Below are 56,495 nucleotides of genomic sequence, written 5' to 3'. Positions count from 1 at the left end.
GGTGGCGGCCTCAGCCTCGCTCACTTGTCTCCTCCTGGAAGAACCGGGCTGTCGCCCGACGAATCCTGCTATAGATGTACATGGCTACCAGCCAACACCTTTCTGCGCCCAGCATCAAGCCAGCGGGCGGATTTCGGACGCGGTGCCGACGCGCACGCCCGGGATCCCCGGCCGGACCGCCCCGCACACGCCCTCGGCATAATCGGCCCGGCCGCCCCGCTCCCGCTACGCATCGGGCCCGCGGCGGCGATAGAGTGAAGCGACTATGGCCCGCGTGCTTACGCCGGGCATGCATCTCTGCGCGGGCCCACGAGCCGTGCGCAGGCACTAAGCGACACAGACATAATCTGTGGAAGTGGAGAGACATCACGTGGCTGCAGAACAAGGTACGGCGGACATCCTGAGCGGTCTGACCGTTGGCAAGCCTGACGGGGATCCCGAGGAGACTGCCGAGTGGATCGAATCCCTCGACGAGCTGATCCGTGTCCAGGGCACCGAACGCGCGCAGTTCATCATGCGTTCGCTCCTCCAGCGGGCAGGCGCGCAGTCGGTGGGCGTGCCGATGGTCACGACGACCGACTACGTCAACACCATCCCCGCGGACCAGGAGGCGGAGTTCCCGGGGGACGAGGAGATCGAGCGCAAGTACCGCGCCTGGATGCGCTGGAACGCGGCCGTGATGGTGCACCGGGCGCAGCGTCCCGAGATCGGCGTCGGCGGTCACATCTCCACCTACGCGGGAGCGGCGACCCTCTACGAGGTCGGCTTCAACCACTTCTTCAGGGGCAAGGACCACCCGGGCGGCGGCGACCAGGTGTTCTTCCAGGGCCACGCCTCCCCCGGCATGTACGCCCGCGCCTACCTCGAGGGCCGCCTCACCGAGGAGGACCTCGACGGGTTCCGCCAGGAGAAGTCCAAGGAGGGGCACGCGCTCTCCTCCTACCCGCACCCGCGCCTGATGCCGCACTTCTGGGAATTCCCGACCGTGTCGATGGGCATCGGTCCCATGAACGCCATCTACCAGGCGCAGTCCAACCGGTACCTCCACAACCGCGGGTTGAAGGACACCTCCGACCAGCAGGTCTGGGCGTTCCTCGGCGACGGCGAGATGGACGAGCCGGAGTCGCGCGGCCTGCTGCAGCTCGCCGCGAACGAGAACCTCGACAACCTCAACTTCGTCATCAACTGCAATCTGCAGCGCCTCGACGGGCCGGTGCGAGGCAACGGCAAGATCATGCAGGAACTCGAGGCCTTCTTCCGCGGTGCCGGCTGGAACGTCATCAAGGTGGTCTGGGGGCGCGAGTGGGACTCGCTGCTCGCCAAGGACCACGGTGGTGCGCTCGTCGACATCATGAACCAGACGCCCGACGGCGACTACCAGACCTACAAGGCCGAGTCCGGCGGGTTTGTCCGTGACCACTTCTTCGGCAAGTCGCCCGAGACGAAGGCCATGGTCGAGGACCTCACCGACACGGAGATCTGGAACCTCAAGCGCGGCGGACACGACTACCGCAAGGTCTTCGCGGCGTACAAGGCGGCCACCGAGTTCAAGGGCAAGCCGACGGTCATCCTGGCGAAGACGGTCAAGGGCTACGGCCTCGGCCCGCACTTCGAGGGCCGCAACGCGACCCACCAGATGAAGAAGCTCACCAACGGCGACCTCAAGGCCTTCCGCGACCACCTGCGGATCCCCGTCACCGACGAGCAGATCGACGACGACCTCTACAACGCGCCGTACTACCACCCGGGCGCCGATGCCCCGGAGATCAAGTACATGCTCGAGCGCCGCCGTGAGCTCGGCGGCCACGTCCCCGAGCGCCGGACCAAGCACGCCGAGATCGTCCTGCCCGGCGACAAGGCGTACGAGACCGCCAAGAAGGGCTCCGGGAAGCAGATGGCCGCCACCACCATGGCGTTCGTGCGCATCCTCAAGGACCTCATGCGCGACAAGGAGTTCGGCAAGCGCATCACGCCGATCATCCCCGACGAGGCCCGCACCTTCGGCATGGACTCGTTCTTCCCGACGGCGAAGATCTACAACCCCAAGGGCCAGAACTACCTGTCCGTGGACCGCGACCTCGTCCTCGCCTACAAGGAGTCCGAGCAGGGCCAGATCCTCCACGCGGGCATCAACGAGGCCGGGTCGATGGCCGCGTTCACGGCAGCCGGCACGTCCTACGCCACCCAGGGCGAGCCGCTGATCCCGATCTACGTGTTCTACTCCATGTTCGGTTTCCAGCGCACCGGGGATTCGATCTGGGCGGCGGCGGACCAGATGGCGCGGGGCTTCATCATCGGAGCCACGGCCGGCCGCACCACCCTCACCGGTGAGGGCCTGCAGCACGCCGACGGCCACTCGCCGATCCTCGCCTCGACGAACCCCGCCGTCATCACGTACGACCCGGCGTTCGGCTACGAGATCGGGCACATCGTCCGCGACGGGCTCGAGCGCATGTACGGGGACATCGGCGACAAGCCGGAGTCCTTCCGCAACGTCATGTACTACATCACGGTGTACAACGAGCCCTTCCAGCAGCCGGCGGAGCCGGAGGAACTGGACGTCGAGGGCCTGCTGAAGGGCATCTACCTCCTGAAGCCCGCGAAGGTCGACGGACCGAGGACCCAGCTCCTCGCCTCCGGCGTGGCCGTCCCCTGGGCGCTCGAGGCGCAGCAGATCCTCGCGGACGAGTGGGGCGTCTCGGCCGACGTCTGGTCCGTGACCTCCTGGAACGAGCTCCGCCGCGACGGCCTCGACGCGGAGGAGGAGGCCTTCCTCAACCCCGGCGCCGACGCCCGCAAGCCGTTCGTCACGCAGCAGCTCGAGGGTGCCACCGGTCCCATCGTCGCCGTGTCCGACTTCATGAAGGCGGTCCCCGACCAGATCCGGCAGTTCCTCCCCAACGAGTTCGCAACCCTTGGAGCCGACGGCTTCGGCTTCTCCGACACGCGCGCAGCGGCACGCCGGTTCTTCAAGATCGACAGCCACTCCGTCGTCGTCCGGGCCCTCGAGATGCTCGCCCGCCGCGGCGAGATCGACGCGAACGCGCCGAAGGAAGCGATCGAGAGGTATCGCCTGCTCGACGTCAAGGCCGGGACCACCGGCAACGCAGGTGGCGACGCCTAGTCCGATGGCCCGAAGAGGGCGGCGGGGGGACAGTGCACAGGCTGCTCCCCCGCCGCCCTTTTTTGTAGCCTTCTCACAAATGGAGGGTGGTAGGCCGGAGACCGTATGCTCGGAGGATGCCGCAGTCCGACCACGTCCCCGCCAGCACCCCGACCGCGGGAGAGGCGACGAACGCGGGGTCCGCTCCGCCCGATCCGGCGACCGTCGAGAAGCTGCGCGCCACCATCGGGTCGCTGTCCACTGCGACGCTCCGGCAGCTCGACGCAGACCTGCCGTGGTACCGCGGGCTGCGGCCGGACGAGCGCGCCGCGCTGGGAATGGTGGCGCAGAAGGGCATCGCGTCCTTCGTCAACTGGTACCAGAAGCCGGTCTCGCCGGCCTGGGTCCTCAGCGACGTCTTCGGCACGGCGCCCACGGAGCTCACCCGCTCCATCAGCCTCCAGAAGGCCCTGCAACTCATCAGGGTGGTGGTGCAGGTCGTCGAGGACCAGGTGCCGTTCCTCGCCCCGGCCGCCGATCAGGGACCCCTGCGTGAAGCCGTGCTCCGCTACTCACGCGAGGTGGCGTTCGCCGCGGCCGACGTCTATGCCCGGGCTGCCGAGACGCGCGGGTCCTGGGACACCCGGCTCGAAGCACTTGTGGTGGATGCCATCCTGCGCGGTGAGAGCTCGGATGCGCTCCGTTCGCGGATCGCGGCTGTCGGCTGGAAGTCGCAGGCCCGCATCACCGTGATGGTCGGCAGTGCCCCGCAGGAGCCCAACGCCGGCTTCCTCAACGAGCTCCGCCGCGTCACCGGACGCCTCGCCGAGGACGTCCTGGTGGGCATCCAGGGTGAACGGCTCATCCTCGTGCTCGGGGGCGTCCATGACGCCGCCAAGGCCTACCCGAGGATCAGTGAGCTCTTCGGGGACGGCGCCGTCGTCCTCGGCCCGGAGGCTGAATCCCTCGTTGCCGCGAGCAGCTCGGCCCATGCGGCCTTCGCAGGTCTGACGGCGGCCCGCGCCTGGCCCGGGGCACCCCGTCCCGTCTCCTCCGAGGACCTGTGGCCCGAACGCGTGATGTCCGGTGACGACACCGCGCGCCGCGCCCTCATCAGGACGATCTACCGCCCGCTCCTCGCGGCCTCCAACGGGCTCGAGCAGACGCTGTCCGCCTACCTCAGCCTCGGCCACTCGCTCGAGGCCACGGCGCGGTCCCTGTTCGTGCACGCGAACACCGTGCGGTACCGCCTCCGCCGCGTCTGCGACGTGACGGGCTGGGACCCGCTGGTCCCCCGCGAGGCCTACGTGCTGCAGACGGCGCTCGTCGTCGGTCGCCTCGCGCCGTCGCCGACCGCCATGCGCCCGGGTGGAACGGCGCCCGGAACGGGGCGTACGGTACGCGCCGCGCCCCCCGACCACGGCGCGACGGCGTCGGCTGCGCGCGCCGTCTCCTTGTAGACTTCCCACAAAGACCCTCAGGGAGCTTGGTTCAGCCGAACACCCGAGAAAGCCCCACCGATTTGGAAAGCTGGAACAGTGCTTGCAATCGCCTGCCCCGGACAGGGCTCACAGACACCGGGCTTCCTGAGCCCCTGGCTCGAGCTCCCCGGAGTCCGGGACCACCTCGAACAGCTCAGTGACCGCGCGGGCACCGATCTCGTCCGTCACGGCACGGTGTCGGACGAGGAGACGATCAAGGACACCGCCGTCGCCCAGCCCCTGATCGTCGCGGCCGGCCTCGTCACGGCGCGTCTGCTCCTCCAGGATCACCCGCTCACCGCGGCCACCGTCGTCGCGGGGCACTCCGTGGGCGAGCTGACCGCCTCGGCCGTCGCGGGGGCCCTCAGCGAAGAGGATGCGGTGGCCTTCGTCCGCGTCCGGGCCAATGCCATGGCCGAAGCCGCCGCCGCCCTGCCGACGGGCATGAGCGCCGTCCTGGGTGGGGACCCCGACGAGGTCGCCGCCGTGCTCGCGGAGCTCGGGCTCACCGCCGCGAACGCGAACGGGGGCGGCCAGGTCGTCGCCGCCGGCACCCTCGAGCAGCTGGCCGCCCTCGCCGAGGCTCCCCCGGCCAAGGCCCGTGTCATCCCCCTGAAGGTCGCGGGGGCTTTCCACACCGCACACATGGCGCCGGCCGTGACGGCCCTCGAAGCGCTGCGCCCCAGCCTCACCCCCAGCGACCCGCTGGCCACCCTCGTGTCCAACTATGACGGCCGCCCGGTCGCCGCCGGTGAGGGCAACCTGGACAGCCTCATCGCGCAGGTCTCCCGGCCGGTGCGCTGGGACCTCTGCATGGAATCCATGCAGGCGATGGGCGTCACCGGGATGGTCGAACTGTCGCCCGCCGGTACGCTGACGGGTCTGGCCAAGCGCGGAATGCGCGGTACGGCGGCTCTCGCAGTAAAATCGCCCGAGGACCTCGACGCCGCCCGCAGCTTCATCGCGGAGCACTCGCGAACCTCGGATCTCGATCCCTCCCTCACCTCCGAAGGACCTCAGTGAGCATCACCGCCCTCAAGCAAGCCCCCCTCCGCGAACACACCCGCATCCTCGGCGTCGGAGCCTACCGACCCGAGGTCATCGTCACCAACGAGGACGTGTGCCAGTGGATCGACTCCTCGGACGAGTGGATCCGGCAGCGGACCGGCATCGTCACCCGTCATCGTGCGCCCCGCGAGGTCAGCGTCATCGACATGGCGGAGGCCGCCGCCCGCGAGGCGCTCGAGGCCGCGGGGATCGAGGCATCGCAGATCGGCGCCGTCCTCGTCTCGACCGTCACCCACCCGTACGCCACGCCGTCCGCGGCCGCACAGCTGACCGACCGGCTGGGCGCCACGCCCGCACCTGCCTACGACATCTCCGCCGCCTGCGCCGGCTACTGCTACGGCATCGCCCAGGGTGATGCCCTCGTCCACGCCGGGACCGCGGAGTACGTCCTCGTGGTGGGCGTCGAGAAGCTCTCCGACTTCATCGACAACGCCGACCGCACCATCTCGTTCCTGCTCGGCGACGGCGCCGGCGCCGTGGTGATCGGCCCGGGCGACGCCGCGGGCATCGGCCCGTCCGTGTGGGGATCCGACGGCAGCAAGCACGAGGCCATCCGGATGACCCGGTCCCTCATCGACGTGCGCGACTACGCCCTCGGGGCCGTCGCCACCGACGCGGAGCGCGACGCCGACGCAGACGGCCTCTGGCCCACCATGCGCCAGGACGGGCCCACGGTGTTCCGCTGGGCCGTCTGGGAGATGGCCAAGGTCGCGCAGAGCGCCCTGGACGCGGCCGGCGTGACCGCGGACGACCTGGCGGCGTTCCTGCCCCACCAGGCCAACATCCGTATCATCGATGAGATGGTGAAGCAGCTGAAGCTCCCCGAGCACGTCTACGTCGCACGGGACATCGTGGACGCCGGCAACACCTCGGCAGCCTCGATCCCCCTCGCCATGCACCGCACCCTCAAGGAACAGCCGTCGCTCAGCGGGAAGCTCGCCCTGCAGATCGGCTTCGGCGCGGGCCTCGTGTTCGGTGCGCAGGTCGTCGTCCTTCCCTAGTTTTCAAGCCCAGACCGCGAGAGCGCGGTTTGACCATCCCCGCCGGCGCACCGGCAGAAACAGAAAAGGAGCCACCATGGCTAGCAACGAAGAGATCCTGACCGGCCTGGCGGAGATCGTCAACGAGGAGACGGGTCTCGCCCCGGAGTCGGTCGAGATGGACAAGTCCTTCACGGACGACCTCGACATCGACTCCATCTCGATGATGACCATCGTCGTCAACGCCGAGGAGAAGTTCGGCGTGCGCATCCCGGACGAGGAAGTCAAGAACCTGAAGACCGTAGGCGACGCCGTCACCTTCATCTCGGGTGCGCAGGCCTAGTTCCTGCAGTTCCGAGCGCTGCGGCCGCTCCCGGCGTCCCCGCCGTGAGCGGCCGTACTCGTAATCCCCCCGCCCCGGTCGTGCCGGTGCACCTCCCAGCTTCGAAAGAGTGACCATGCCACGCAAAGTCGTCATCACCGGACTCGGTGCCACAACCCCGATCGGCGGGGACGTCCCGACCATGTGGGCCAACTCCCTCGAGGGAGTCTCGGGCGCACGGACCATCGAAGCCGACTGGGTGCAGCGGTACGAACTGCCCGTCACCTTCGCCGCCCAGATCTCGACCCCCGCCTCCGAGGTCCTCACCCGGGTCGAGGCCAAGCGGATGGACCCGTCCACGCAGTTCGCCGTGATTGCCTCCCGCGAGGCATGGCGCGACTCCGGGATCGAGAACATCGACAAGGACCGCCTGGCTGTCGCCTTCGCCACGGGTATCGGCGGCGTGTGGACGCTGCTCGACGCCTGGGACACGCTGCGCGACAAGGGCCCACGGCGCGTCCTGCCGATGACCGTGCCCATGCTGATGCCCAACGGTCCTGCCGCAGCCGTCAGCCTCGACCTCGGCGCCCGCGCCGGTGCGCACACGCCGGTGTCCGCCTGTGCCTCCGGCACCGAGGCGCTGCACCTGGGTCTCGACCTGATCCGGTCCGGCAAGGCCGACGTCGTGATGTGCGGCGGCGCCGAGGCCGCCATCCACCCGATGCCGATCGCGGCCTTCGCCGCCATGCAGGCGCTGTCCCGCCGCAACGACGAGCCCGAGCTGGCGTCGCGGCCCTATGACACGGACCGCAACGGCTTCGTCATGGGCGAGGGCGCCGGCGCCCTCGTCATCGAGGCCGAGGAACACGCCCTGGCCCGCGGTGCCCGCATCTACGCCGAGCTCGCCGGCACGTCCGTCACCGCGGACGCCTACCACATCACCGCCCCGGACCCGGAGGGCCTCGGAGCGACCCGCGCCCTCAAGGCCGCCCTGTTCGACGCCCGGGCCCAGGCGGAGGACGTGGTGCACGTCAACGCCCACGCTACGTCGACGCCGGTCGGGGACAAGCCCGAGTACACCGCGCTGAAGGCGGCTCTGGGCAGCCACCTGGACGCGGTGGCGGTCTCGGCGACGAAGTCGCAGACCGGTCACCTCCTCGGGGCCTCCGGCGCCGTGGAGGCCGTCATGACGGTCCTCGCCATCCACGACCGCAAGGCTCCGGTGACGATCAACCTCGACAACCAGGATCCCGAGATCCCCCTCGACGTCGTCACCGCCCCGCGCGACCTGCCCGCGGGCGACATCGTCGCCCTGAGCAACTCGTTCGGGTTCGGCGGACACAACGCCGTCATCGTGCTCCGGAACGTCTGAGCGTCGGCCCGGACCGGAAAGGCGCCATCCGTCCGGATGGCGCCTTTCCCGTTCGTCGTGTGATTGCGTTCTCAGCCCACCTGATGCAGCCAGCGCACCGGGGCTCCTTCGGCGGCGTGCCGGAACGGTTCCAGCTCCTCGTCCCACGACTCCCCCAGTGCCAGGGACAGTTCGTGATAGACGGCGGCGGGATCGCCGGCGCCGGCCTCGTAGGCGTAGCGGATGCGGTCCTCCGTCACCATGATGTTGCCGTGGACGTCCGTCGTGGCGTGGAAGATCCCGAGTTCGGGTGTGTGCGACCACCGGCCGCCGTCGGCCCCGGCGCTCTGCTCCTCGGTGACCTCGTAGCGCAGGTGGGCCCATCCGCGGAGTGCGGAGGCGAGTTGCGCGCCGGCCCCCTGGTGGCCGACCCAGGAGAGTTCGGCGCGCAGCATTCCGGGCGCGGCAGGCTGCGCGGTCCACTCCATGTCGATGCGCTTGTCCAGCACCGAGCCGATCGCCCATTCGACATGAGGGCACAACGCAGTAGGGGCTGAGTGCACGTACAAGACACCGCGCGCCATCACAACAGACATTCCATCCTCCATAGCTGTAGGTACGTCTTCCCCAACGACCTGCAACGGATGATGACCGTGCGATGAACCTGGCAGTACTGTCCGAGACCCTCCCGCGATATCACGCGGGATCCGCCTGACTCCTGCTCATTCTGCACGAGAGGGGTGAATTTCGCCACTTCCGGGCGTCCCGTGCCCACCCCTTGGACAGCATGCTGCGGAAAGGCCATCCATCGGGAGGCCGGCCGCTCAGGCCCGGGGGTGTGCCTGCTCGTAGCTGCGGCGGAGCCGGTCGACGGAGACGTGCGTGTACAGCTGCGTGGTGGCCAGGCTGGAGTGCCCGAGGATCTCCTGGACGGCGCGAAGATCGGCACCGCCGTCGAGCAGATGGGTCGCGGCGCTGTGGCGCAGGGCGTGCGGCCCGCGGGCGGCAGTGTCACCGAGGGCGTCGAGGGCACGCCTGACCTGGGCCCGCACGGCACGCTGGTCGATGCGCCCTCCGCGACGACCGAGGAAGAGGGCGGGACCGCTCTTCCCGGTCACCCACTGCGGCCGGCCGCGCCGCAGCCAGTCGTCCACGGCGTGTGCGGCCGGGACGCCGTAGGGGACGGTGCGTTCCTTCGCTCCCTTGCCGAGCACCACGAGGGTGCGCCGCTCGGTGTCGAGGTCGTCGATGTCGAGACCCACCAGCTCGCCGACGCGGACGCCCGTCCCGTACAGCAGTTCGAGCATGGCCCGCAGCTGCACCTCGGCCGGGTCTCCCTGCCCGGTCCGTTCGGCCGCGCTGGTGAACATCGCGGTGGCCTGCGGCTGGCTGAGGACGGCCGGCAGGGTGCTGGTCCGTTTGGGGGCGCGGAGGCGGAGGGCCGGATTGGCGGGGACGAGTTCCTCGCGGACCGCCCAGTCCATGAAGGAGCGGACGGACGCGGACCGCCGGGCGATCGTCGCCCGGGACAGCCCTGCGGCGTCGAGCGCTCCGAGCCACGCGCGGAAGTGCCGCAGCTCGAGCGCGGTGAGCGCGGTGATGCCCGACTCCCCCGCGTGCAGCAGGAAGAGCTCGATGTCCTTCAGGTATGCACGCACCGTGTGCTCCGAGCGGTTGCGCTCCCGCGTCAGGTAGTCCCCGAATCCTTCGAGGCCGGAGCGGAACTCGCCCGCCAGGCCCGCACTGCTCTCTGCCATGAATCCTCCGCTCCCCAGTATCCATGGCCTTCCTCGTTCCGGGTGGCCCGCGCCCCGGCGGGGCGTCGGCGTGCGCGGTCACCGGCACCTCACCGGACACAGCCTCGATCGGCCCGATGGGAGGCCTCCAGCTCGAGCAGCGCGGTCTTGGCCCCGGTGCCCGCGGCGTATCCGGTCACGGCGCCGGTGCTGCCGATCACCCGGTGGCCGGGCACGATGATCGACACGGGATTGCTGCGCACCGCCGCCCCGATCGCGCGGCCCATCCGGGGATTGCCGAGCCGGGCGGCGATGTCCCGGTAGCTGCGGGTCTGCCCGTAGGGGATGGTGCCCAGCGCGGCCCACACCCGCTGCTGGAAGGCCGTACCGCGGAACTCGATCGGGATGTCGAAGGTATGCCTCGACCCGGCGAAGTACTCACCGAGCTCCCGGCCCGCCCGACCGAGCAGGTCGACGGTGATCGCCGGAGGGACGGTGGCCGCGGCCACCGGGACCACCGGGCCCGCCGGCGCGCCGGGTTCGCGGGGGTGACCTTGCGCGATGAGGGTCCCGAGCTGTGTGCGGTCCGGGGCCGGGGAATGCCCCTCGTGATAGAGGCCGACGATCACGCCGGTACCGGCGACGATGGTCAGGGGGCCGACCGGGGATGGGATGGTGCGATGCCACCGGTCGGTCGCGTGCTGGGTCGTATCCATGAATCTCCTCCTGGGGAGCGTGTCCGGCCGGCGAGGGCGGGGAAGGCCGCCGTGGCGTGTGCCGGTGGTGTGGGACGGCGGGTCAGGGCCTCCTGCGGCACCACCCGCCGTCCGACCGGACGGCGAGTCCCGCGAGCTCGAGGCGCGCGAGTCCGCCGAGCACCTCCCGCGTCGACAGCCCCGCGACGACGGACAGCTTGTCGACCGTCGTCGGAGCACGGGCCGGGAGGCCGTCCAGCAGCAGCAGGTCCGGGACGGTCAGGCCGTCGTGGTCCAGGACAGGAGCGGCGTCGGCCCGCGCCCGGTCGCCGAGCGGCTCGGCGCCGAGGGGCCCGGCGAGTTCGACGACGTCGGCGGCGTCCGTGACGCACACCGCCGTACCGTCCCGCAGCAGCCGGTGGCACCCCGCGGAGTTCGCCGAATGCACGGAGCCCGGCACCGCGCCGACCGGCCGGCCCAGCCCGGCCGCATGATGCGCTGTGTTCAGAGCTCCCGAGCGCCAGCGCGCCTCGACCACCACGGTGACCGCGCTCAGCGCAGCGATCAACCGGTTGCGCTGGAGGAACCGCCAGCGCGTCGGGGAACTCCCCGGCGGGACCTCCGAGATGAGCACCCCCTCGTCCGCGATCACGCGGAGCAGTTCCTCGTTCCCGGCCGGGTAGTACCGGTCGATACCGCAGGCGAGCACGGCGATCGTCGCGGCGCGGTCCCCGCCCCCGATCGTGGCGAGCGCGGCCCGGTGCGCCTGCGCGTCGATGCCGTAGGCGCCGCCCGAGACGATCGTGCAGCCGCGCGTGGCGAGGCCCGCGGCCATGTCGGCGGTGACGGAGGATCCGTAGGCGGTGCTGTCCCGCGATCCGACGAGCGCGGCGAGACCCGAAGCCGGCGGGATCCCGCGCCGGCCGCGCACCCAGAGGCACAGGGGCGCTGTCTGCTGCAGGTCGTCGAGCGCCGCGGGCCAGTCCGCCGACTCCGGGATGACGAGGCGGCCGCCGAACCGGTGCAGGGTCGCCAGATCCCTCTCGGGCGCGAGGTCGCGCAGGCGCGGCCCCCATCGCTCCAGCCCGTCCTCGAGGGGACGGCGTCCGCCGTCCGGGATGTCCAGCGCTTCGGCCAGGCCACGGTGGACGCCGGTGCCCACTCCGATCTCCCGGCGGGCGATGCGCAGGGCGTCCCGGGGGCCGACGACCGACACGAGGCCCAGACCGACGGCGTCGGAGGGTTCGAACAGGCGGGACAACGCGGCTCGGGCGAGACGGAGGTCCTGCTGCTCCCGGCTCATGCGGCGCGCTCCTGGAGGCGGAAGCCGAGGGCCGTGACGACGTCGTCCGTGTCCGGGCGGGAGCGCCCCGCGAGGTCCGCGATGGTCCACGCGACCCGCAGGACCCTGTCCCAGCCCCGCGCACTCACGAGGTTCCTGTCCAGCGCCCGGTCGAGCGGGGCCGTCACGGGCCGCGGAAGCGCCAGCTCCCCGCGGAGAATGCGCCCCTGGACCTCCGCGTTCGTGGCGTAGTCCCAGGGGCGGAGCCGTTCCCGTTGGGCCGCGCGCGCCGCTGCGACCCGCCCGGCGACGGCAGCCGAGGTCTCGGGTGTCCGGACCTCCATGTAATCGGCAAGGCTCAGGCGCTGGACGGCCAGCTGGAGGTCCACGCGGTCCAGCAGCGGCCCGGACAGGCGGTTGAAATAGCGCCGGCGCTGCTGGGCGGTGCACAGGCAGTCGATCCCCTTGCCGTTCGCAAGACCGCAGGGGCAGGGATTCAGAGCCAGGACGAGCTGGAACCGCGCGGGGTACGACGCGGTCCCGGACGCCCGGTGCAGGACGAGCATGCCGCTCTCGAGCGGCTCGCGCAGCGCCTCGAGGACGCGGCGCTCGTATTCCGGCGCCTCGTCGAGGAACAGGATGCCCCGATGGGCGCGGGACGCGGCCCCCGGTCTCGGGATGCCGCTGCCGCCTCCGATAATGGAGGCGGGCGTCGCCGTGTGGTGCGGGCTCTCGAAGGGCGGCTTCCGGACCAGCTCGGTGCACAGCCGCTCCCCGGAGAGACTGTGGATCGCCGTCACCTCCATCGCCTGGTCGTCCTCGAGATCGGGGAGGATGCCCGGCAGCCGTTCCGCGAGCATCGTCTTGCCGGCGCCGGGCGGTCCGACCATGAGAAGGTGGTGGGCGCCCGCGGCGGCGATCTCCAGTGCGAACCGCGCCTCGTGCTGGCCCGCGATGTCGGCGAGATCCTGGGCGGGTCCGGACGGGACGCCCGGCAGGACGGGGTCGCTGCGGACGGCGGGCTCCGGCAGCGCGACCTGCGCGGCGTCCGCCCCGAAGGCCAGCGCCACCTCGGCGAGCGTGCGGTAGGAGCCGACGTCCGCGGCCGGGACCAGGGCGGCCTCGGGCGCGTTCTCCTCGGCGACGATGATGCGATGGTGCCCGGCCTCGACCGCGGCCATCACGGCGGGCAGCACGCCGCGGACCGGGCGTAGTTGTCCGTCCAGTCCGAGCTCGGCGATGAAGACCGTGGATCCCACCCCGCGGACGTCGCCCGCCGCGGCCAGGGCCGACATGACGATCGCGAGGTCGAAGGAGGAGCCGCGCTTCGGCAGGGACGCGGGGATGAGGTTGACCGTGATCTTCCGCCGGCTGAGCGGCACGCCGGCGTTGCGGGCCGCGGCCCGGATGCGGTCCTTGGCCTCGTTGAGCGACGCGTCGGGCAGGCCGAGCAGCACGAACGCGGGCAGGGTCTGCCCGATGTCGGCCTCCACCTCGACGACGTGCCCGTTCATGCCGACCAGGGAGACCGCGTAGGTCCGTCCGAGGGCCATCAGATCACGGCCCGCACGTGTTCGATGCGCGGGGTTCCCGTGCCGTCGTCGAGCACGCCGACGGCGTCGATGCGGAAACCGCTGAAGCGCAGCTCGTGCGCACGGGCCCACCGTGAGGCGAGCAGGTAGAGCCGCTCCAGCTTGTCGGCCGTGATGGCCTCGAGGGGCTGCCCGAAATTGTCCGAACTCCGGGTCTTGACCTCCACGACCACGAGGGTGGATCCGTCCACCGCCACGAGGTCGATCTCCCCCGCGGGACACCGCCAGTTCCGATCCACGATCCTCAGCCCGGCCCGCTCCAGGAAGACGGCGGCGATCGCTTCCCCGCGACGCCCCAATTGATCCTTCGCCAACATGGCTACCACCTCCGCGTCCAGCCTCGACCCGGCAGCAGGGCCCGGCGATGCGGCAGGAGGCTATGTGGACAACCGGGCGACTCCGCGGACCGTCCCCACCTACGCCTGTGGCACTGGTGGACGAGCCGGCGTCGGCCTAGCGTGGAAGTGCAACGGCAGCCGGCCGGCCGCCGTGCCGTCGACGGATGGAGGACACCGTGTCAGAGCAGAGGAACGTCGCGGGACGCGAAGGGGAACTGCGGGAGCAGCGGGCGCCGTCCGGGGCCGACGCCTGGGCAGGGACAGGGCCATCGGCGGACGGCGGGACGGGCGGGTCGGAGGCCGACCGGCAGGAGCAGGACACGCCCCTCGATGCAGCCGGCGTGGAGGCCGCAGGCATCGCCGGCGAGGGGACGGGCGGATCCGAGGCCGACCGCCTGGAGCAGGCGGCCGACGTGCCGCTCGACGCCGAGGACGCCTTCCCGCACGGGGCCGGGGACGACGGCGGGAACTCCTTCCCCGAGGAGGACGGCGACGGCCCGGCGTGACGCGTGACGCAGGCAGACCGCGCCGGGGCCGTCAGTTGCCCAGCGTGCCGTCCTTCGGCAGGGCGATGTCGTCCGACTTGGCGAGCTCCTCGACGTTGACGTCCTTGAACGTGATCACCCGGACGTTCTTCACGAAGCGGGCCGAGCGGTAGACGTCCCATACCCACGCATCCTGCAGCGTCAGGTCGAAGTAGACCTCGCCGTCGGCCGAGCGCGCCTGGAGGTCCACGTGGTTCGCCAGGTAGAACCGGCGCTCCGTCTCCACGACGTAGCTGAACAGCCCCACGACGTCCCGGTACTCGCGGTAGAGCTGGAGCTCCATGTCCGTTTCGTAGTTCTCAAGATCCTCGGCACTCATTCGACCATCATCCTCCACTTTCCCTCCGGGCGACGTCGGGCCGCGCCGAGCTTCCCAGACGCCAGGTCCTCCGGTGGTACCCGCTCGGGCCGGCCTCGTCGATGGCCGCGCGGTGGCCCTCCGTCGCATAGCCCTTGTTCACGTCCCACCCGAAGGCGGGGTGGTCGGCCGCGAGGGACACCATCAGGGCATCGCGCTCCACCTTGGCCAGCACGCTCGCGGCGGCGACGCTCAGGCACTTAAGGTCGGCCTTGATCCGCGTGTGCACGGGGGCCGTGCAGCCGAGGACGTCCGCCCGTCCGGCAGCGGCGTCATGGCCGTCGTCCTCCCCGAAGAGCACACCCTGGGACCGTGCGGAGAGCCAGTCGTGGTTGCCGTCGAGCAGCACGACGTCGGGGGTGACGGTCTCGAGGATCGAGGCCCACGCCCTGCTCCCGGCGGCGCGCAGCGCGGCCATCAGACCCAGCGCGTCGACCTCCGCCGCCGAGGCGTGGCCGACGGCCGACGCGACGGCCCAGCGCCGGATGCGGGGCACCAGGGCCTCGCGCTCGGCGGCGGGGAGCAGCTTGCTGTCCCGCACGCCCCGCAGCGGGGACGGCGCGCCGAGGTCGACGACGACGATGCCGACCGACACCGGTCCGGCCAGGGCGCCCCTGCCGACCTCGTCGCATCCTGCCACGTAGCGGTGGCCGGCGGAGGCGAAGGACTTCTCGATGCTCAGCGTGGGAGCCGTGGAGCGTTTCGCGCGCAGGGCCGTCATGGTCCTGTAGTGGCGGGGGTGGGCAGGGGTGCAGTGGGCAGGGGTGCAGTGGGGGCCGGCGTGGGCTGCGCGCCGGGCTCGGGGTCGGGCACGCCATCGAACACTTCCGTGGGGGTGGCGAGGAAATCGAGGCGGTTCAGCGGCCAGGCGATGACCGCGGCCTTGCCCTCGACGTCGTCGATCGCCACGAAGCCGGCACCCGGTTTGGCCTGGTTGGCCCGCGAGTCGGCGGACGCGTTGCGGTGGTCGCCCATGACCCAGAGTTTGCCCTCGGGCACGACGACGTCGAACGGCACGTCGGAGGGGTTCGCCCCCGGGTAGAGGTAGGGCTCGTCGAGCGGCTCGCCGTTGACGGTCAGGCGGGCCTCGGCACCACAGCAGACCACGCGGTCGCCCGGGAGCCCGATGACGCGCTTCACCAGGTGCTGCTGGGACTCGTCGGGGGCGAGCCCGATGAAGACGAGGGCCTCCCTGAACCAGCTGACCTGCGTCGCGGCCTGGGCGGGGAGCCAGCCCTCCGTGTCGCGGAAGACCACGATGTCCCCGCGCTGCAGGTCGAAGGGCTGCGGCACCAGCTGGTTGACGAAGATGCGGTCGTCGATCTCCAGGGTCTCCTCCATGGAGCCGGAGGGGATGAAGAACGCGCGGAAGAGGAAGGTCTTGATGAGGAACGAGAGCACCAGCGCGATCACGATGATCGTGCCGATCTCCTTCAGCCACGCGCCGAAGCCGCGATCGCGGTCCTTGCCGTCGCGCTGCCGCTTCCTGGGGGCGTCGGGCACGGCGCCGTCCGCGAGAGGCGCTCCGGGATCCGACGCCGATGGTGCGGGGACCTCGGCCCGCGAAGAGGACTTCCTGCGGAAGCTCCGTGCCATGTGAACAGTTTCCTCTGTCTTCGTGATGTCCGGCTGCCGACGGCGCCGGTGTCCGGGTTTCGACAAGCGAGCCGCGCACCGGGTGGACGTCAGTCGGACCTTCGGTCGATCGGGCCCGACCGGTCCAGTGGCCAGACTAGCTGAAAGGCCCGCCCGATGATCCGATCCTCGGCGACGAACCCGCCGCCGGGTGCACCGAGCAGCGACCGCGAGTCCGACGACGCCGACCGGTGGTCGCCGAGGAGCCACAGCCGCCCCTCCGGGACGACGACGTCGAACCGCGTGGTGCTCGCGGCGTCGCCCGGGTGGAGGTACGGCTCGTCGAGGGCGTCCCCGTCCACCGTGAGCGATCCGTCGGCGGTGCAGCACACCACGCGGTCCCCGCCGACCCCGATCACGCGTTTGACGTAGGTGGTGTCGTTGCCCGCCAGCCCGAGCCACTGTCCCGCGGCGGCCAGGACCCGTTCGGGGAGGCTCCGCGGATCCGTGATCGGGTCGAAGGACCCCCGGCCGTCGAACACCACGACGTCGCCGCGCCGGATGTCCGGATCGGCGAGCTTGGTCACGAGCACGCGGTCGCCCTCGGTGAGCAGGGGCTCCATGGACGCCGACGGGATGAAGTAGACGTCCACGAGGAATCCCCGCACGAGCCCGGTGACCAGGACGGCGAGGAGGACGGCGGAGAACACGAAACGCCAGCCCACAGAGCGGGGCCGGCGTTCCGGGTGCCCTCCGGCCGGAGACCGGGAAGCGGGCGTGTGATGCACCTTCAGGAGTTACTTGACCGTCTTGGGGTCGCGCTTCTCCTTGATCTTGGCTGCCTTGCCGCGCAGTTCGCGCATGTAGTACAGCTTCGCGCGGCGCACGTCGCCCTTGGAGACGACCTCGATCTTGTCGAGGACCGGGCTGTGCACGGGGAACGTACGCTCCACGCCGACACCGAAGCTCACCTTGCGGACCGTGAAGGTCTCGCGGATGCCGTCGCCCTGGCGGCCGACGACGAAGCCCTTGAAGATCTGAACACGGGTGTTCTTGCCTTCGATGATGTTGACGTGGACGTTGACGGTGTCGCCCGCACGGAAGTCGGGGACGTTGTCGCGGAAGGATCCGGCGTCGACTGAGTCGAGAATATGCATGCTCATGCTCCTGGTGGACGCCACAGGTCACCCACGTTGGTCACGGCGGCCGAGGACCGGGCGCGTGGCCCGGGCAATGACGCCGAAGAAGGTTTTCCGGCCGATCCGACGATTCGGTAGCCGGTGTGTGGAACTGTTGGCCGGACGCCCCCTGTGGCAGGGTCCGGCCCAGTGGACACAGGGCACGATTATTCCACAGGGCGGACGCCAACCACTAATGCTGCGGTCGTATCAGCCTGCCGTCGACGACGTCGAAACCGGCCGCGCGCAGCGCAGCGAGGTCCGCCTTCCCGAGGCCGCCGACGTCCACCCGCTCGAGGAGGTCGGGGCGGCGATCAGCGGTGCGCCGGAACTGCTCGAGCCGCCGCCACTGCGCGATCCTCGCGTGGTTGCCGCTCAGCAGCACCTCCGGTACGTCGCGGCCGCGCCACGACGACGGTTTGGTGTACACCGGGTATTCGAGCAGGCCGGCCGCGTGGGATTCCTCCACCAGGGATTCCGGATTGCCGACGACGCCGGGGATGAGCCGCGCGACCGCCTCGACCATCGCGAGCACCGCCACTTCCCCACCGTTCAGCACGTAGTCGCCGAGCGACACCGGCCGGACGTCGAACTCCTCGCGCGCCCAGTCGACGGCGCGTTCGTCGATGCCCTCGTACCGGCCGCACGCGAACACCAGGTGGTCCACCGCGGCGAGCTCGTACGCCATCGCCTGGTCGAACACGGCGCCGGCCGGGGACGGCACGATCAGGGTGGGTCGTGCATCCGCGGGCGCGTCCGCGCGGACCGCCCCCAGCGCCTGGGCCCAGGGTTCGGGTTTCATGACCATGCCGGCGCCGCCGCCGTAGGGCGTGTCGTCCACGGTCCGGTGCCGGTCGGTCGTGAAGGAGCGCAGGTCGTGGATGCGGACGTCCAGGACGCCGTCCTGGCGCGCCTTGCCGATGAGGGACAGGTCGAGCGCGGCGAGGTACTCCGGGAAGATGGAGACGACGTCGATGCGCACTAGTCGCGCGTCCCGTCCGGCCCTGGACCGGCGGGCGACCCCGCGGGAGCATCGGTTGCGGTACCGGTTGGGGTCTCGGCGTAGCGCGCGACTTCGTCGCCGTCGTCGGGCGCCTGGTTGGAGCCGGGCGTGTTGAGGTCGAAGAGGCCGGCCGGCGGCACGATGGTGACGAAGCCCGCCTCCGGGTCCACCTCGGGCACGATCGAGGTGACGAACGGCACGAGCGCCTCGTGCCCGTCGGCGAGTTCGACGACGAGGAGATCCTGGACGGCCATCGTCCGCAGGGCGGTCACCCTGCCCACGGACGCCCCGTCCACGCGGGCGTCGAGGCCGACGAGCTCGTGCTCGTACCAGGCGTCGTCGTCGTCCTCCTGCGTGCCGGTCGTGTCGAGGAAGAGCTGGGCGCCCCGCAGGGTCTCGGCCTGGTTCCGGTCCGCCACCTGCTCGAAGCCGACGATCAGGATGTCCTTGTTCCACCGCGCCTTCACGACGGTGAGGTCGGCAACAGCCGCGCCCTCGACCCGGAAGGTCGCGCCCGGCTCGAAGCGGTCCTCCGGGGCGTCGGTGAAGAGCTGGACCGTCACCTCTCCACGGATGCCGTGGGGCTTCCCGATCCTGGCTACGAGTACGTCCATGGTGGTGCTCCTGCTGATGTGTGGCTGATACGTGGGTACTGGGGGGATAGACGGGAACGGCCCCACCACCAGGTCCTGGTGGTGGGGCCGTTCGGCACGCTGTCCGGCGTGAAGCTCCGGGCGGGTCAGTCCCGGCGGCGGTCGGTGTCGACGACGTCGACCCGCACCGGCTCGCCGTCCGCGAGGGCCGACACCACGGTGCGCAGCGCGCGCGCGGTGCGCCCCTGGCGGCCGATCACGCGGCCGAGGTCCTCCTGGTGGACCCGGACCTCGAGCGTCTCGCCGCGGCGGTTGTTCTTCGCGAAGACCCTGACGTCGTCAGGGTTGTCGACGATGCCGCGGACGAGGTGCTCCAGAGCTTCGGCCAGCAAGTTACTCTGCCTCGGTGGCTTCCGCGGCGGCGTCGTCGGCCTTCTTGGCCTTCGGCGTGATGGCCTCGGGGACGATCACCGAGCCCTTCTCGGGAGCGACGAACGCCTCCTTGGGGGCCTTGGTCCTCAGGGTGCCTTCCTGGCCCTTGAGTCCCTTGAACTTCTGCCAGTCACCGGTGATCTTCAGCAGGACGGAGACCTGCTCGGTGGGCTGCGCGCCGACACCGAGCCAGTACTGCGCACGGTCGGAGTCGATCTCGATGAACGAGGGCTCCTCGGTGGGGTTGTACTTGCCGATCTCTTCGAGGGCACGGCCATCACGCTTGGAGCGTGAATCCATGACGACGACGCGGTAGAACGGTGCGCGGATCTTGCCCATGCGCTTGAGGCGAATCTTTACGGCCACTTGTGTGGTCACTCCTTGTAAATGAAAAGGGGCGAACCCGTCGTCCTGCTCCCGTGGGGCGGGCCATTCATGAGGGTTCTGAGGACACAATGCACGTGCAGAGAGAGGGGCTGCACGGATCGAGTACGGAACCATTGTGCCAGACGGCCGTACTTTAGGCGATTCCGCCCGACGCGTCGTCGGCGGCCACCCTGAGCCGGTTCCGCCAGGGGTCCTCGAAGCGCAGTTCTGCCCCGGTGTGGTGGCGTGCGACGCCTGCGTGGGCCAGCCGGTCCGCCAGCGCCCCGACCTCGTCCGCCGACGGCACCCGGAGGAGGACCTCGCCGAGGCCGAGGGTGTCCTTCCGCGGCCCGGCACCCCTGCTGTTCCACACGTTCATGGCCATGTGGTGGTGGTAACCGCCGGCTGAGACGAAGAGGGCCTGGTCGTGCCACCCGGCGGTGCGCTCGAACCCGAGGACGTCCACGTAGAAGCCGTGGGCCGTGCCGACGTCGCCGACCTGCAGGTGGACGTGGCCCACCCCCACCGCCTTCGACTCCGCCTGCTCCACCGCGTCCTCGGTGAGGTGCCGGTCGAGGTAGTCCCGGGGAGGCAGGGGGAGGTTGTCCATCACCACGGAGCGGGTGCCGCGTCCGTCGCCCGTCCAGGTCCAGCTGTCCCGGGGCCGGTCGACGTACAGTTCGATGCCGTTCCCCTCCGGGTCGGTGAAGTAGAACGCCTCGCTGACGAGGTGGTCGGCGCTGCCCACGTACGTACCGAGGCCGTGCCTTGCGGCGGAGGCGACGGCGGCGGCAAGGTCCGCCCGGTCCTCGAACAGGAGGGCGGTGTGGAAGAGGCCGGCGGCGCCCCGCGGCGGGAGGCGCAGGTGAGGGGCCGCCTCGAGGCGGAGGACAGCGGCCCCGCGCCGCCCGAGGACGACGGCGTCGGCCCCGTCCTCGATCACCGCCAGGCGCAGGGCTTCCGTGTAGTAGCGGGTCTGCCCGAGGAGGTCACCGACCCTGAGGGTCAGTGGCCCCATGGCGGTGTCGTCGGGCAGCAGGTCCTGCAGGGTCATGGGAGCTCCTAGGAGTGGGCGGGTCTCCCTGCACAACTAATTGAAGCTTAAACTTATTCCGGAGAGGCGGGCGGCGCCGGATCCGTCGGTCCCTAGACACCGGGAATGTTCACGCCGCGGCCCGTGTCCGGTCGGCGCGGAGGAAGGCCCGGATGAGCGCGTCGCCCTCCGCGGTGTCGTGCGGGCGGTGTCCGCCCGGAGCCACCCGGTGGATCGCGCCCGTGCCGGCGAGGTAGTCGGCGACCTCCTCGTACAGGGGCTCCCACCCGCCCGTCAGCACGAGGGTCGGTACGCCGGGGACGATCGCGAGCGGCGCCTCCCACGGCGGGCTCTGGAGCCGCAGCCGCGCGGCGTCCCGCCGGGCGTCGCCCGTGGCGGGTGTCCGCGCGTCGGCGTCGAAGACGCGCCGCACGAACGCGCGCAGGAACTCGTCGTCGGACATCGCGTCGCGCGCCGCGTAGAGGGGCTCCATCAGGGCGATGTGCGCCGCCGTGGCCGGCAACTCCGCCGTGAGCGAGAAGCACGCGGGTTCCACGAGGGTGAGCGAGCGCACCAGGTCGGGACACTCGACGGCGAGCATCATCGCCGCCACGGCCCCCTGCGAATGGGCGACGACGTGCCCTCCCCCGCCCAGGGCGTCCGCGACGATCGCCTGGTCCCTGCCGTGGTCCGTGGCGGCGGGCTCCTCGGTCGCCGAGAACCCGTGCCTACGGACGTACAGGCAGTCGAAGTCGATGGACAGGCCGTGCTGCCGGGGCCACGCCGCGGCCCCGAACGATCCGCTGCCGTGCACGAACACCACGCGGTCGGCACCGATCACGATCCCGCCCCCCTTCCGATCCCGCGCCCGTCCCTGATCCGGCGGTCCCGGTTCCCGCACGGCACCCGTGCTACTTCCCGTGCTACTTCCCGAGGAACTTCTCGAAGCCCTTCGGCAGGTTCATCGCGGACGGGTCGAAGTCCTGCTGGCCACCGAAGGCGGCGCCGGTAGGCGCAGCCGTGCGGGCCGCGGCGCGCCGGGCCTCGGCTTCCTGGAGCTCCTGTGCGGCCTTCGCGGGGTTGCCCGAGCGCGGCTTCTTCTTGCCCTTCGCTGCGGCCTTCGTCTTGCGGGGACCGCCGAAGCCTCCCGGGCCGGCCATGCCCGGCATACCGGGGATGCCCCCGCCGGAGGCCATCTTCTTCATCATCTTCTGGGCCTGCGCGAAGCGCTCGAGCAGGCCGTTGACCTCGGAGACGTGGACACCGGAACCGCGGGCGATCCTCGCCCGGCGCGAGCCGTTGAGGATCTTGGGGGCGACGCGCTCGTGCGGGGTCATCGAGCGGACGATGGCCTCCACGCGGTCGATCTCACGCTCGTCGAAGTTCTCCAGCTGCTCCCGCATGTTGGCGGCGCCCGGCATCATCATGAGCATCTTCTTCATGGAGCCCATGTTGCGGATCTGCTGCATCTGCAGGAGGAAGTCGTCGAGCGTGAAGTCCTCCTGGTCGGCGAACTTCTTCGCCATCCGCGCGGCTTCGTCCTTGTCCCAGGACTGCTCGGCCTGCTCGATCAGGGTGAGGATGTCGCCCATGTCGAGGATGCGCGAGGCCATGCGGTCCGGGTGGAACAGCTCGAAGTCGCCGAGCCCCTCCCCCGTCGAGGCGAACATGACGGGCTTCCCCGTCACGGAGGCGACCGAGAGGGCGGCACCGCCGCGCGCGTCGCCGTCGAGCTTGGTCAGGACGACGCCGGTGAAGTCCACGCCCTCGTTGAAGGCGAGCGCCGTGTTGACGGCGTCCTGTCCGATCATCGCGTCGATGACGAACAGCACCTCGTCGGGGCTGATGGCCGCACGGATGTCCGCGGCCTGCTGCATGAGCTCGGCGTCCACACCGAGGCGCCCGGCGGTGTCGACGATGACGACGTCGTGCAGCCGGGTGCGGGCTTCCGCGACGCCCTGGCGGGCGACCGCGACCGGGTCGCCGGTGGCGGCCTCGAACTCGGAGCTGACGCCCGGGTGCGGCGCGTACACGGGCACGCCCGCCCGCTCGCCGTTGACCTGGAGCTGGCGGACGGCGTTCGGGCGCTGGAGGTCGCAGGCGACGAGCAGCGGACTGTGGCCCTGGCCCTTGAGCCACTTGGAGAGCTTGCCCGCGAGCGTCGTCTTTCCCGCACCCTGCAGGCCCGCGAGCATGATGACCGTGGGCGGGTTCTTCGCGAGCCGGATGCGCCGGGTCTCACCGCCGAGGATCCCGACGAGTTCCTCGTTGACGATCTTGACGACCTGCTGGCCCGGGTTGAGGGCCTGCGAGACCTCGAGGCCCAGGGCGCGCTCCTTGACGGCGGCCGTGAAGGCGCGCACGACGGGGACGGCGACGTCGGCGTCGAGCAGGGCGCGGCGGATCTCGCGGACCGTGGCATCGATGTCCGCCTCGGTGAGGCGGCCCTTGCCGCGGAGGTTCTTGAAGGTTGCAGTCAGCCGGTCGGAGAGTGAATTGAACACGTGCCGTGCACTACTTTCATCGGGGACTTTGGAGACTCAGCTTCCAAGGGTATCAACTGGCCACCCGCCGGGAGCGCCCGACGCCGCCTCCGGGCCGCTGTCCCGCCCCGGCCGGTCGGGGACGGCGGGCCGTCCGGTCGCAGCAGGACACCCGCGGGCGGAAGTGGCAAGGTGAGGACGTGGACACTTCTTCGCTCGCAGAGCACGACACCATTCCCGCCGACGCCGAGACCCGCGTCCGGACGCTCCTGATCCTCGGTGCCTCCGGCGACCTGACCGGGCGCCTCCTCCTGCCGGGGCTCGCCCGGCTCATCCGCCTCGGCCGTGCCGACGGGCTGAAGCTCGTGGGGGCGGGCTCGGACGACTGGACCGACGAGCAGTGGCGTGCGCGGCTGGACGACTCCTTCGCCGTCGCCCGGGAGAAGGCCGACGACGCCGGACGGGCTGCGCTGCAGCAGGTGCGCGACGACAGCTGGTACCACTTCCTCGATGTCACGAAGGACGGGCTGGCCGACCTGGTGCAGGGGCTCGAGGGACCCGTGGCCATCTACTTCGCGCTGCCGCCCGCGGTGAGCCAGAAGGCCTGCAGCGCCCTCGGGCCGGATTCGCTGCCGAAGAGCACGCGCCTCGTGATGGAGAAGCCCTTCGGCACGGACCAGGCCAGCGCCCACGAACTCAACGAGAAGCTCTCGGGGCTGGTCCCCGAGCAGAACATCCACCGGGTGGACCATTTTCTGGGGAAGGCGACGGTGTTCAACATCCTCGGCCTCCGATTCGCGAACCGCATCCTCGAGCCGGTCTGGAACAACCTGCACATCGAGAAGGTCGAGGTGATCTTCGACGAGGACCTCGCGCTCGAGAACCGGGCCCGCTACTACGACGGCGCCGGCGCCCTGCGCGACATGATCCAGAGCCACCTGCTGCACGTCATGGCCCTGCTGGCCCTGAACGCACCATCGACCCTGCACGAAAGGGACCTGCGCGACCACATCGGGTCCGTCCTCCGGGCAAGCACGGTGGATCTGGACAGTCCGGGCAGCAGCCGCCGGGCACGGTACGCGACGGGGACGATCGGCGACCGGGAGGTCCCCGACTACGCCGCGGAGCCCGGCGTCGATCCGGAGAAGGGCACCGAGACGCTCGCGGAGATCACGGTATCCATCAACAACGAGCGCTGGTCGGGGGTGCCGTTCGTCCTCCGCTCCGGCAAGGCCCTCGGCATCAAGCGCAAGGAGGCCGTGATCACCTTCCGGCCCGTCAGCCATCTCCCCGTGGGCTTCTCCGGGCAGGATGCGCCGACGAAGCTGCGCATTGGGTTCGGTCCTGACACACTCCAGCTGGAGATCGACGTCAACGGGCCCGGCGACATCTTCTCCCTCGACCGCGCGACCCTCAGCGCCGAGCTCAACCAGACGGATCTCCTCCCCTACGGTGAGGTGATCGAGGGTGTCCTCGCGGGGGACCCGACACTCTCGGTCCGCGGCGACACCGCCGAGGACTGCTGGCGCATCGTGGAGCCTGTCCTGAAGGCATGGGCGGAAGGCCGGGTGCCCCTGGAGGAGTACCCGGCAGGCTCGGAGGGGCCGGAGGCGTGGCCGTCGTCGTCGGGGCGGAAGCCCTGACGTTGCAGGCCTGCCGCCCCCGGGGCCCCGGTGCTCAGAGCGTCGTGCGCGCCAGCAGTTCGTCGAGCTGTTCGTAGGCCTCGGAGAGTCCGCCCTCCATCCCGGACCGCGCCATGCCGTCGCGCGCCTCCATGGTCGGGTAGACGGCGTGGGCGCTGAGCCGCGTCCTGCCGTCAGCGAGTTCCTCGAAGGTCAGGAACTCGATGCTGACGACGTCCGGGTAGCCGTCGTACTCGAAGGTCTGGATCGCGAAGTCGTTCTCCCGGACCGTGTGGAACACCCCACTGAAGACGTGGTCGACGCCGTCCGGGCCGGTGTGCGTGTAGCGGTAGGTCCCGCCCGTCCGGAAGTGGTAGTGGTCGATGCCGAGCCGGAGGCGCCGGGGGCCCAGCCACTGGGCGACGAGGTCGGGGTCCGCGTGCGCGTGGAAGACCTCCGCCCTGGGGAAGTCGAACTCCCGTTCGAAGTCGATGAAGGGCAGCCCCTCCGGGACGGTGAGTTTCAGGGCATTGCTCATGACGAGTCCTTTGCCTGCGGGCCGCGTGCCGCGGCCTGGGTGTGGAGCACGGCGTCGAGACCGCGGAACTGCTCCTCGCGGACCAGCCGGTACTGGTCGATCCAGGCGGTGAGTGCCTCCAGCCGTGCGGGGTTCAGGTGGACGGGCCTGCGCTGGGCGTCGCGCGTACGCGTGACGAGCCCGGCCTGCTCGAGGACCTGGATGTGCCTCGAGACCGCCTGCTTGGTGATCGCGAAGGGTTCCGCCAGTTCGTTGACCGTGGCCGCGCCCCGGCTGAGCCGGGCGATGATGCGGCGGCGGACGGGATCGGCAAGCGCCAGGAAGGCGATGTCGAGGCGCTCGTCGTCGGTCACGGTGATGCTCCTGCCAATCGGCCACCACGTTGATCAACCTTTGTGTTGATCAACAGATCGGTTGTCAAAGCATAGGCTCATGGCCGGTGGAGGGCAAGGGGCCGACGCCCGGCCACGGTGAGGACTCCCGCACGCCCCGGAGAGCAGGACGCCCGGCGGGGTTTCCCGGCCGGGCGTCGTGCTGTGTTGCGGTGTGCTGTGCTGCGACGTGCTGCGTACGGAGGCCGCCCTACAGCGCGGCCTCGCCCCGTTCGCCGGTGCGGACGCGAACGGCCTCCTCGACCGGGATGACCCACACCTTGCCGTCCCCGGCGCGGCCGGTGTTCGCGGTGGAGACCAGGACGTCGACGATGTCGGTTACCCAGGCATCCGCGACGAGCACCTCGACGCGCGCCTTCTGCAGGAGGTCCACGGTGTACTCGGCCCCGCGGTAGACCTCGGTGTGCCCGCGCTGGCGGCCGTAGCCGCTCGCCTCGCTGACCGTGAGGCCCTGCACGCCGTAGTTCTCCAGGGCTCCCCGAACGCCGTCGAGCTTGTCCGGCCGGACGATGGCTGTGACCAGTTTCATGAATGTACGCCTTCCGTGACGTCCTGCTGCGCGGTCTTCTGCTTGCTGCTGTGCTTGGCCTGCTGGTCGGCGAACGGGTGGAAGGATCCGCCGACGCCGAGCCCTCCGAACTCGTACGCGGTCTCAGCGTGCTCGGTCAGGTCCACGCCCGACACCTCGTCGTCCGGGCTGATCCGGAAGCCGATGGTCTTGTGGATGGCGAGGCCGATGATCGCGGTCATGACGGCCGAGAGGACGATCGCGATGGCCGCGGCGACGATCTGCGCGACCAGCTGGTCGGCGCCGCCGCCGTAGAAGAGGCCCCCACCCTCACCGTCGACGGGCAGCATGATGAACCCGAGGGCCAGCGTGCCGACGATACCGGCGACCAGGTGGACGGCGACGACGTCGAGCGAGTCGTCGAACCCGAGCCGGTACTTGACCCCGACGGCGAGGGCGCAGACCGCACCGGAGACGATGCCGAGGCAGATGGCACCGACGGGGCTGACGTTCGCGCAGGCCGGGGTGATGGCCACCAGGCCGGCGACGATGCCCGAGGCCGCGCCGAGCGAGGTGGGCCGTCCGTCACGGATGCGCTCGGTCATGAGCCAGCCGACCATGGCCGCGGCAGGTGCTGCCATGGTGTTGACCCAGATCAGTCCCGCTTCCTCGGCCGATCCGGCGGCCCCGCCGTTGAAGCCGAACCAGCCGAACCACAGGAGTGCGGCACCGAGCATCACGAAGGGGATGTTGTGCGGGCGCTGGGCCGGGTCCTTGCCGAAGCCCTGGCGCTTGCCGAGGATCAGGGCGAGCACGAGGGCCGCCACGCCGGCGCTGATGTGCACCACGGTGCCGCCCGCGAAGTCCACGGCCTCGCCGACCGCGGCGCCCACCGCGCCGTCGGCGCTCAGCAGGCCCCCGCCCCACACCATGAACGCGAGGGGACAGTAGACGAGAGTGACCCAGATGGGGACGAAGACGGTCCAGGCCCCGAACTTCGCGCGGTCGGCGATCGCGCCGCTGATCAGGGCGACGGTGATGATGGCGAACGTGGCGCCGTAGCCGGCACCGATGAGGTCCTCGGTGCCGATGAGGCCGCTCATGCCGAACGAGGTGAACGGGTTGCCGAAGAGCTGGGCGATGCCGTCGCCGCCGGTCATCGAGTAGCCCCAGAGCACCCACACGATCCCGACGAGTCCGACGGCGATGAAGCTCATCATCATCATGTTCAGGGCGGCCTTGGCACGGGTCATCCCACCATAGAAGAAGGCGAGCCCGGGGGTCATGAGAAGTACGAGGGCGGCTGAGATCATCACCCAGACGTGGCCTGCTGTCAGATCCATCAAACACGATCCTTCCAAAGGGGCGGGGACTTCCCGCTCCTCCAGAATGCGATGGCCGTGTTTCAGTTCCGGGGGGATCGCGTTGCGCGCAGGTTACAGGCCGGGCGTCGACGTAAAGACGCCGTGACGGTCGTGTTTCCTGCAGGTTTCCGGGCCCGCCGGACCTTGACGGACGGCGTCCTGCGGGCTGGTCCTAGCTGAGCAGGGCGTCGACGAAGCCCTCGGCGTCGAACGGCGCGAGATCGTCGGCGCCCTCCCCCAGGCCGATGAGCTTCACGGGGACCCCGAGGCTGCGCTGGATCGCCACGACGATGCCGCCCTTCGCGGTCCCGTCCAGCTTGGTGAGGACGATGCCGCTGATGTTCACGACCTCGGCGAAGACGCGGGCCTGGTTCAGCCCGTTCTGGCCCGTGGTCGCGTCCAGCACCAGCAGCACCTCGTCCACGGTGCCCTGCTTCTCGACGACCCGCTTGACCTTGCCGAGCTCGTCCATCAGGCCCACCTTGTTCTGCAGGCGCCCGGCGGTGTCGATCAGGACGACGTCGACCTCCTGCTCGATGCCCGTCCGGACCGCCTCGAAGGCGACGGAGGCGGGGTCGGCGCCGTCGACGTCGGACTTCACCGTCGGCACGCCGACGCGCGCCCCCCAGGTGGCCAGCTGCTCGGCCGCGGCGGCACGGAACGTGTCCGCGGCGCCGAGGAGCACGTCCTTGTCGTCGGCGACGAGCACGCGCGCGAGCTTGCCGACCGTGGTGGTCTTGCCCACGCCGTTGACGCCCACCACCATCACGATGGCCGGGCGGTCCGCATGGCGCTGCGTGGCCAGGGACCGGTCCATCGTCGGATCGACGAGCTTCACGAGCTCCTCACGGAGCATGTCCTTGACCTCGGCGGGATTGCGGCTGCCCGCCACCTTGACGCGCTCGCGCAGCGCATCCACGAGTTCCATGGTGGGCTCGGTGCCGAGATCCGCCATCAGGAGGGTCTCCTCCACCTCGTCCCAGACGTCCTCGTCGATCCGGTCACGGGACAGGAGGGCCAGCAGGCCCTTGCCGAGGGCGTTGTTGGACCGCACCAGGCGGGCGCGCAGGCGGGCGAGCCGCCCCTGCACGGGATCGACGAGGTCCAGGCGCGGAGCGGCCGGCGCCTCCTCCAGGCTGCTGAGGTCGTTCGGGACGAGTTCGTCCGTGTGGACGCCGTCGGGCCGCTCGAGGACGTCCGTGGACGTGGCGCCGTGCGCCCCTCCCTCCACCTGGTCGTCCGGGTCGCGGGGGGAGGAGTACAGACCGGGAGGGGTCCGTCGGCCGCGGACCAGGAGGACCGCGAGCGACCCGACCACGGCGATCGCGAGGATGACGAAGATGACAGGCAGGAGGATGTCGTTCACCGATCCACCTTCTCATACGGGTCCTGCCCGCACGGATTGAACTCCGGCGCCGGGGCGGTGGAAGAATGCGAGGACCATGGCCGGATCTCCTCGCGTACCCAAGCGCCCTCCCTTCCGTGTTCCGCGTCCGGGACGGCGGGGAGACCCCAGCGGTGCGCCCGTCGGGGAACGGCAGCGCATCCCGCGCGAGATCCGGGTCCTCATCGCGGCCGCGTTCGTCATCGCCATCGGCTTCGGCCTCGTGGCCCCGATCCTTCCGCAGTTCGCGCAGAGCTTCGACGTCGGTGTCACCGCCTCCGCGGTGATCGTGAGCGCCTTCGCCTTCACGCGCCTCGTCTTCGCCCCCGCGGGCGGCCGGCTCGTGGAGCGGCTCGGCGAGCGGCCCGTCTACATCGTCGGGTTGCTCATCGTCGCCCTGTCCACCGCCGCCTGCGCCTTCGCCGCGGACTACTGGCAGCTTCTCGTCTTCCGCGCCCTCGGCGGGATCGGTTCGACGATGTTCACGGTCTCCGCGATGGGGCTGATCGTGCGGCTCGCGCCGCCGTCGATCCGCGGGCGCGTCTCGGGGGCGTACGCGACCGCGTTCCTGCTCGGGAGCATCGGCGGCCCGCTCGTGGGCGGCCTGCTCGCCCGGTTCGGCCTGCGGGTGCCGTTCCTTGTATATGCGGCGGCCCTGCTGGTCGCCTCCGCCGTCGTCTTCTTCCAGCTGAAGGACACCTCGCTCGCGGACCGCACGGCGGCCCGCGAGAAGCCGGCCCTGACGGTGCGCCAGGCGGTCGCGGACTCCGGGTACCGCGCGGCGCTGGCCTCCAGCTTCGCCAACGGCTGGTCCTCCTTCGGCGTCCGGATGGCGCTGGTGCCCCTCTTCGCGGACGCCGTCCTCGGAGCCGGAACCGAGATCGCCGGCGTCTCCCTGGCCTTCTTCGCCGCGGGGACGGCCCTCGCGCTGACGGTGTCCGGCGGGCTCGCCGACTCGCTGGGCAGGCGGCCGCTCGTCATCACGGGGCTGGTCGTGAACGGGGCCGCGATGATCGCCCTCGGCTTCTCCGGGAACGTGGTGGTGTTCCTCGCGCTGTGCGTCGTTGCCGGGATCGGCACCGGCCTCCTGAATCCCGCCCAGCAGGCAGCGGTGGCCGACGTCATCGGCGCCGACCGCAGCGGTGGCAGGGTCCTGGCGACCTTCCAGATGAGTGCTGACCTCGGGGCCATCCTCGGACCGATCCTCGCCGGCCTGATCATCGACCAGCTGCCCTTCGGCTCCTTCACCCTCGCCTTCACGGTGACCGGGATCCTGGCCTGCCTCGCCGCGGGCATCTGGGCCCTGTCCCGGGAGACGCTGCCCCGGACCGAGCGCATCCCGCCGGCGGACACGGACGGTGACCGCAGCGCGGACACGGACGGCGACGGCACGTCGGGCCTCCGCCGGGCCGGTCCGGCCGCGGAGGAGCAGGGACCCTAGCCGACGGAGTCCTCGCGCTCGGTGATGCGCTGGCTGATGACGGTGGACACGCCGTCGCCGCGCATCGTCACGCCGTAGAGGGCGTCGGCCACCTCCATGGTGCGCTTCTGGTGCGTGATGATGATCAGCTGGCTCGACTCCCGCAGTTCCTGGAAGATCGTGATCAGGCGCCCGAGGTTCGTGTCGTCGAGGGCCGCCTCCACCTCGTCCATGACATAGAACGGCGAGGGCCGGGCCTTGAAGATCGCAACCAGCAGCGCGACGGCGGTCAGCGACCGTTCCCCGCCGGAGAGCAGCGACAGCCGCTTGATCTTCTTGCCGGCGGGGCGGGCTTCGACCTCGATGCCGCTGGCGAGCATGTCCGCCGGGTCCGTGAGCACCAGCCGGCCCTCGCCGCCCGGGAAGAGGGTCGCGAAGACGTGCTCGAACTGGTCGGCGGTGTCCTGGAACGCGGCTGTGAAGACCTCCTCCACGCGCTCGTCGACCTCCCGGATGATGTCGAGGAGGTCCTTGCGGGTCGCCTTGAGGTCCGCGAGCTGGGTACTGAGGAACTGGTGCCGCTCCTCGAGCGCCGCGAATTCCTCGAGCGCGAGGGGATTCACCTTGCCGAGCGCGGCGAGATCCCGCTCGCCCCGCCGGAGCCTCTTCACCTGCTCCTCCCGCACGAACGGGACGCCCTGTAGTACGGGATTGCCGTCGTCGTCGACCGGCGCGCGCAGCGCGGCCCACTTGTCCTCCGTCACCGTGTCCGACGGCACGGGCAGGTGCGGACCGAATCCGTCCACGAGGTGGTCCGGGGTGAGGCCGAGCTCCTCGAGGGAGCGGTTCTCGAGGGCCTCGATCCTCAGGCGCTGCTGCGTGCGGGCGAGCTCGTCCCGGTGCGCCGAATCGGTGAGCCGTGCCAGTTCGGCGCCGAGGGCCGCGGTGGACGCCCGCACCTCCTGGAGCTCGGCGTCCTGCTGCCGGCGCAGCCGCTCGGCGGTGTCACGCTCCTCCGCGGCGACGGCCACGGACTGCACGGCCCGCCGTTCGGCCCGGCGCGCGGCCGCGGCGACGTCGGCGGCGCGGCGCGCCTGGGCCTCCCGGATCCTCGCCTTCTCCGCCGCCTGCTCGCGTGCTCGGCGCTCGGACTGCGCCGCGCGTTCGAGGGCGGCGGCGCGGTTCGTGAGCGCGGAGAGCTGCTCCTCCCGCCCGCGCAGGACGAGGCGGGCCTCGAGTTCCGCCTGCCGGGCGTCCACCGCGGCGCGCCGCAGGGCGTCGCGGTGCTCGCTGGAGGGTTCGGCCTCCACGGGTTGCTCCTGGAGGTCCTCCAGCCGCCGGACGGCGTCCTCCAACCGTGTCTTCTCTTGCGCGAGATTGTCCTCGGCGGCGCGTACGAGGACCGTCAGCCGTTCGGCCTCCCCGCCCGCGGAGCGGAGCTCGGCGTGCAGCCGGCCGAGCCGCTCGGCCACCGCGGCCATCCGCGCGTCCGATTCATGCAGGCGCTCCAGTGCTGCGTCGACGCGGTGCTGTGCCTCCTGCCGGGCGGACCGTGCCGCGGCCAGGCGGAACCGCAGACGGTCCGCGGCGGCGACGGTCAGGGCGAGCTTCTCCCCCGTGTCCTCGGCGGCGGCCCGCAGCTCGAGGGAGCCGGCCGCCCCCGGTGCGCCGCCGCGGCCCGTGTGGCGGGTCAGCACGTCACCGTTCCGCGTGACCGCGAGGGGCGCGGTGCCGTCCTCGACGGTGCGGCGCGCCGCCTCGAGGTCCGCGACCACCACGACGCCGGCGAGCAGCGCGGCCACGGCCGGCTGGAGGGCGGGCGGGGCGGTCACGACGGCGAGCGCGGGGACGGCGGCGCCGGGCTCCGGCCCCGCGGCGGCCTTCTCCGGCCGGGCGGTCGCCCCGGGTCCGGAGGCGACGACGAGCGAGACCTGGCCGGCGTCGTCGTGCTTCATGCGCTCCATCGCCCGGGCCGCGGCGGCGATGCTCCCGACGGCGACGGCGTCGGCGGAGCCGGCGAGCGCCGCGACGACGGCCTTCTCGAACCCCGGGGCCACGTGCAGCAGCTGGGCGAGCGGCTCGAGCACGCCGTCGAGCCCGGCGGCGAGGAGGGCCGCGGAGCCGTCGCGCTGCTGCAGGCCCTCGCGCTGCGCCTCGAGCCGCGCGGCCAGGGCGCCGCGCGTACGCTCCGTGGCGCGCTCCTCCTCCACCAGTGCGGTCACGTCCTCGGTGAGGGAGCGCAGGTTCCCGGAGGCCTCCTCGTACTCGGCGTCGAGGCCCTCCTCACCCTCCTCGTCCCCGGCGACCCGGCCTTCGAGCGCCTGGAACTCGCGCTCGGCCGTGCGCCGTCGTTCATCGGCCGCGGTGATGGACGCACGCAGGCGCCCGAGTTCGGCGTCCGCGGACTCGACGCGGGACCGCGCCGCGCCCACCGCCCCGGCGAGCCGGGCGTCGCCCTCGCGCCGGTCGGCGGCGGCCCGCAGGAGGCGGGCGAGCCGCGCGTCCTCGGCCGCCGAGGCCTCCTCCGCCGTGCGACGGGCCGCCAGGGTCTCCTCGAGGGCGCGGCCGAGGGCGGCGACCTCCTCCTCCAGACGGGTGACCTCAGCGCGGACGCGCTCGGCCTGCCGGTCCAGGTGCTCGGGATCGCGGCCCCGGTCCGGTTCCGTCGCCTGCCCCAGGAGGTGGCCGCGGTCCTCGGCCCGCGCGGCGAGGGCGGCGAGCTTCTCCCGGGCACTCGAGAGCGCGTACCAGGCCTCGCGGGCCCGGTTGAGGGCGGGGACGGACGCCGCGGCGGCGTGCTCGAGCTCCGCCTGCCGCTCCTGACCGACGGCGAGCTGCTGCCCGATCTCGTCGCGGCGCGCCTGGAGGGCTGCCTCCGCCGCGACGTCCCGCGCGAAGCCGGCGCGCAGGGTGACGAGCTCGTCGGCGAGCAGGCGCGACCTCGCGTCCCGCACCGCGAACTGCACCTGCTGGGCGCGCCGGGCGACCTCCGCCTGCTTCCCGAGCGGGGTGAGTTGCCGCCGCACCTCCCCGGTGAGGTCGGACAGGCGCGCGAGGTTGGCCTGCATCGCGTCGAGCTTCCGCACGGTCTTCTCGCGCCGGCGGCGGTGCTTCAGGATTCCCGCGGCCTCCTCGATGAAGCCGCGCCGTTCCTCGGGGGTGGCGTGCAGCACCTTGTCCAGCTGCCCCTGGCCCACGATGACGTGCATCTCGCGGCCCAGCCCGGAGTCGGAGAGGAGTTCCTGGATGTCGAGGAGGCGGCAGCCCTTGCCGTTGATGGCGTACTCGGACCCGCCCGCCCGGAACAGCGTGCGGGAGATCGTCACCTCGGAGTACTCGATGGGCAGGGCGCCGTCGGCGTTGTCGATGGTGAGGGAGACCTGGGCACGCCCGAGCGGGGCGCGGCCCGTCGTCCCGGCGAAGATGACGTCCTCCATCCGGCCGCCGCGGAGCGTCTTGGCCCCCTGCTCGCCCATGACCCACGCGAGGGCATCGACGACATTGGACTTCCCGGACCCGTTGGGGCCGACGACGGCGGTGACGCCCGGCTCGAACTCGAAGGTGGTTGCCGAGGCGAAGGACTTGAACCCTCGCACGGTTAGACTCTTCAGATGCACGGTGTCAGGATCTCCAGAGGGAATAGGACCTCCCTAATCTACTGGAACCCACCGACGGTACGCGGCAGCGGGTAGCCAGGCCGGCGGTCCCGGACACCTCCGGAGTGACCGCTGATGCATTACGAAGTAGGCTTACGAAAGTTTCAGCAGTATCCGAAGGCGTCCAGGCCGACCCATCCGTGGGTCCTTCCCGGCCACATACCGGCGCTATCAGTTGACGAGGCAGGAAATTTGACCGGTAACGCGACCTTCCGACATGACAACACGGCCTTGCTCGCCGTCACGAGTGTGGAGGCGCCGCTAGTCGTCAGTTCCGCAGAGTTCGACGAACGGCTCGCCCCCAGCCTCAAGCGGCTGCGCCTCTCCAAGCGGCTCCTCGAGCGCGTGGCCGGCGTCACCGAGCGGCGGTGGTGGTCCCCGGGCTCCGACTTCGACGACGCCGCCATCGAGGCCGGCGCGAAGGCGATGGCCGAGGCCGGCATCGAACCGGGTGAGGTGGGACTGCTGATCAACACCTCGGTGACGCGGCGCAACCTCGAGCCGTCCGTCGCGGTGAAGATCCACCACTCCCTCGGCCTCCCCTCCTCGGCCATGAACTTCGACCTTGCGAACGCGTGCCTCGGGTTCGTCAACGGCATGACCCTGGCCGCGAACATGATCGACTCGGGACAGATCAAGTACGCGCTGATCGTCGCGGGCGAGGACGCCCAGCAGACCCAGGAGGCCACGTTCCGGCGGCTCAACCGGGAGGACTCGACGCGCGAGGACTTCCTCAGTGAATTCGCGACGCTCACCCTCGGGTCCGGGGCTGCCGCCGCCGTGCTCGGGCCGGCGGACCTGCACCCCGGCTCGCACCGCATCCTCGGCGGGGTCTCCCGCGCCGGGACCGAGCACCACGAACTGTGTGTCGGCGGCATCGACGGCATGTACACCGACACCAAGGGCCTGCTCGACGGCGGCCTCGACCTCGTCGTCACCGCCTGGCACGAGGCGCAGGCCGACGGCTGGGCGTGGGACGCCATGGACCGCTATGTCACCCATCAGGTCTCGAACTCCTACACGAACGCGATCATCAAGGCCGTGGACCTCCAGCGTGATCGGGTCCCCATCACCTTCCCCCACTGGGGCAACGTGGGACCGGCGTCCCTGCCCATGACCCTCGCCCAGGAGGGCGCGTCCCTGAAGAGCGGGGACCGCGTCCTGTGCCTCGGCGTCGGGTCCGGACTGAACACATCGATGATGGAGATTGCGTGGTAGCACTCCCCGGCGTCGACCCCTCCTGGTCGACGTACCTCGACGTGCCCTCGACCAGCGCGGCGGACCGCCCCGGCACCAGCCATCGCTGGCACTACCTCGACAACGGCGCCCACCTCGACGCCGCCACGGTGCAGGGGACCCTGCTCTGCGTCCACGGCAACCCCACCTGGTCCTACCTGTGGCGGAGCTACCTGGCTGCCGGGCGGGCTGCGGGCTGGCGCGTCATCGCCGTGGACCAGCTCGAGATGGGCTACTCCGCGCGGACAGGAGTGTTCCGCCGGCTCGGCGACCGCATCACCGACCTCGAGGACTTCGTGGCCGCCGTCGGGCTCACCGGCCCCGTGGTCACGGTCGGGCACGACTGGGGCGGCGTCATCAGCCTCGGCTACGCGAACCGGAACCGGGAGGACCTGGCCGGCGTCATCCTCACCAACACCGCCATCCACCAGGACCCGGACCGGCCGATTCCCGCGCCGCTCCGGCTCGCCCTGGCCCCGGGCGTCCACGGCCTCGGCACCCGGACCACGAGCGCGTTCCTCGACGTCACGCTCGCCCTCGCCCGGCCGGCCCTCGCACCGGACGTGCGCCGCGCCTTCAGGGACCCCTACCGCACCGCCGCCGACCGGCAGGGCATCGCGCAGTTCGTCTCGGACATCCCCGCGGACCCGTCCCATCCCAGCTATCCGGCCCTGACCTCGACGGCCGAGGGCATCCGCAGCCTAGACGTCCCCGTCCTCATGATGTGGGGGCCGCACGACCCCATCTTCTCGGACCCCTACCTGGAGGACCTCGCACAGCGCCTCCCCTCCGCCGACGTCCACCGCTTCGAGCAGGCGAGCCATCTGGTGCAGGAGGACGCCGACACGGCGGCGACGGCACTGCAGTGGCTGGCCGAGCGGTCGGTCGGAGACCCCGCGCCGTCCGTCGACGTCCCGTCACCCGGCGACGCGCCCTACATCCCGCTCGGGCAGCGGCTCACCGCTCTGGCCGCCGGACCGGACGCGGCACGGACCGCCGTCGCGGAGATGAAGCCCGCGGGCCCGCCGCGGACCCTGTCCTGGCGGGAACTCGCCGACGACGTCGCCGCCGTCGCCGCTGGTCTGACCGCGCTCGGTTACGGCCCCGGCAGCCGGGTCAGCCTCCTCGTCCCGCCGGGCGTGGATCTGACCGTGCTCATCTACGCCTGCCTGCGCATCGGCGCCGTGATCGTCGTCGCCGATGCCGGCCTCGGCGCGCGCGGCCTCAGCCGGGCCGTGAAGGGCTCCGCGCCCGACGTGGTCATCGGCATCGAGCGCGCCCTCGTCGCGGCCCGCGCGTTCGGCTGGCCGGGACGGCGGATCAGCGCCGCTCCCCTGTCCGCTGCCAGGCGCCGGGCGCTGCGCGTGGACGCCTCGCTCGGCGACCTGCGCGCCGCGCGGCCCGCGGTTCGTGCACCGGAGGCACCCGCCGCGGACGCCGACGCCGCCATCCTGTTCACCTCCGGGTCCACGGGGCCGGCGAAGGGCGTCGTCTACACGCACCGGCAGCTCTCGGCGATGCGGGACGCCGTCGGCGCCACCCTGGGGCTCGGTGAGTGTGCCTCGCTCGTCGCGGGCTTCGCGCCGTTCGCGCTGCTCGGGCCGGCGCTCGGCGCCACGTCCGTCACCCCGGCCATGGACGTCACCGCGCCCCGCACGCTGACCGCGCAGGCGCTGGCCGACGCCGCGGACGCGATCGACGCGACCGTCGTCTTCGCCTCGCCGGCGGCCCTGCGGAACGTGCTCTCCACCGCGGGGGAGCTCACCGATCCGGGCAGGGCGGCCCTCGGGCGGATCTCCCTGCTGCTCTCGGCGGGAGCGCCGATCCCCGCACCGCTCCTCGAAGCGGTGCAGGACCTCGTGCCGGCCGCCGCCGTGCATACCCCCTACGGCATGACCGAGTCCCTGCTCGTCGCGGACATCGACCTCGCGGGTATCCGCCAGGCCGCCGCGGACGCGCGGGACGGCCTTGACGGCGCCGGCGGCGGCGTGTGTGTCGGCCTCCCCGTCCACGGCGCCCGCGTGACCGTCAGCCCGCTCGACGTCGACGGCGCGGCGACCGGCGCACCGACCACGGACCCGGGACGCACCGGTGAGATCCTCGTCGATGCCCCGCACGTCAAGGACCGCTACTTCCGGCTGTGGCGGACGCAGCAGGAGTCCACGCGAACTCCCCCGTGGCACCGCACCGGCGATGTCGGTCACTTCGACGCGGACGGGCGGCTCTGGGTCGAGGGCCGGCTCGGCCACATCATAACGGCGGCCTCCGGCGTCCTGACGCCCGTCGCCCTCGAGCAGTCGCTGGAGACGATCGACGATGTCCGGCTGGCGGCCCTCGTGGGGGTCGGTCCCGCCGGCACACAGGCCGTCGTCGCGGTCCTCGAGACGGACACGGCAGGACGGCGCCCGGCGCTGGCCGACGCCCCGCTCGCGGCGGCGGCCCGCGCGGCTGCTGGCCGAGCCGGCGTGGATCTGGCCGCCGTCATCACCGTCCCCGCCCTCCCCGTGGACATCCGGCACAACGCGAAGATCGACCGCACGCGCATCGCGCAGTGGTGCGGCCGGTTCCTCTCCGGCACCCGCGCGGGGTCCCTGTGACCGTCCTCGTCACCGGCGCCAGCGGAATGCTGGGGCGCGCCGTCGCCGAGCACCTCGTCGCGGCCGGGGAGGAGGTCCGGTGCCTCCAGCGCCGGCCCTCCGGCGTCTCCGGTGCGCAGGACGTCCTGGGCCCGATCACGGACGCCGCGATCGTCGCCACCGCCGTGCGGGGCTGCCGCGCCGTGGTCCATCTGGCGGCGAAGGTCTCCTTCACCGGGGCTCCCGCCGACTTCGACCGCACCAACATCGACGGGACCCGGATCCTCCTGGACGCCGCCGCTGCCGCCGGAGTCACCGACGTCGTCCACGTGTCCTCGCCGTCCGTCGCGCACGACGGCTCCTCCCTGGTCGGGGCGCCGGCCGGGCCCGCGGACCCCGCCCACGCCCGCGGCGACTACGCCCGCACGAAGGCCTCGGCCGAACTGCTCGCCCTCGCCCGTTCGACCCCGGCGTTCCGCGTCGCCGCCATCCGGCCGCACATCGTGTGGGGTCCCGGCGACACCCAGCTGGTGGAACGCGTGATCGACCGCGCACGGCACGGCCGTCTGCCCCTGCTCGACGGCGGGACGGCACTGATCGACACGACGTACGTCGACAACGCGGCCTCGGCGATCGTCGCCTGCCTGCGGCGCCTGGACGTGGCGCAGGGCCAGGCCCTCGTGGTCACCAACGGCGAGCCCCGTCCCATCGCGGAGCTGCTCGCCGGCATCTGCCGGGCCGGCGGCGTGGCACCGCCCACGCGGTCCGTGCCCGGAGCCCTCGCGCGGGGTGCGGGATCCGTCATCGAGCGGGCCTGGCTCCGGCTCGGCCGGACGGAGGAGCCTCCCATGACCCGCTTCCTCGCGGAGCAGCTCTCCACCGCGCACTGGTTCGACCAGCGGCACACGCGCGACGTCCTCGACTGGCGCCCGGCAGTGAGCGTCGACGAAGGACTCGGGCGCCTGGCGGCGTTCTACCGCTGACGCACCTCGGGCGCCGCGCGGCTCTTCCGCACCCCCACCCGCCGTGAACGTACAGCTGTGGCGGGTCCCGACGCCGATCACCCACCACACGTGCGCGACGAGCACGTAGGACGGGCATCCGGGGAACGCAGAAGGACGGGATGCGGAATGCATCCCGTCCTTCTGACTGGCTGAGCGGTGTCGCCGACTCTGTGGCCGGCGGCTCGGCTATCGGGTGTAGTACCCGTCCACCGGCATGGCGTTGACCGAGTGGACGATGGTGCCCTGCGAGGCGTTCAGGGCGCTGATCATCTGACCGTCGCCGAGGTAGATGCCCACGTGGCCTCCGCCGTTCTGGCTCACCAGGTCGCCCGGCTGGGGGTTGCTGGTGGGCGTCATGGTGGCGAACTGGGACCAGGTGGTGCGCGGCAGGTCGATGCCGTGCTGGGCGTAGACCCACTGCACGAAGGCCGAGCAGTCCCAGGCGCCGAACGAGGTTCCGCCGTACACGTAGCCGGAACCCAGGCCCTGCATCGCCGTTGCGACGATGCCGCTGGCGGCGGCCGGGGCGGCCACAGGGGTGGACTGGAAGCTGTAGGCGGCGGGAGCTGCCGGAGCCGGTGCCGCGACAGCCGGTGCCGCGACAGCCGGGGCTGCGACGGCCGGGGCCGACTGGACCGAGTACTGCGCAGGAGCAGCGGAGCCGCCGAGCGAGATGGACTGGCCCGGGTAGATGACCGAGGCGTAGCCGAGGCCGTTGGCCGCGAACAGTGCGTCGAGGCTCACGCCGTGCATGGCCGCGATGGACCCGAGCGTGTCGCCTGCCTGGACGGTGTGGGTGCCTGCAGCGGCCGATGCTGCTGCCGGCTGGGTGCTGACCTCGCCCGCGGCGTTCGCGGGAAGCGACGCGCCGAGCATGAGGCCGGACGCGACGGCGACGACGGCGGCGGGCTTGCCGGCGACCGAAGCGCTTGCGGAGAAGGCCCGCGAGGCGGTGACGAAGGGGTTGGTGCGCGTGGGGACGGCCCGGTGGCGCGCGTGAGTGCTCTGCTTGGACAAGTTGATGCCTTTCCCAATGCCTGCGAAGTTAGCTGTCGGATTCGGATGGGACATCCGGACACGTTTTCCTCGGATCATCGTCCCCAGTGGACGATCCGTGCGTGTCTTTACCCCTAGGACTCCTGATGGAGTCCTAGTGGTTCCCCCGCCCCTGTCGAATGTGTAGTGCGAACGGTCCATCCTCATCGACAGGGTTCGGCAGTGTGAGGAAGGGCGCCCATCCGTTGTGGATCGGACGCAAGAACAACCGTACTGGCTGCTGCTGCCAGTTGTCACATTTAGATTACGAGGTGTGGATCACCTTTTTCGCCTAGAATCTCATGACCGTGCATTACGGGGTCTGGGCTGGCAGTGCGGACAGAGGTAGGACGATCGATTCATGAACGACTCGCGGCGCATGAGCGTGGTCCGGCCCTCCGCAGCGCACCGGCGGCAGGGGCGGCCCTCCCGCCCGTAGGCCTCGAGGTCGCGGGCGAAGTATCCCGACGCCCCGTTCACGTTGACGTACAGCGAGTCGAAGCTGGTGCCGCCGGCCGCCAGCGCCCGCTCCATCACCGAGGTGACGGCGTCGACGATGCGGCGGGTGTCGGGGCGGCGCAGGGTGTCCGTGGGACGCGCGTAGTGGAACCCGGCCGCCCAGAGCGCCTCGTCCGCGTAGATGTTGCCGATCCCGGAGATGAGCCCCTGATCGAGGAGGGCACGCTTGAGGCCGGTCCTGCGTCCGCGGAGGCGGTCGTGGAAAACGTCCACGGAGAACGCCGGGTCGAGGGGGTCGCGCGCGATGTGTGCCGCCTGGTGCGGGACGAGTGGCAGACGTGTGGAGCCGAGCCCGCCGGAATGGCCGTCCGGCGTGGCTTCCAGGTCCGCCACGAACATCCCGCCGAAGATCCGCTGGTCCACGAACCGCAGCTCACCGGGCAGGGGGGCGCCGTCGTCGTCCACGGCCGGCGACAGCGCGAGGCGGACCTTCAGGTGCTTCTCCGGGGACGCGTCGGGGGCCTCGACCAGGAGCTGTCCGCTCATCCCGAGGTGCGCCATCAGCGCGAGGTGCGGAAGCCCTTCGGCCCGGTCGGGATTCTCGAGGATCATCCACAGGAACTTGCCCCGGCGCACGACGTCGCTGACGCGGGCTCCCACGAGGTTGCCGGTGAAGTCCTCTACCCCGGCGACGTGACGCCGCACGGATCGGGGGTCCAGGACCTCCACCGCGTCGATGGTGCGGCCCGCCACCCAGCGCGCGAGGCCGCGTCGGACGACCTCGACCTCGGGGAGCTCAGGCACTCAGGGTCCGTCGGGCGGCGTGGCGGTACCGAGGACACCGGCGAAGCCGTCATCCGGGCCGTCCGGGGAGAACGGCGCGGCGAGCGTCTTCCAGGACGCGGCCGCGGCCGCCTGCTCGGCTTCCTTCTTCGAGTTGCCGCACCCGGAGCCGTACTCGGTGCCGCCGATGACCAGGCGGGCCGTGAACGTCCGGGCGTGGTCGGGCCCCGTGCCGTCGACCTGGTAGTCGATCACACCGAGCCGTCGGGCGGCAGCCGTCTCCTGGATGCGGGTCTTCCAGTCGGTCCCCTCGCCGAGGACCGCCGCATCACGCAGCAGCGGTCCGATGAGCCGCATGACCATGGCACGGGCCGTCTCGACGCCGTGGCTGAGGTAGGCCGCCCCGATGACGGCCTCCATGGTGTCGGCGAGGATCGAGGCCTTGTCCCGCCCGTTGGTCAGCTTCTCCCCCTGGCCCAGCAGCACGTAGCTGCCGAGGTCCAGCGTGCGGGCCACTCCGGCGAGTGCCTTGGTGCTGACCACGGCCGAGCGTCTCTTGGCGAGATCGCCCTCGGTCAGATCGGGGTGATCCCGGTACAGCGCATCCGTGACCGCCAGCCCGAGTACCGAGTCACCGAGGAACTCCAGGCGCTCGTTCGTCGGGATCCCGCCCTTCTCGTAGGCGTAGGAGCGGTGTGTGAGGGCAAGACGAAGCGTCCCGGTGTCGATATCGACACCGAGACGCTTCGTGAGGTCTTCCGTATTCTTCACAACTGCATCAGCTGATCCAGCACCGGACGGCGCCAGGCGGGCCTGAGGCCTGCCTGGCGCGGGTCCGTTGTCAGACGTCGGCTACCTTGCGGCCCTTGTACTCGAGGAACAGCGGGGTGCCGGCGGAGTCGGTGACAACCTTGGCCTGGTGGGCGAGGCTGTAGGTGACGCGGCCGTTCTCGAGGGTCTTGACCAGCTTGGGGGCGGTTGCCTTCCACTGGGACCGGCGTGCGCGGGTATTCGCGCGGGACATTTTCCGTTTCGGGACAGCCACGGCTAACTCTCTTCCTTCTCGTCTGACTCTGATTTGGGTGCCGCGTCCTGCTCGGCGGCGGTGCCTGTCAGCCCGGCAAGGGCTGACCAGCGAGGATCCAAAACTTCATGGTGGTGGTCCGGATCATCGTTGAGCTGGGCTCCGCATTCGGAACACAGACCCCGGCAATCCTTCCGGCACACCGGCTGGAATGGCAGCGAGGTAACCACCGCATCCCTCAGCACGGGTTCCAGATCGACCGAATCGTTCTCCACCCTGTGCTGTTCTTCTTCCTCTTCCACCGACAGCGACGCTGAGTCGCTGTAGAAGAAGAGCTCCTGGATCTCCACATCGCGGTCGAACCGCAGTGGTTCCAGGCACCGGCCGCACTCGCCGGTTACTTCGACGTTGGCCGTTCCCGACACCAGGATTCCTTCGTGGACCGATTCGAAACGCAGATCCAGTTCCATCTCGGAACCTTCCTGCACGCCGATCAGGGCGACGCCGAAATCCTTGGGTACCGGTGCATGTTCTTCGATTGTCCGCATGCTTCCCGGGCTGCGCCCGAGATCCTTGACACTGAAAGTCAAAGGCGAACTGAGATCGCTTTTAATGGTGACTCCTGTAGAACATATGACCGACGTACCATCCTAGCCTGATCCGGCCAGCAGGCCCAAAACGGACCGGGCGTCTAGGCTCGAAGCCGTGATGTCCGAATCGCCGCCCCCTGGTCAGCGTCGTCGCCTGCCCCGGAGCCTGCGGGTGGCATGCATGCTGCTGGTCACGGGCGTGACGGCCTGGCTGGTCCTGGCCTGGACGCTCTTCTACGATCCCCCGCTGCGCCCGGCAGGCAGGGCCGACGCCGTCGTCGTCCTCGCCGGAGCGGCGGCGGAACGCCTGCCGGTCGGACAGGACCTGGTCGACGACGGCGTCGCGGACGAACTCGTCCTCTCCTCCACCGGGCTGCCGGGCAATGCGGCAGCCGACGCCGTGTGCGCCGACGAGCGCCCGCGCACCACCTGCTTCGTCCCGGATCCGCTGACCACGCGCGGAGAGGCGCGCGCCGTGGCAGCACTGGCGCGGGACAACGGCTGGGACGAGATCGTCGTCGTCACCTCCACCTACCACGTGACCCGGGCCTCGATGAATCTGGCGCAGTGCTCCGAAGCGGACATCACGATGGCCCGGTCGGAGCCCGACATCGGACCGTTCGGGTGGCTCGCACGGTTCGTCGAGGAGAGCACGGCCCTCGCGGCGTCCGTCATCCGACCGGCCTGCGCCCGCCCGGTGTGAGGGCCGGGTCCGGAGGTCGCGGCGCGGCGTCAGGCCGGACGCAACCGCCTGTTCACCGCGTCCGGCACGAAGGGCGCGACGTCCCCGCCGAGGGACGCCACCTCCTTCAAGAGGGTCGAGGAGACGTGCGCGAACTCGGTGTCCGTCGGCAGGAACACGGTGTCGATGTCCCCCAGGTGGCGGTTCATGGTGGCCATCGGGAGCTCGTAGTCGAAGTCGAGCGAGGAGCGCAGCCCCTTCACAACGGCGTTGGCCCCTTGCTCCCGGCAGAAGTCCGCGAGCAGGCCGTCCCCCATGGGGAGCACCCTGACCCCGGGGAGGTGCGCGAGGCTCTCCGCGCAGAACTCCATGCGCTGCCGCAGGTCGAAGCGGTAGGTCTTGGCGTAGTTCGTCGAGACGGCGACGATCACCTCGTCGAAGAGCCGCGCGGCACGGCTGATGACCTCGAGGTGGCCGTTGTGGAGGGGGTCGAAGGATCCGGGGCAGACGGCGCGGCTCATCCCCCCACCGTACCCACTCCCGGCGGCCAGTGAGGGACCGGTCGGGCTCCCCGGGGTGGGAGCGGCAATACTGGTGGGATGACGACGAACGATCGGACTCCCACCGCGCCCACCGGCGACGCACCATGGATGCGGGCGGCGCGCGGCGCGAACCTGCTCGGCGACGACGGCCGGCTCGGCATCACCATCTTCGAGGAAGTCACGGCCCTCGCGCAGCAGCACTCCGCGATCAACCTCGGCCAGGGGTTCCCCGACGAGGACGGCCCGCAGGAGATCCTGGACGCGGCGCGGGCGGCCATCGCCGACGGCGCGAACCAGTACGCACCCGGTCAGGGACTCGCCGTACTGCGCCACGCCGTCGCCGCCCACCAGGAGCGCTTCTACGGCCTCACGGTGGACCCGCAGACCGAGGTGATCGTCAGCACGGGCGCCACCGAGTCGATCGCCGCCGCGATCCTCGCGTTCGCCGGCCCCGGGGATGAGGTGCTGACCTTCGAACCGTTCTACGACTCCTACGGGGCCGTGATCGGGCTCTCCGGCGCCACCCACACCACGGCCCCGCTGTGCGCCCCGGACTTTCAGCCCGACGCCGCGAGCCTCGCGGCCGCGTTCAGCGACCGCACGCGCATCGTCGTCGTCAACAACCCCCACAACCCGACGGGCAGCGTCTTCACCCGCGACGCCCTCGAGCTGATCGTGCGGCTGGCCGCGCGCCACGGCGCGATCATCGTCACGGACGAGGTGTACGAGCATCTCACCTTCGGTGCGGAGTACGTGCCGATCGCGTCCCTGCCCGGGGCCGCGGAACGCACCCTGAGCATCTCCTCCGCCGGGAAGACGTTCTCCGTGACGGGCTGGAAGATCGGCTGGCTCAGCGGACCGGCCGAGCTCGTCGCCCAGGTCCGCACCGTCAAGACCTTCCTCACCTACACCTCGGGCACACCGTTCCAGGGCGCCGTCGCCCAGGGCCTGGCGCTGCCCGACGCGTTCTTCACGGAGGTCGCGGGCACCCTGCGGAAGAAGCGCGACCTGCTGGGCGAGGGGCTCCGCGCAGCCGGGTTCGACGTCGTCGAGCCGCAGGGCACGTTCTTCACCATGGTGGACGCCGCGCCGCTCGGCATCGAGGACGCCACGGACTTCGCGCGCCGCCTGCCGGGCCTGATCGGCGTCGCCGCCATCCCCGTGGCCATGTTCTGCCACGCCGAGGGCGCCGAGCACACCCGGTCCCTGCTCCGCTTCGCGTTCTGCAAGAAGTTCGACGTCATCGAGGAAGGCGCCCGGCGCCTGGCGACCCTGCGGGGCCGACTGTGAGCGACGGACCCGTCGCCGAACCCGAGGAGGGGCCCGACGGCGAGTACGAGGTCCCGACCCGTTGGCTCCCGGGGACGGGCGCGTACGCGGAACTCGACGAGGACGCCTACATCGAGGGCGCCCTGATCCTCAGCATCGGCGGCGCCCAGCAGTCCCACGTGGACCTGCGGCATCCCGGCCGAGTCTTCTACGAGTACCTGCAGCGCATCGCGAACGTCATCGACCTGGCAGCACCCCCCGGTGCTGCCCTGCGGGTCCTGCACCTCGGCGCCGGGGCCCTGACCCTCGTCCGCTACGTCCAGGCCACGCGGCCCGGTTCCCGGCAGGTCGCCGTCGACCTGGAGGCCGAGCTGCTCGACTTCGTCCTGGACGCCATGCCGCTGCCGGAGGGCACCTCGTGCGAGATCGTCGCCGGGGACGCCGCGGACGCGGTGCTCGAGCAGCCGGACGCAGCCTTCGACGTCGTCGTGCTGGACATCTTCGCGGGAGCGGACGCGCCCGCCCACCTGACCGGCCCGGACTTCGCGGCGCACCTGCTCCGCGTCTGCGCCGACGACGGCGTGGTGCTCGTCAACGTCGGCGACGACCCCCCGCTGGCCTTCGCCCGCGCGCAGAGCCGGCAGCTCTCGGCGCTCGCGTCTGCCACCGCCGTCCTGACCGAGGCGGCGATGGTGGACGGCGGGCAGGCGGGGAACGTCATCGTCGCCGCCCGCCGTACGGCGTGGCCGGCCGACTGGACACCGGCGCTGCTGGCCGCCGGGCCCCATCCGGCGGCCGTCCTGACAGGCCCGGACCTCGCGCGCTTCGAGGAGCCCCCGACCTAGGATTGCGGCCCATCCGCCGGAGCCGCCCAGACGAAGTACCGCAGGCAGGCGGTGCCGACGACGGCGGTACGCTTGTTCCGGACACCACACACCACGGGGAGGAGACGCATGGCCGGCCGCGGTCTTCCCTATCTCCGGGCACTCACACTCGTCTCGCTCATCCTGTCGGTGTCGGCCGCGTCCCACGTCGCCGCCGCCGGGCACCTGCCGCACTTCGGCGTGATCGTCCTGCTCGGCACGCTCCTCCTGCTCCCGATGATGCTGCTCACCCGCCGCGCCCTCTCCTTCCGGTCAGCGCTCCTCGCCATGGGTGCGGGACAGTTGCTGCTGCACACCCTCTTCGGCATGACCGCCGCTCCGGCCGTCTGCCAGAGCTCCTCCGCGATGCCCGGCCACCATGCGGCCTTCGAGCTCGCCTGCTCCCCCGCTGCGCAGGACTCGGCGGCCGCCGCCTCCGGGGGCCTCCTGATGCTGCTGCTGCACGCGCTCGCCACGGTGACCCTGGCCGTCGCGGTCTCCCGCAGCGACCGCGCGCTGGAGTTCCTCCGAGCGTGGCTCCGTCCGCTGTTCGTCCTTCCGGCGCTCCCCCCGCCGGCTCCGCCACGCCGTCGTCCCGTCCGGGACGTCCCGCCGCCCGTCGCCCCGCTGTCGGTGCACGCCTCGGTGCCGACCCTGCGGGGTCCGCCGCGCGCCTGCCCGCTGCCGAACTGACCCGGACGTCCCGACGACGGACCCGGGTTCCGGTGGCGAATCGCACCACGTTCCCAGTTCCGAAGCCGCTCCACGTCCTCCCGCCCACGCGGGCCGGAGCGCACCCTGCGAAAGGCAGTCCCATGACCTACCCCCGTTCTTCGCGCGCCCTCACCACCGGCGCCGTCGCCCTCGCCACCGCCGGCCTGATGACCGTCGGCCTCGGCGCGGCGAACGCCCACGTCAGCGTCGCCCCCAACACCACCACCGAGGACGGCTACGCGCAGCTCACCTTCAGCGTGCCCAACGAATCGGACACCGCCGGCACGAACAGGCTCGAGGTGCAGCTCCCCTCCGAGCAGCCCTTCACCTCGGTGCGCGTCAAGCCGGTCGAGGGCTGGACGGCCGAGGTGGTCACCGGCACCCTGCCCGAGCCCGTCACCACCCCCGACGGCGCCACGCTCACCGAGGGGCCCCTGTCCGTCGTCTGGACGGCGGAGGAGGGTGCGGAGATCTCGCAGCAGGAGTACCAGACGTTCTCCATCTCGGTGGGCCGCCTCCCCGAGGCCGGCTCCACGGTGCTGCTGCCGGCCATCCAGTCCTACACGGACGGTGAGGTGTCCGAGTGGACCCAGGAGACCGTCGAGGGCGAGGAGGAGCCCGAAAAGCCCGCTCCGTCCTTCGTGACCACGGCGGCCGCCGAGGGCGAGGACGCGCACGGCGGCCACGCCGCCGACGGCGCGGCGACCGACGAGGCCGTCGACACCGAGCAGGCGGCCTCGAGCACCGACGCCACCTCGGGCACGACGACGGCGGTCGGCTGGGCGGGCCTGGTCGCCGGGCTGCTCGGGCTGGCCGCGGGCGTCACGGCGCTCGTCAGGACGAGGCGCCGGGCCTGACCCGGGAGGAGGCCGGGCCGCCCGACCCGGCGGCCTGACCCCCTCCGGTCCGGGTGCGGGACGGGCGGTGTCGGCACACGCCGACACCGCCCGCATGGTGAGAGCCCGGGCCCGGGCCGTGCGTCAGTCGACGGCGGGTTCCAGGAACCAGAGGCGCGTCTCGCCGTACTTCTTGTCCGCGAACCGCTCGAGCCACGCGGGCCACTCCGGTTCCGGGGACCGCGACGACCGCTCGACGACGACCACCGCGCCCTCGGCCAGCCGCGACTCGAGGGCGCCGATCACCGCGAGCACGCCGTCCGCCATCACTGTGTAGGGCGGATCCATGAGTACGAGGTCCCACGTCAAATCCGGCGCCACGCGTTCGAGGTAGGTCTCCACCTTGGACCGGTGCACGCGGACCGCCGTCCAGCCCAGCACCCGGTTCACGAGGTCGGCGTTCTTCTGCGCGACGGCGGCGGCGCGGTCGGCGGACTCGACGAGGTCCACGGTGGCCGCGCCCCGGCTGGCGCTCTCCACGCCCAGGGATCCCGAGCCGGCGTAGAGGTCGAGGACATGCGCGCCGTGGATCACGCCGTAGGACTCGAGGCTCGAGAACAGGGCTTCCTTCACGCGGTCGGTGGTGGGACGGGTGCCGTTGCCCTCGACGCTGGTGAGGGTCGAGCCGCCCGCTGCTCCGGCGATGATGCGCGTCATACCGTCGACTCTATCGCCCGCCCGCCACGCACGCCCTACACCGGGTAGATGCTGGCGTCCTCGTGGCGGAACCCCAGGAACAGGCGGCTGCCGGGCACGATCCCGAGGGCGATGACGTCTGACGGCGCCACGTCCGCGGCCAGGCCGCCGGCGTGTACGCGGACCGAGTCTCCGCGGTGCTCGACGTCGTCGACCGCCGCCGGGAGGCAGACCGACCCGGGTGCCGTCGTGGCACTGCGGGACACGGTTATGCGACCCGGCCGGACGGCGAGCGCGAGGGGCCCACCCTCCGGGGCCGTGCCGGCCAGCGGCACCGTCCACCCGTCCCGCGCGGTGAAGCCGTCCGCCGTCCGGAGACCCGTCACGAGGTTCAGGCCGGCCAGGTGCGCACCGAACGCCGTGACCGGCCGTGTCAGGACGGTCGTCGTGGCCCCGGACTCGACCACGCGCCCGCCGTCGAGAATGAGCACGCGGTCCGCGAGGAGGAAGGCGTCGAGGGGGTCGTGGGTCACGACGACGGCGGAACGCTCCGCGAGGACGTCCCGGAGCAGGGTGCGGATGGCGGGGGCGACGGTGACGTCGAGGGCGGAGAGCGGTTCGTCGAGCAGGAGCAGGGCGGGGTCCGCCGCGAGTGCCCGGGCGACCGCGACGCGCTGCGCCTGCCCGCCGGAGAGCTGCCCGGGCCGCCGTCCGGCGAGGTCCCCGGCGTCGACGCGGTCGAGCCAGGTCAGGGCCGTCTTGCGGGCGCCGGTGCGGTCGACGCCGCGGCTCCGCGGGCCGAACGCCACGTTCTCCAGTGCGGTGAGGTGCGGGAACAGCAGCGCTTCCTGCGCAAGCAGGGATACCCCGCGGTGCCGCGGTTCCGTGAGCGTCCGTCGGTCCGGGCCGACGTCGAACAGGACCGTGCCGCCCAGGTCCGCCCGCCCCGCGGTCGGTGCGAGCAGCCCGGCGAGCAGGGCGAGCAGGGTCGACTTGCCCGCCCCGTTCGGCCCGAGGACGGCGAGGGTCTCCCCGGGGGCGAGCCCGAAGGCGACGTCGAACCCGCGATCGGCCAGCGTCGCTGCGAACGTGAGGCTCATGGGCGGGCCGCGTCCCGGGAGTTCGAGCGCGAGGGTGCCGCGAGGTCCCCGAGGGGCCGGACGCGGTGGGCCACCCCGACGACGGCGACGGCCACCAGCACGAGGATGAAGGAGAGGGCGACGGCGGCGTCCGGGTCGGTCTCGCGCTGAAGGTACACCTCGAGCGGGAGCGTCCGCGTGGTGCCCTGGAGGCTGCCCGCGAAGGTCAGGGTGGCGCCGAACTCCCCGAGGGCCCGCGCGAAGGAGAGCACCGCCCCGGACACGAGCGCCGGAAGCACCAGGGGCAGGGTGATGCGCCGCAGCACGGTCCAGCGCCCCGCGCCGAGGGTGGCGCCCACGGCCTCGTACCGCGTGCCGACCGTCCGCAGGGCTCCCTCGAGGCTGAGCACCAGGAACGGCAGGGCCACGAAGGCCTGGGACAGGACGACGGCGGTGGTGGTGAAGGCGATCTCGAGGCCCAGGGCGTCGAGGCTGCCGCCGAGCATCCCCCGCCGCCCGAAGGTGTAGAGCAGCGCGATGCCGCCGACCACGGGCGGCAGGACCAGCGGCAGCAGCACGAGGGAGCGCAGCAGCCGCTGGCCGCGGAACGAGGTCCGGGCGAGGACGAGCGCCATGGGCACGCCGCAGAGGATGCAGAGCACCGTCGCGGTCAGTGACGTCCGCAGGCTCAGCAGCAGGGCCGCCGTCGCGCTCTCCGAGGTGACGAGGGCGATGAAGTTCGCCCAGTCGACCCGGAGGGCCATCGCCACGACGGGCAGGACCACGAACAGGCTGCCGACGACGGCGATCGCCACCACCCAGCCGGGCAGGCGTGCGGCGTTCAGGGATCCGCCGTTCCCGGCTCCGGCGTTCGCGGGCATGACGTCAGGGTGCACCGAAGCCCGCCGCCTCCAGGACGGACCGCCCCGACGGGCCGGCCGCGAAGTCCACGAACTCCTGCGCGGTCGGGGCGTCGGCACTGTCGGCGAGGGCAGCGATCGGGTAGGTGGTCGGGACGCCGGCGGCTTCGGGGACGGCGATGCCGCGGACGGCGTCACCCGCCGCCCGCACGTCGGTCACGTAGACCAGCCCGGCGTCCGCCTCGCCGGAGGTGACCTTCCCCAGCACGTCCGTCACGGAGGACTCCTCACTGACGGGCTCCAGGTCCACGCCGGCGGCCTCGCCGACCCTGGCCGCCGCGGCCCCGCAGGGCACCTGGGGTGCGCAGAGCACCGTGCGGACGCCGGGCCGTGCCGCGTCGGCGAGGGAGGCGATCCCCGCCGGGTTGTCCGGTGGCACGGCGAGCTGGAGCGTGTTCGTGGCGACCGCCACCGGCTCCCCGGCGAGCAGGTCGGCGACCCTCGTCATGGTCGCCGCGTCGGCGGACGCGAAGACGTCGGCCGGCGCCCCCTCCCCGATCTGGGTGGCGAGATCGGACGAGCCCGCGAAGGTAAGCCTGACCTCCGTCCCCGGGTAGGCCTCCTCGAACTGCGCGGCAAGGTCCGTGAACGGGGCCGTGAGGGACGCGGCGGCGAACACGGTGATGCTGCCGTCGATCGCGTCGCCCCCCGAGGCGGCACCGTCCGGGCCGGCGTCGGAGCTCGTGGTGCCGCACGCGGTCAGGGCGAGCACGACGGCGACGGCGGCCGTCGCAGCTCCGATGCCACGACCCGGCGTCGGGCGCGTGCTGTTCATCCCTTGCCCGCCGGCGTCTCGATGATGACCGTGGTGGCCTTGACGACGGCGATGGCGATGGAGCCCTTCTCCAGGCCGAGGTCCCGCACGGCCTCGCTGCTCATGAGGGACACCACGCGGTGCGGCCCGCACTGCAGTTCCACCTGGGCCATGACGGTGTCGGTGATGATGTCCGTGACGATGCCGACGAAGCGGTTGCGGGCGGACCGGCCGATGTCCGACGGATCGCCCGGCAGCACGGCGTTGCGGCGTGCGAGGCCTGCGAGTTCCAGCGCGTCCACGACGGCCCGGCCCGAGGCGTCCTTGGCGCTGCCGAGGAGTCCCCCGTCGATCCAGCGGCGCACCGTGTCGTCGCTGACGGCGAGGAAGCGGGCCGCGTCTCCGATCCGTATCTGCGTCATGGAGGAGACCTTACCTCCTCAGACGCGGCGACTCACCCCTTCTCGAGGAAGGCTTCCTTCTCGGGGTTGAGGTACAGGTCGATGGCCAGCGCCAGGCCCGGCAGCTCGTGCAGGTCGGGGTCCGCCGCGACGATCTCCTGCGCGTCGGTGCGTGCCTTCTCGATGACCTTGCCGTGCTGGGTGATCTTCAGGAAGCGCAGCGCCGAGCGCCCGCCGGACTGCGAGGCCCCGAGGATGTTCCCCTCGCGCCGGAGTTCGAGGTCCTTCTGGGAGAGTTCGAAGCCGTCCGTGGTGGACGCGACGGCGGAGAGCCGCTCGCGGCTCGGGTGCTCCGGCTCCAGCTTCGTCACGAGCAGGCAGGTCCCCGCGTGCCCGCCCCGGCCGATGCGCCCGCGCAACTGGTGCAGCTGGGAGATGCCGAAGCGGTCCGCGTCCATGATGACCATGAGCGTGGCGTTGGGGACGTCGACACCCACCTCGATCACCGTGGTGGCGATCAGCAGCTGCACGGTGCCGTCCGCGAAGCGCGCCATGACGTCGGCCTTGTCCTGCGGGTCCATCCGCCCGTGGAGCATGGCGCTCGTGACGCCCTGCAGCTGCGGGATCCCTGCCAGGGAGTCGAAGAGCGCGACGACGCTGGTGAGCTCCTGCGCTCCCCCGGCCTTCCGGTCCCCGGTCGGCTCCCCGTAGAGCGCCTCGGGGGCGTCGTCGTCGGTCCTGCCGTTGTCGCCGATCTTCGGGCACACCACGTAGACCTGCCGGCCCGCGTCGATCTCCTCGCGGGCGCGCGCCCAGATGCGGTCGATCCACGCGGGGTGTTCCGTGAGCCCCACTTCGTGGGTGGCGATCGGGGACCGGCCGGCCGGCAGTTCGGAGAGCGTCGAGGTCTCGAGGTCCCCGAAGACCGTCATGGCGACGGTCCGCGGGATCGGCGTGGCGGTCATGACCAGCACGTGCGGCGAGGTGCGGGCCTTGGTCCGCAGCGAGTCGCGCTGCTCCACGCCGAAGCGGTGCTGCTCGTCCACGACGATCAGGCCGAGGTCGAAGAACTGCACGTTCTCGGACAGGAGCGCGTGCGTGCCGACGACGATCCCGGCCTCCCCCGACGCGGCGTCGAGCAGGGACTTCTTGCGCTGCGCCGTGGACATGGACCCGGTGAGCAGGACCACGCGCGTGCCGTCGAGGGCCCCGCCGAGCATGCCGCCCTCGGCCAGCGGACCGAGGGTCCGGGTGATGGACTGCAGGTGCTGGGCGGCGAGGACCTCGGTGGGCGCGAGCAGCGCCGCCTGCCCCCCGGCGTCGATGACCTGCAGCATGGCGCGCAGGGCCACGAGGGTCTTGCCCGAGCCCACCTCGCCCTGCAGCAGCCGGTTCATGGGGTGGTCCCGGGCGAGGTCCTCCGCGAGGGTGCGTCCGACGTCGCGCTGGCCCTGCGTCAGGGTGAAGGGCAGCCGGGCGTCGAACTGGTCGAGCAGTCCGCCGGCGGAGGGCGGACGCGCCGTCGCGTCCTCACGGGCGGCGAGCGCCCGACGGCGGGCGAGGGCGGCCTGGAGGACGAACGCCTCCTGGTAGCGGAGGCGGTGCTGGGCGCGGTAGGCGTCCTCGATCTCGGGCGGCCGGTGCACGAGTTCGTAGGCCGTGGCGAGGCTCATGAGCTTGTCCCGGCGGGCGATCGACGCCGGGATGGGGTCGTCGAGGTCGGCGAGCCGCAGGGTGTCCAGGACCACGCCCACGGCCTTGGCGATCTGGTCGCTGCTGAGCTTCTCCACCGCCGGGTAGACCGGGATAGGACGTTTGGCGCGGGCGGGGTCGTCGTCGCCCTCGTCGAGCAGCGAGTAGCGCGGGTTGGTGAGCGAGAGCCGGCCCCGGTAGAGCGTGGTCTTGCCGGAGAACATGGCCCGGACGCCGGGCTTGAGCTCGCGGGCGGCCGTGAAGCCGTTGAAGAACGTGAGGTTCATGCCGCCGAGGCTGCCGTCGGCGTCGTCGGTGATGACCACTTCCAGGAGCGTGCCCTTGCGCGTGTGCATGCGCCGCGAGTTGGCGGACTGCACCCGGGCGATCAGCGTCACCTCCTCGTCCACCGGGACCTCGGCGATGGGCGTCAGTTCCCCGCGCTTGAGGTAGGTGCGCGGGAAGTGGTTGAGCAGTTCGCCGACCGTGGTGATGCCGAAGTGCTTCTCCAGGTGCTTGGCCACCGGGCCGAGGCGCTTGTGAAGCGGCGCGTCGAGCTCGGATGCGGTCGCCTCCCGGGTTGTGCCCGTCACGGGCCGCACGACGTCAGGACTCACCGGCCTCGACTCCGACGGGCGCCACGGCGAGCTGGGTCACCGTGATGCTGACCGGTGTTCCCGCCTCGTGGATGAGGGCCAGGGCCGGCTCCGGGTCCGGGACGTGCACGTGGACGCGCCAGCGGTAGCCCTCCTCGACCTGCGTGACGGCGCTCATGATCACCGAGTCACCGATCTCGTCGAGGTGGAGGCGCAGGGTGGCGGCGTCCAGCGGGCTCAGGTTGATGGTGCACATGACCTCCACGCCGTCGGCGTCGCCGCCCAGGTGGATGTGCGGCGACTGGATGTCGTAGCCGTGCAGGCCGTCGAGGAGTTCGTCCTGCAGCTCCTCGCCCAGGGCCGCGGCGCGGAGCGCGTCGAGGACCAGGAGGAATCCCACGCCCCCGGCGTCCACCACCTTCGCCTCCGTCAGCGCGCCGAGCTGGCTCTCCGTGTCCACCACGGCCCGCAGCGCGGACTGCACGGCGGCGCTGAGGGTGAGGGCGAGGGCGGCGTTGCTGTCGTCGCCGGCGTGCGCGGACGCGGTCTCGGCGGCGCCGCGTGCACTGGCCTCGAGGACCGAGAGCATGGTGCCGGGCACGGGGTCGCTGAGGGCGGACCAGCTGCGGATCTGCGCGCGGTGCAGGGCGGAGGCGAGCAGCGGACTGGTGAGCCGCGTGGTGCCGTGCAGCGGTTCGGCGAGCGCGGAGAGGAAGACGGCGAAGAGGGTGCCGGAGTTCCCGAGCGCCTCCTCCATGGCGCCGCGGCCCGCGGCGGACAGCAGTTCACCGAGGTCGTCGGCGTCGACGTCGTGCGTGGCGCGTGCCGCGGAACGGACGGTGCGGTAGAGGTTGGTGCCGGTGTCGCCGTCCGCCACGGGGAAGATGTTGATCGCATTCAGGCGATCGCTGTGGTTGCCGAGGGACTCTTCGGCCTTGCTCAACCAACGCTTCATCGCGATCGCGTTCGCGGTGACCTTAGTGTGCAAAATGATCCCATCCCCTGAGAGCTGCGGCCTGTGACGCCAGTGTCACGAGCGGCTCGCCCGGCACTACCGAGCCTACCGCAGTGAACCCCGCGGGCAGCAGGGCCCTCCGCGGGAACGTGGCGAGGAGCCCGTGGTCCTCGCCGCCGCCGAGCACCCACTCCATGGCATCCAGGCCCAGCAGCGCGGCGGTCTCCTCCAGGGGGACGGCGTAGGGCCGGAGCGCTTCCGGGTCGAGGTCCAGCGTGACGCCACTCGCTGCCGCGATGCGGCCGGCGTCGCGGATGAGTCCGTCCGAGACGTCCAGCATGGCGGACGCGCCGGCGACGGCGGCGGCCGGGCCGAGCGCGAGGGGCGGGCGGGGACGCAGCTGGGCGGCGGCGAGCTCCTCGCGCGCTCCACCGAAGTCCTCGAGCGGGCGGCCGTCCTCGAGCAGGGCGAGGCCTGCGGCGGCGCGGCCCGGCGTCCCGGTGACCGCGATGATGTCCCCCGGCTGCGCGCCGGACCGGAGGACGGGTTCCCGTCCCTCGAGGCTCCCGGTGACCGCGGCCGTGACGACGAGCTGCGCCCCGGCGCCGAGGTCGCCGCCGACGACGCCGCACCCGGTCGCCCCGAGCTCGCGGATCGCGGCGGTCAGGCCGTCGGCCAGCTCCTCCACCCACGCCACGGGGGTGGAGGGCGGGAGGGTCAGGCTGACCACGAGCGAGGTGGCGCGGCCCCCCATCGCGTTGATGTCGCTGAGGTTCTGCGCCGCGCACTTCCAGCCGACGTCGTACCCGGTGGTGCGGTGCCCGTTGGGGCGCAGGAGCCGGAAGTCGTGGTCCTCGACGAGCGTGTCGATGCTGAGCACCGTCCTGCCGTCGGGTGCGGCGAGGATCGCGGCGTCGTCGCCGGGGCCGAGGAGGACGCCGTCCGGCGCGGGGAGGCGCGGGAAGATCCGGGCGAGGAGCTCGGCTTCAGTTACTTCACCAACGAATGCAGACACCTCCCTACAGTACGGTCGAACTGTAACTGACGAGGCTTATTGGTCCATTGTCGCGAGCGGCCTCACCTTATCCAAAATCCACCACTCTTCCCGACGAGCCCGGTAGTAGGGTCCCAGCGGAACGTCGTGTAAGCGAGACTTCCCGGAATCACCAGAATGCTCGTCCCTGGTTCGATCAGATATCCCGTGGGCGGGTGAACGAGCCACCCGGTGATGGGGTCGATGCCGAAACCGGTAACGGGATCAAGGAGAATGTCGGGCTCGATCTCCGCTTCCGGCCCCTCGGATGGCGACGGGGCGGGGGCCGGCACGGGCGCCGGTACGGGAGCCGGTACGGGAGCGGGAGGCTCCGGAGCAGGAGGCGCTGGTACCGCGG

At 71.5% G+C, this 56,495-nt stretch carries 56 protein-coding genes and 1 riboswitch (1 of these 57 running past the window's edge); of the genes, 17 read left to right on the top strand and 39 right to left on the bottom strand.

What is annotated here, in order from left to right; genetic code table 11:
- Positions 1-24, bottom strand: partial view of a DUF3052 domain-containing protein gene (locus tag ACSGDB_RS08095; protein ID WP_434994044.1) — the 5' end (the start) only. The gene continues 396 nt to the left of window position 1, outside the view; 24 of the gene's 420 nt are visible here — the first part of the coding sequence; its start codon is at positions 22-24; its stop codon lies beyond the left edge, outside the window.
- Positions 25-370: 346 nt separating this feature from the next.
- On the opposite strand from ACSGDB_RS08095, the gene aceE reads away from it, so the two are divergent.
- The 6 genes from aceE (at position 371) to fabF (ending at position 8,326) form a co-directional block, all read left to right on the top strand.
- Positions 371-3,124 carry a pyruvate dehydrogenase (acetyl-transferring), homodimeric type gene (gene aceE, locus ACSGDB_RS08090; RefSeq protein WP_434994042.1) on the top strand — a complete coding sequence of 918 codons (2,754 nt, stop codon included), beginning with the start codon at positions 371-373 and terminating at the stop codon, positions 3,122-3,124.
- A gap of 116 nt (positions 3,125-3,240) precedes the next feature.
- The gene (locus tag ACSGDB_RS08085) at positions 3,241-4,563 is read left to right on the top strand and encodes a PucR family transcriptional regulator (protein ID WP_434994040.1); all 1,323 of its coding nucleotides are present in this window, start codon (positions 3,241-3,243) and stop codon (positions 4,561-4,563) included.
- Positions 4,564-4,641: 78 nt separating this feature from the next.
- Positions 4,642-5,607: an ACP S-malonyltransferase gene (locus ACSGDB_RS08080; protein ID WP_434994038.1), complete on the top strand. Its 966-nt coding sequence runs from the start codon at positions 4,642-4,644 to the stop codon at positions 5,605-5,607.
- Complete coding sequence (locus tag ACSGDB_RS08075) at positions 5,604-6,653, top strand: beta-ketoacyl-ACP synthase III (protein ID WP_434994037.1); 1,050 nt, start codon at positions 5,604-5,606, stop codon at positions 6,651-6,653. The genes ACSGDB_RS08080 and ACSGDB_RS08075 overlap by 4 nt, the downstream gene beginning before the upstream one ends.
- 76 nt (positions 6,654-6,729) lie before the next feature.
- Positions 6,730-6,975, top strand: a complete 246-nt coding sequence (locus ACSGDB_RS08070) for an acyl carrier protein (protein WP_087075967.1) — start codon at positions 6,730-6,732, stop codon at positions 6,973-6,975.
- A gap of 115 nt (positions 6,976-7,090) precedes the next feature.
- Positions 7,091-8,326 (top strand): beta-ketoacyl-ACP synthase II, encoded by a 1,236-nt coding sequence (gene fabF / locus ACSGDB_RS08065; protein WP_434994036.1) that lies wholly within the window; start codon positions 7,091-7,093, stop codon positions 8,324-8,326.
- A 71-nt stretch (positions 8,327-8,397) separates the two neighbouring features.
- Here fabF and ACSGDB_RS08060 read toward each other — a convergent pair whose 3' ends face one another.
- The 6 genes from ACSGDB_RS08060 to ACSGDB_RS08035 form a co-directional block, all read right to left on the bottom strand.
- Positions 8,398-8,901 carry a DUF3145 domain-containing protein gene (locus ACSGDB_RS08060; protein WP_434994035.1) on the bottom strand — a complete coding sequence of 168 codons (504 nt, stop codon included), beginning with the start codon at positions 8,899-8,901 and terminating at the stop codon, positions 8,398-8,400.
- A 228-nt stretch (positions 8,902-9,129) separates the two neighbouring features.
- A complete protein-coding gene (locus ACSGDB_RS08055) occupies positions 9,130-10,062 on the bottom strand; it encodes a tyrosine recombinase XerC (RefSeq protein WP_434994034.1) in 933 nt (310 codons plus the stop codon).
- A gap of 89 nt (positions 10,063-10,151) precedes the next feature.
- Complete coding sequence (locus ACSGDB_RS08050; RefSeq protein WP_434994033.1) at positions 10,152-10,757, bottom strand: methylated-DNA--[protein]-cysteine S-methyltransferase; 606 nt, start codon at positions 10,755-10,757, stop codon at positions 10,152-10,154.
- Positions 10,758-10,839: 82 nt separating this feature from the next.
- The gene (dprA, locus tag ACSGDB_RS08045; RefSeq protein ID WP_434994031.1) at positions 10,840-12,039 is read right to left on the bottom strand and encodes a DNA-processing protein DprA; all 1,200 of its coding nucleotides are present in this window, start codon (positions 12,037-12,039) and stop codon (positions 10,840-10,842) included.
- Positions 12,036-13,571, bottom strand: a complete 1,536-nt coding sequence (locus tag ACSGDB_RS08040; RefSeq protein ID WP_434994030.1) for a YifB family Mg chelatase-like AAA ATPase — start codon at positions 13,569-13,571, stop codon at positions 12,036-12,038. Before ACSGDB_RS08040 ends, dprA begins: the two co-directional genes overlap by 4 nt.
- Entirely contained in the window at positions 13,571-13,936 is a 366-nt protein-coding gene (locus tag ACSGDB_RS08035; RefSeq protein WP_434994029.1) for a YraN family protein, read from the bottom strand. Before ACSGDB_RS08035 ends, ACSGDB_RS08040 begins: the two co-directional genes overlap by 1 nt.
- Positions 13,937-14,124: 188 nt before the next feature.
- Between ACSGDB_RS08035 and ACSGDB_RS08030 the strand changes: the two genes are divergently transcribed.
- On the top strand, positions 14,125-14,454 hold the full coding sequence (locus ACSGDB_RS08030; protein WP_434994028.1) for a hypothetical protein: 330 nt from the start codon (positions 14,125-14,127) through the stop codon (positions 14,452-14,454).
- A gap of 31 nt (positions 14,455-14,485) precedes the next feature.
- Here ACSGDB_RS08030 and ACSGDB_RS08025 read toward each other — a convergent pair whose 3' ends face one another.
- The 12 genes from ACSGDB_RS08025 to ffh all read right to left on the bottom strand — a co-directional run bounded on the left by ACSGDB_RS08025 (position 14,486) and on the right by ffh (position 23,535).
- Positions 14,486-14,812 (bottom strand): DUF2469 domain-containing protein, encoded by a 327-nt coding sequence (locus tag ACSGDB_RS08025; RefSeq protein WP_043445771.1) that lies wholly within the window; start codon positions 14,810-14,812, stop codon positions 14,486-14,488.
- A gap of 7 nt (positions 14,813-14,819) precedes the next feature.
- Complete coding sequence (locus ACSGDB_RS08020; protein WP_434994027.1) at positions 14,820-15,572, bottom strand: ribonuclease HII; 753 nt, start codon at positions 15,570-15,572, stop codon at positions 14,820-14,822.
- On the bottom strand, positions 15,569-16,447 hold the full coding sequence (gene lepB / locus ACSGDB_RS08015; RefSeq protein WP_434994026.1) for a signal peptidase I: 879 nt from the start codon (positions 16,445-16,447) through the stop codon (positions 15,569-15,571). Before lepB (ACSGDB_RS08015) ends, ACSGDB_RS08020 begins: the two co-directional genes overlap by 4 nt.
- Before the next feature lie 89 nt (positions 16,448-16,536).
- Positions 16,537-17,136: a signal peptidase I gene (lepB, locus tag ACSGDB_RS08010; RefSeq protein WP_434994025.1), complete on the bottom strand. Its 600-nt coding sequence runs from the start codon at positions 17,134-17,136 to the stop codon at positions 16,537-16,539.
- Between the two features lie 87 nt (positions 17,137-17,223).
- Complete coding sequence (rplS, locus tag ACSGDB_RS08005) at positions 17,224-17,583, bottom strand: 50S ribosomal protein L19 (RefSeq protein WP_087075993.1); 360 nt, start codon at positions 17,581-17,583, stop codon at positions 17,224-17,226.
- Between the two features lie 214 nt (positions 17,584-17,797).
- The gene (gene trmD / locus ACSGDB_RS08000; protein ID WP_434994024.1) at positions 17,798-18,586 is read right to left on the bottom strand and encodes a tRNA (guanosine(37)-N1)-methyltransferase TrmD; all 789 of its coding nucleotides are present in this window, start codon (positions 18,584-18,586) and stop codon (positions 17,798-17,800) included.
- On the bottom strand, positions 18,586-19,221 hold the full coding sequence (gene rimM / locus ACSGDB_RS07995) for a ribosome maturation factor RimM (protein WP_434994023.1): 636 nt from the start codon (positions 19,219-19,221) through the stop codon (positions 18,586-18,588). Before rimM ends, trmD begins: the two co-directional genes overlap by 1 nt.
- 125 nt (positions 19,222-19,346) lie before the next feature.
- Complete coding sequence (locus ACSGDB_RS07990) at positions 19,347-19,592, bottom strand: RNA-binding protein (protein WP_434994022.1); 246 nt, start codon at positions 19,590-19,592, stop codon at positions 19,347-19,349.
- Position 19,593: 1 nt separating this feature from the next.
- Positions 19,594-19,998 carry a 30S ribosomal protein S16 gene (rpsP, locus tag ACSGDB_RS07985; protein WP_434994021.1) on the bottom strand — a complete coding sequence of 135 codons (405 nt, stop codon included), beginning with the start codon at positions 19,996-19,998 and terminating at the stop codon, positions 19,594-19,596.
- Between the two features lie 154 nt (positions 19,999-20,152).
- The gene (locus ACSGDB_RS07980) at positions 20,153-21,052 is read right to left on the bottom strand and encodes a VOC family protein (RefSeq protein ID WP_434994020.1); all 900 of its coding nucleotides are present in this window, start codon (positions 21,050-21,052) and stop codon (positions 20,153-20,155) included.
- Between the two features lie 109 nt (positions 21,053-21,161).
- Positions 21,162-21,869: an alpha/beta fold hydrolase gene (locus ACSGDB_RS07975; protein WP_434994170.1), complete on the bottom strand. Its 708-nt coding sequence runs from the start codon at positions 21,867-21,869 to the stop codon at positions 21,162-21,164.
- 85 nt (positions 21,870-21,954) lie between these two features.
- Positions 21,955-23,535: a signal recognition particle protein gene (gene ffh / locus ACSGDB_RS07970; RefSeq protein ID WP_434994019.1), complete on the bottom strand. Its 1,581-nt coding sequence runs from the start codon at positions 23,533-23,535 to the stop codon at positions 21,955-21,957.
- Between the two features lie 179 nt (positions 23,536-23,714).
- Between ffh and ACSGDB_RS07965 the strand changes: the two genes are divergently transcribed.
- Positions 23,715-25,157: a glucose-6-phosphate dehydrogenase gene (locus ACSGDB_RS07965; protein WP_434994018.1), complete on the top strand. Its 1,443-nt coding sequence runs from the start codon at positions 23,715-23,717 to the stop codon at positions 25,155-25,157.
- A 34-nt stretch (positions 25,158-25,191) separates the two neighbouring features.
- On the opposite strand, the gene ACSGDB_RS07960 is transcribed toward ACSGDB_RS07965, so the two are convergent.
- The 5 genes from ACSGDB_RS07960 to ftsY form a co-directional block, all read right to left on the bottom strand.
- Complete coding sequence (locus ACSGDB_RS07960) at positions 25,192-25,674, bottom strand: SRPBCC family protein (RefSeq protein ID WP_434994017.1); 483 nt, start codon at positions 25,672-25,674, stop codon at positions 25,192-25,194.
- Positions 25,671-26,027, bottom strand: coding sequence for an ArsR/SmtB family transcription factor (locus ACSGDB_RS07955; protein ID WP_434994016.1), 357 nt, complete (start codon positions 26,025-26,027; stop codon positions 25,671-25,673). The genes ACSGDB_RS07960 and ACSGDB_RS07955 overlap by 4 nt, the downstream gene beginning before the upstream one ends.
- 229 nt (positions 26,028-26,256) lie before the next feature.
- On the bottom strand, positions 26,257-26,595 hold the full coding sequence (locus ACSGDB_RS07950; RefSeq protein WP_434994015.1) for a P-II family nitrogen regulator: 339 nt from the start codon (positions 26,593-26,595) through the stop codon (positions 26,257-26,259).
- Positions 26,592-27,917 (bottom strand): ammonium transporter, encoded by a 1,326-nt coding sequence (locus ACSGDB_RS07945; protein WP_434994014.1) that lies wholly within the window; start codon positions 27,915-27,917, stop codon positions 26,592-26,594. The genes ACSGDB_RS07950 and ACSGDB_RS07945 overlap by 4 nt, the downstream gene beginning before the upstream one ends.
- A 193-nt stretch (positions 27,918-28,110) precedes the next feature.
- Positions 28,111-29,304, bottom strand: a complete 1,194-nt coding sequence (gene ftsY / locus ACSGDB_RS07940) for a signal recognition particle-docking protein FtsY (protein WP_434994013.1) — start codon at positions 29,302-29,304, stop codon at positions 28,111-28,113.
- A 76-nt stretch (positions 29,305-29,380) separates the two neighbouring features.
- Here ftsY and ACSGDB_RS07935 point away from each other — a divergent pair, with 76 nt between their 5' ends.
- Positions 29,381-30,763, top strand: a complete 1,383-nt coding sequence (locus ACSGDB_RS07935; RefSeq protein WP_434994012.1) for an MFS transporter — start codon at positions 29,381-29,383, stop codon at positions 30,761-30,763.
- Here ACSGDB_RS07935 and smc read toward each other — a convergent pair.
- Complete coding sequence (gene smc, locus ACSGDB_RS07930) at positions 30,760-34,359, bottom strand: chromosome segregation protein SMC (RefSeq protein ID WP_434994011.1); 3,600 nt, start codon at positions 34,357-34,359, stop codon at positions 30,760-30,762. The genes ACSGDB_RS07935 and smc overlap by 4 nt on opposite strands.
- Positions 34,360-34,590: 231 nt before the next feature.
- Between smc and ACSGDB_RS07925 the strand changes: the two genes are divergently transcribed.
- From ACSGDB_RS07925 to ACSGDB_RS07915, 3 genes are read left to right on the top strand one after another with little or no spacing between them, the layout of a single operon-like run.
- Complete coding sequence (locus ACSGDB_RS07925) at positions 34,591-35,616, top strand: 3-oxoacyl-ACP synthase III (RefSeq protein WP_434994009.1); 1,026 nt, start codon at positions 34,591-34,593, stop codon at positions 35,614-35,616.
- Positions 35,610-38,231 carry an alpha/beta fold hydrolase gene (locus ACSGDB_RS07920; RefSeq protein WP_434994008.1) on the top strand — a complete coding sequence of 874 codons (2,622 nt, stop codon included), beginning with the start codon at positions 35,610-35,612 and terminating at the stop codon, positions 38,229-38,231. The genes ACSGDB_RS07925 and ACSGDB_RS07920 overlap by 7 nt, the downstream gene beginning before the upstream one ends.
- Entirely contained in the window at positions 38,228-39,193 is a 966-nt protein-coding gene (locus ACSGDB_RS07915) for an NAD-dependent epimerase/dehydratase family protein (RefSeq protein ID WP_434994007.1), read from the top strand. Before ACSGDB_RS07920 ends, ACSGDB_RS07915 begins: the two co-directional genes overlap by 4 nt.
- A 207-nt stretch (positions 39,194-39,400) precedes the next feature.
- Here ACSGDB_RS07915 and ACSGDB_RS07910 read toward each other — a convergent pair whose 3' ends face one another.
- The 5 genes from ACSGDB_RS07910 to ACSGDB_RS07890 all read right to left on the bottom strand — a co-directional run bounded on the left by ACSGDB_RS07910 (position 39,401) and on the right by ACSGDB_RS07890 (position 43,105).
- On the bottom strand, positions 39,401-40,231 hold the full coding sequence (locus ACSGDB_RS07910) for an NlpC/P60 family protein (protein ID WP_434994006.1): 831 nt from the start codon (positions 40,229-40,231) through the stop codon (positions 39,401-39,403).
- Positions 40,232-40,233: 2 nt separating this feature from the next.
- A riboswitch (cyclic di-AMP (ydaO/yuaA leader) is annotated at positions 40,234-40,442 on the bottom strand.
- 107 nt (positions 40,443-40,549) lie between these two features.
- Complete coding sequence (mutM, locus tag ACSGDB_RS07905; RefSeq protein WP_434994005.1) at positions 40,550-41,512, bottom strand: bifunctional DNA-formamidopyrimidine glycosylase/DNA-(apurinic or apyrimidinic site) lyase; 963 nt, start codon at positions 41,510-41,512, stop codon at positions 40,550-40,552.
- Positions 41,513-42,262 (bottom strand): ribonuclease III, encoded by a 750-nt coding sequence (gene rnc / locus ACSGDB_RS07900; protein ID WP_434994004.1) that lies wholly within the window; start codon positions 42,260-42,262, stop codon positions 41,513-41,515.
- Positions 42,263-42,332: 70 nt separating this feature from the next.
- Entirely contained in the window at positions 42,333-42,536 is a 204-nt protein-coding gene (gene rpmF, locus ACSGDB_RS07895) for a 50S ribosomal protein L32 (RefSeq protein ID WP_043445822.1), read from the bottom strand.
- A 2-nt stretch (positions 42,537-42,538) separates the two neighbouring features.
- Positions 42,539-43,105 (bottom strand): YceD family protein, encoded by a 567-nt coding sequence (locus ACSGDB_RS07890; protein WP_434994003.1) that lies wholly within the window; start codon positions 43,103-43,105, stop codon positions 42,539-42,541.
- A gap of 118 nt (positions 43,106-43,223) precedes the next feature.
- On the opposite strand from ACSGDB_RS07890, the gene ACSGDB_RS07885 reads away from it, so the two are divergent.
- Positions 43,224-43,808 (top strand): YdcF family protein, encoded by a 585-nt coding sequence (locus tag ACSGDB_RS07885; RefSeq protein WP_434994169.1) that lies wholly within the window; start codon positions 43,224-43,226, stop codon positions 43,806-43,808.
- Positions 43,809-43,837: 29 nt separating this feature from the next.
- Here ACSGDB_RS07885 and coaD read toward each other — a convergent pair whose 3' ends face one another.
- Positions 43,838-44,308 carry a pantetheine-phosphate adenylyltransferase gene (coaD, locus tag ACSGDB_RS07880; protein ID WP_434994002.1) on the bottom strand — a complete coding sequence of 157 codons (471 nt, stop codon included), beginning with the start codon at positions 44,306-44,308 and terminating at the stop codon, positions 43,838-43,840.
- A gap of 78 nt (positions 44,309-44,386) precedes the next feature.
- On the opposite strand from coaD, the gene ACSGDB_RS07875 reads away from it, so the two are divergent.
- The 4 genes from ACSGDB_RS07875 to ACSGDB_RS07860 all read left to right on the top strand — a co-directional run bounded on the left by ACSGDB_RS07875 (position 44,387) and on the right by ACSGDB_RS07860 (position 48,032).
- Positions 44,387-45,619: an aminotransferase class I/II-fold pyridoxal phosphate-dependent enzyme gene (locus tag ACSGDB_RS07875; RefSeq protein WP_434994000.1), complete on the top strand. Its 1,233-nt coding sequence runs from the start codon at positions 44,387-44,389 to the stop codon at positions 45,617-45,619.
- Entirely contained in the window at positions 45,616-46,443 is an 828-nt protein-coding gene (locus ACSGDB_RS07870; RefSeq protein WP_434993999.1) for a spermidine synthase, read from the top strand. The genes ACSGDB_RS07875 and ACSGDB_RS07870 overlap by 4 nt, the downstream gene beginning before the upstream one ends.
- A 108-nt stretch (positions 46,444-46,551) precedes the next feature.
- Positions 46,552-47,154 carry a hypothetical protein gene (locus ACSGDB_RS07865; RefSeq protein WP_434993998.1) on the top strand — a complete coding sequence of 201 codons (603 nt, stop codon included), beginning with the start codon at positions 46,552-46,554 and terminating at the stop codon, positions 47,152-47,154.
- Positions 47,155-47,276: 122 nt separating this feature from the next.
- On the top strand, positions 47,277-48,032 hold the full coding sequence (locus ACSGDB_RS07860; protein WP_434993997.1) for a YcnI family copper-binding membrane protein: 756 nt from the start codon (positions 47,277-47,279) through the stop codon (positions 48,030-48,032).
- A 123-nt stretch (positions 48,033-48,155) separates the two neighbouring features.
- Here ACSGDB_RS07860 and rsmD read toward each other — a convergent pair whose 3' ends face one another.
- The 8 genes from rsmD to ACSGDB_RS07820 are packed head-to-tail and all read right to left on the bottom strand — an operon-like array spanning position 48,156 to position 56,119.
- Positions 48,156-48,728, bottom strand: a complete 573-nt coding sequence (gene rsmD, locus ACSGDB_RS07855) for a 16S rRNA (guanine(966)-N(2))-methyltransferase RsmD (protein ID WP_434993996.1) — start codon at positions 48,726-48,728, stop codon at positions 48,156-48,158.
- 35 nt (positions 48,729-48,763) lie between these two features.
- On the bottom strand, positions 48,764-49,807 hold the full coding sequence (locus ACSGDB_RS07850) for a sulfate/molybdate ABC transporter ATP-binding protein (protein ID WP_434993995.1): 1,044 nt from the start codon (positions 49,805-49,807) through the stop codon (positions 48,764-48,766).
- The gene (locus tag ACSGDB_RS07845) at positions 49,804-50,667 is read right to left on the bottom strand and encodes an ABC transporter permease (protein WP_434993994.1); all 864 of its coding nucleotides are present in this window, start codon (positions 50,665-50,667) and stop codon (positions 49,804-49,806) included. The genes ACSGDB_RS07850 and ACSGDB_RS07845 overlap by 4 nt, the downstream gene beginning before the upstream one ends.
- A 4-nt stretch (positions 50,668-50,671) precedes the next feature.
- The gene (modA, locus tag ACSGDB_RS07840) at positions 50,672-51,481 is read right to left on the bottom strand and encodes a molybdate ABC transporter substrate-binding protein (RefSeq protein WP_434993993.1); all 810 of its coding nucleotides are present in this window, start codon (positions 51,479-51,481) and stop codon (positions 50,672-50,674) included.
- Complete coding sequence (locus ACSGDB_RS07835; RefSeq protein ID WP_434993992.1) at positions 51,478-51,882, bottom strand: TOBE domain-containing protein; 405 nt, start codon at positions 51,880-51,882, stop codon at positions 51,478-51,480. Before ACSGDB_RS07835 ends, modA begins: the two co-directional genes overlap by 4 nt.
- Before the next feature lie 32 nt (positions 51,883-51,914).
- Entirely contained in the window at positions 51,915-54,170 is a 2,256-nt protein-coding gene (locus tag ACSGDB_RS07830) for an ATP-dependent DNA helicase RecG (RefSeq protein ID WP_434993991.1), read from the bottom strand.
- Entirely contained in the window at positions 54,160-55,104 is a 945-nt protein-coding gene (locus tag ACSGDB_RS07825; RefSeq protein ID WP_434993990.1) for a DAK2 domain-containing protein, read from the bottom strand. The genes ACSGDB_RS07830 and ACSGDB_RS07825 overlap by 11 nt, the downstream gene beginning before the upstream one ends.
- Positions 55,105-55,126: 22 nt before the next feature.
- On the bottom strand, positions 55,127-56,119 hold the full coding sequence (locus ACSGDB_RS07820) for a thiamine-phosphate kinase (RefSeq protein WP_434993989.1): 993 nt from the start codon (positions 56,117-56,119) through the stop codon (positions 55,127-55,129).
- Positions 56,120-56,495 lie beyond the last annotated feature (376 nt).

The organism is Arthrobacter sp. Ld5, assembly GCF_051172775.1.
Lineage (GTDB): Bacteria > Actinomycetota > Actinomycetes > Actinomycetales > Micrococcaceae > Arthrobacter_D.
The sequence above is the reverse complement of the archived record's forward strand: the minus strand, read 5'-3'. Positions and strand labels throughout refer to the sequence as shown.

Bases quoted from the DNA above. Each gene is read 5' to 3' on its own strand.
- ACSGDB_RS08085 (WP_434994040.1), top strand. From the start codon at position 3,241: ATGCCGCAGTCCGACCACGTCCCCGCCAGCACCCCGACCGCGGGAGAG.
- ACSGDB_RS08070 (WP_087075967.1), top strand. From the start codon at position 6,730: ATGGCTAGCAACGAAGAGATCCTGACCGGCCTGGCGGAGATCGTCAAC.
- fabF (WP_434994036.1), top strand. From the start codon at position 7,091: ATGCCACGCAAAGTCGTCATCACCGGACTCGGTGCCACAACCCCGATC.
- ACSGDB_RS08060 (WP_434994035.1), bottom strand. From the start codon at position 8,901: ATGTCTGTTGTGATGGCGCGCGGTGTCTTGTACGTGCACTCAGCCCCT.
- ACSGDB_RS08055 (WP_434994034.1), bottom strand. From the start codon at position 10,062: ATGGCAGAGAGCAGTGCGGGCCTGGCGGGCGAGTTCCGCTCCGGCCTC.
- ACSGDB_RS08050 (WP_434994033.1), bottom strand. From the start codon at position 10,757: ATGGATACGACCCAGCACGCGACCGACCGGTGGCATCGCACCATCCCA.
- dprA (WP_434994031.1), bottom strand. From the start codon at position 12,039: ATGAGCCGGGAGCAGCAGGACCTCCGTCTCGCCCGAGCCGCGTTGTCC.
- ACSGDB_RS08040 (WP_434994030.1), bottom strand. From the start codon at position 13,571: ATGGCCCTCGGACGGACCTACGCGGTCTCCCTGGTCGGCATGAACGGG.
- ACSGDB_RS08025 (WP_043445771.1), bottom strand. From the start codon at position 14,812: ATGAGTGCCGAGGATCTTGAGAACTACGAAACGGACATGGAGCTCCAG.
- ACSGDB_RS08020 (WP_434994027.1), bottom strand. From the start codon at position 15,572: ATGACGGCCCTGCGCGCGAAACGCTCCACGGCTCCCACGCTGAGCATC.
- lepB (WP_434994026.1), bottom strand. From the start codon at position 16,447: ATGGCACGGAGCTTCCGCAGGAAGTCCTCTTCGCGGGCCGAGGTCCCC.
- rplS (WP_087075993.1), bottom strand. From the start codon at position 17,583: ATGCATATTCTCGACTCAGTCGACGCCGGATCCTTCCGCGACAACGTC.
- rimM (WP_434994023.1), bottom strand. From the start codon at position 19,221: ATGGACGTACTCGTAGCCAGGATCGGGAAGCCCCACGGCATCCGTGGA.
- ACSGDB_RS07980 (WP_434994020.1), bottom strand. From the start codon at position 21,052: ATGACCCTGCAGGACCTGCTGCCCGACGACACCGCCATGGGGCCACTG.
- ACSGDB_RS07960 (WP_434994017.1), bottom strand. From the start codon at position 25,674: ATGAGCAATGCCCTGAAACTCACCGTCCCGGAGGGGCTGCCCTTCATC.
- ACSGDB_RS07950 (WP_434994015.1), bottom strand. From the start codon at position 26,595: ATGAAACTGGTCACAGCCATCGTCCGGCCGGACAAGCTCGACGGCGTT.
- ACSGDB_RS07945 (WP_434994014.1), bottom strand. From the start codon at position 27,917: ATGGATCTGACAGCAGGCCACGTCTGGGTGATGATCTCAGCCGCCCTC.
- ACSGDB_RS07935 (WP_434994012.1), top strand. From the start codon at position 29,381: ATGGCCGGATCTCCTCGCGTACCCAAGCGCCCTCCCTTCCGTGTTCCG.
- ACSGDB_RS07885 (WP_434994169.1), top strand. From the start codon at position 43,224: ATGTCCGAATCGCCGCCCCCTGGTCAGCGTCGTCGCCTGCCCCGGAGC.
- coaD (WP_434994002.1), bottom strand. From the start codon at position 44,308: ATGAGCCGCGCCGTCTGCCCCGGATCCTTCGACCCCCTCCACAACGGC.
- ACSGDB_RS07875 (WP_434994000.1), top strand. From the start codon at position 44,387: ATGACGACGAACGATCGGACTCCCACCGCGCCCACCGGCGACGCACCA.
- ACSGDB_RS07865 (WP_434993998.1), top strand. From the start codon at position 46,552: ATGGCCGGCCGCGGTCTTCCCTATCTCCGGGCACTCACACTCGTCTCG.
- ACSGDB_RS07860 (WP_434993997.1), top strand. From the start codon at position 47,277: ATGACCTACCCCCGTTCTTCGCGCGCCCTCACCACCGGCGCCGTCGCC.
- rsmD (WP_434993996.1), bottom strand. From the start codon at position 48,728: ATGACGCGCATCATCGCCGGAGCAGCGGGCGGCTCGACCCTCACCAGC.
- ACSGDB_RS07850 (WP_434993995.1), bottom strand. From the start codon at position 49,807: ATGAGCCTCACGTTCGCAGCGACGCTGGCCGATCGCGGGTTCGACGTC.
- ACSGDB_RS07845 (WP_434993994.1), bottom strand. From the start codon at position 50,667: ATGCCCGCGAACGCCGGAGCCGGGAACGGCGGATCCCTGAACGCCGCA.
- modA (WP_434993993.1), bottom strand. From the start codon at position 51,481: ATGAACAGCACGCGCCCGACGCCGGGTCGTGGCATCGGAGCTGCGACG.
- ACSGDB_RS07835 (WP_434993992.1), bottom strand. From the start codon at position 51,882: ATGACGCAGATACGGATCGGAGACGCGGCCCGCTTCCTCGCCGTCAGC.
- ACSGDB_RS07825 (WP_434993990.1), bottom strand. From the start codon at position 55,104: ATGAAGCGTTGGTTGAGCAAGGCCGAAGAGTCCCTCGGCAACCACAGC.